The 56,530-nt window shown below is 68.0% G+C and carries 52 protein-coding genes (2 of these 52 running past the window's edge); 23 read left to right on the plus strand and 29 right to left on the minus strand.

Features of this window, described 5'->3' with window-relative positions; all coding sequences use genetic code 11:
• Together AB4850_RS29455 and AB4850_RS29460 are read left to right on the plus strand one after the other, a co-directional pair.
• A protein-coding gene (locus AB4850_RS29455) for a class I SAM-dependent methyltransferase (protein WP_414442934.1) crosses the window boundary here: on the plus strand, positions 1-237 show its 3' portion. 984 nt of this gene lie to the left of the window's left edge; only the last 237 of its 1,221 coding nucleotides appear in the window; its start codon lies beyond the left edge, outside the window; it ends in the stop codon at positions 235-237.
• Positions 238-265: 28 nt separating this feature from the next.
• The gene (locus tag AB4850_RS29460; RefSeq protein ID WP_414442935.1) at positions 266-1,603 is read left to right on the plus strand and encodes a DUF72 domain-containing protein; all 1,338 of its coding nucleotides are present in this window, start codon (positions 266-268) and stop codon (positions 1,601-1,603) included.
• Between the two features lie 103 nt (positions 1,604-1,706).
• Here the strand turns inward: AB4850_RS29460 and msrA are convergent, their stop codons facing one another.
• Positions 1,707-2,264 carry a peptide-methionine (S)-S-oxide reductase MsrA gene (gene msrA, locus AB4850_RS29465; protein ID WP_414442936.1) on the minus strand — a complete coding sequence of 186 codons (558 nt, stop codon included), beginning with the start codon at positions 2,262-2,264 and terminating at the stop codon, positions 1,707-1,709.
• A gap of 156 nt (positions 2,265-2,420) precedes the next feature.
• On the opposite strand from msrA, the gene AB4850_RS29470 reads away from it, so the two are divergent.
• Positions 2,421-2,933 (plus strand): flavin reductase family protein, encoded by a 513-nt coding sequence (locus AB4850_RS29470; protein WP_414442937.1) that lies wholly within the window; start codon positions 2,421-2,423, stop codon positions 2,931-2,933.
• Here AB4850_RS29470 and AB4850_RS29475 read toward each other — a convergent pair.
• On the minus strand, positions 2,920-3,420 hold the full coding sequence (locus AB4850_RS29475) for an Lrp/AsnC family transcriptional regulator (RefSeq protein WP_414442938.1): 501 nt from the start codon (positions 3,418-3,420) through the stop codon (positions 2,920-2,922). The genes AB4850_RS29470 and AB4850_RS29475 overlap by 14 nt on opposite strands.
• Positions 3,421-3,547: 127 nt before the next feature.
• Between AB4850_RS29475 and kynB the strand changes: the two genes are divergently transcribed.
• The 6 genes from kynB (at position 3,548) to AB4850_RS29505 (ending at position 10,770) form a co-directional block, all read left to right on the plus strand.
• Positions 3,548-4,186 (plus strand): arylformamidase, encoded by a 639-nt coding sequence (gene kynB / locus AB4850_RS29480; RefSeq protein WP_414442939.1) that lies wholly within the window; start codon positions 3,548-3,550, stop codon positions 4,184-4,186.
• Between the two features lie 59 nt (positions 4,187-4,245).
• Positions 4,246-5,496 (plus strand): kynureninase, encoded by a 1,251-nt coding sequence (gene kynU, locus AB4850_RS29485; RefSeq protein WP_414442940.1) that lies wholly within the window; start codon positions 4,246-4,248, stop codon positions 5,494-5,496.
• 51 nt (positions 5,497-5,547) lie between these two features.
• Entirely contained in the window at positions 5,548-6,462 is a 915-nt protein-coding gene (kynA, locus tag AB4850_RS29490) for a tryptophan 2,3-dioxygenase (protein WP_414442941.1), read from the plus strand.
• Between the two features lie 256 nt (positions 6,463-6,718).
• Positions 6,719-8,110, plus strand: a complete 1,392-nt coding sequence (dalD, locus tag AB4850_RS29495) for a D-arabinitol 4-dehydrogenase (RefSeq protein WP_414442942.1) — start codon at positions 6,719-6,721, stop codon at positions 8,108-8,110.
• Between the two features lie 169 nt (positions 8,111-8,279).
• Positions 8,280-9,761 (plus strand): xylulokinase, encoded by a 1,482-nt coding sequence (xylB, locus tag AB4850_RS29500; protein ID WP_414442943.1) that lies wholly within the window; start codon positions 8,280-8,282, stop codon positions 9,759-9,761.
• A 61-nt stretch (positions 9,762-9,822) separates the two neighbouring features.
• Positions 9,823-10,770 carry a sugar-binding transcriptional regulator gene (locus AB4850_RS29505; RefSeq protein WP_414442944.1) on the plus strand — a complete coding sequence of 316 codons (948 nt, stop codon included), beginning with the start codon at positions 9,823-9,825 and terminating at the stop codon, positions 10,768-10,770.
• A 214-nt stretch (positions 10,771-10,984) separates the two neighbouring features.
• Here AB4850_RS29505 and AB4850_RS29510 read toward each other — a convergent pair whose 3' ends face one another.
• From AB4850_RS29510 to AB4850_RS29545, 8 genes are all read right to left on the minus strand, one after another.
• The gene (locus AB4850_RS29510; protein ID WP_414442945.1) at positions 10,985-12,097 is read right to left on the minus strand and encodes an ABC transporter ATP-binding protein; all 1,113 of its coding nucleotides are present in this window, start codon (positions 12,095-12,097) and stop codon (positions 10,985-10,987) included.
• An 88-nt stretch (positions 12,098-12,185) separates the two neighbouring features.
• Positions 12,186-12,899, minus strand: coding sequence for an HAD family hydrolase (locus tag AB4850_RS29515; RefSeq protein WP_414442946.1), 714 nt, complete (start codon positions 12,897-12,899; stop codon positions 12,186-12,188).
• Complete coding sequence (locus AB4850_RS29520; RefSeq protein WP_414442947.1) at positions 12,896-13,765, minus strand: carbohydrate ABC transporter permease; 870 nt, start codon at positions 13,763-13,765, stop codon at positions 12,896-12,898. The genes AB4850_RS29515 and AB4850_RS29520 overlap by 4 nt, the downstream gene beginning before the upstream one ends.
• Entirely contained in the window at positions 13,762-14,706 is a 945-nt protein-coding gene (locus AB4850_RS29525) for a carbohydrate ABC transporter permease (RefSeq protein ID WP_414442948.1), read from the minus strand. The genes AB4850_RS29520 and AB4850_RS29525 overlap by 4 nt, the downstream gene beginning before the upstream one ends.
• A gap of 107 nt (positions 14,707-14,813) precedes the next feature.
• A complete protein-coding gene (locus tag AB4850_RS29530; RefSeq protein WP_414442949.1) occupies positions 14,814-16,142 on the minus strand; it encodes an ABC transporter substrate-binding protein in 1,329 nt (442 codons plus the stop codon).
• Positions 16,143-16,212: 70 nt separating this feature from the next.
• Entirely contained in the window at positions 16,213-17,568 is a 1,356-nt protein-coding gene (locus AB4850_RS29535; RefSeq protein ID WP_414442950.1) for a D-tagatose-bisphosphate aldolase, class II, non-catalytic subunit, read from the minus strand.
• Positions 17,556-18,512 (minus strand): sugar kinase, encoded by a 957-nt coding sequence (locus tag AB4850_RS29540; protein ID WP_414442951.1) that lies wholly within the window; start codon positions 18,510-18,512, stop codon positions 17,556-17,558. The genes AB4850_RS29535 and AB4850_RS29540 overlap by 13 nt, the downstream gene beginning before the upstream one ends.
• 4 nt (positions 18,513-18,516) lie before the next feature.
• Complete coding sequence (locus tag AB4850_RS29545) at positions 18,517-19,293, minus strand: L-iditol 2-dehydrogenase (protein WP_414442952.1); 777 nt, start codon at positions 19,291-19,293, stop codon at positions 18,517-18,519.
• A 243-nt stretch (positions 19,294-19,536) separates the two neighbouring features.
• Between AB4850_RS29545 and AB4850_RS29550 the strand changes: the two genes are divergently transcribed.
• Genes AB4850_RS29550 through AB4850_RS29565 form a run of 4 tightly spaced genes read left to right on the plus strand, consistent with a single transcriptional unit; the run spans position 19,537 to position 22,690 of the window.
• A complete protein-coding gene (locus AB4850_RS29550; protein WP_414442953.1) occupies positions 19,537-20,007 on the plus strand; it encodes a Fur family transcriptional regulator in 471 nt (156 codons plus the stop codon).
• A 59-nt stretch (positions 20,008-20,066) separates the two neighbouring features.
• A complete protein-coding gene (locus AB4850_RS29555) occupies positions 20,067-20,990 on the plus strand; it encodes a metal ABC transporter solute-binding protein, Zn/Mn family (RefSeq protein WP_414442954.1) in 924 nt (307 codons plus the stop codon).
• Positions 20,991-20,994: 4 nt separating this feature from the next.
• The gene (locus AB4850_RS29560; protein ID WP_414442955.1) at positions 20,995-21,903 is read left to right on the plus strand and encodes an ABC transporter ATP-binding protein; all 909 of its coding nucleotides are present in this window, start codon (positions 20,995-20,997) and stop codon (positions 21,901-21,903) included.
• Complete coding sequence (locus AB4850_RS29565) at positions 21,896-22,690, plus strand: metal ABC transporter permease (protein WP_414442956.1); 795 nt, start codon at positions 21,896-21,898, stop codon at positions 22,688-22,690. Before AB4850_RS29560 ends, AB4850_RS29565 begins: the two co-directional genes overlap by 8 nt.
• Positions 22,691-22,832: 142 nt before the next feature.
• Here AB4850_RS29565 and fghA read toward each other — a convergent pair whose 3' ends face one another.
• Complete coding sequence (fghA, locus tag AB4850_RS29570) at positions 22,833-23,690, minus strand: S-formylglutathione hydrolase (protein ID WP_414442957.1); 858 nt, start codon at positions 23,688-23,690, stop codon at positions 22,833-22,835.
• Between the two features lie 17 nt (positions 23,691-23,707).
• Positions 23,708-24,814 carry an S-(hydroxymethyl)glutathione dehydrogenase/class III alcohol dehydrogenase gene (locus AB4850_RS29575; protein ID WP_414442958.1) on the minus strand — a complete coding sequence of 369 codons (1,107 nt, stop codon included), beginning with the start codon at positions 24,812-24,814 and terminating at the stop codon, positions 23,708-23,710.
• Between the two features lie 563 nt (positions 24,815-25,377).
• On the opposite strand from AB4850_RS29575, the gene AB4850_RS29580 reads away from it, so the two are divergent.
• Positions 25,378-26,751, plus strand: a complete 1,374-nt coding sequence (locus AB4850_RS29580) for a nucleobase:cation symporter-2 family protein (protein WP_414442959.1) — start codon at positions 25,378-25,380, stop codon at positions 26,749-26,751.
• Between the two features lie 172 nt (positions 26,752-26,923).
• On the opposite strand, the gene AB4850_RS29585 is transcribed toward AB4850_RS29580, so the two are convergent.
• From AB4850_RS29585 to AB4850_RS29595, 3 genes are read right to left on the minus strand one after another with little or no spacing between them, the layout of a single operon-like run.
• On the minus strand, positions 26,924-28,444 hold the full coding sequence (locus AB4850_RS29585; protein ID WP_414442960.1) for an efflux transporter outer membrane subunit: 1,521 nt from the start codon (positions 28,442-28,444) through the stop codon (positions 26,924-26,926).
• Between the two features lie 5 nt (positions 28,445-28,449).
• Complete coding sequence (locus AB4850_RS29590; protein ID WP_414442961.1) at positions 28,450-31,635, minus strand: efflux RND transporter permease subunit; 3,186 nt, start codon at positions 31,633-31,635, stop codon at positions 28,450-28,452.
• Positions 31,636-31,653: 18 nt separating this feature from the next.
• Positions 31,654-32,946, minus strand: a complete 1,293-nt coding sequence (locus tag AB4850_RS29595; RefSeq protein WP_414442962.1) for an efflux RND transporter periplasmic adaptor subunit — start codon at positions 32,944-32,946, stop codon at positions 31,654-31,656.
• A gap of 409 nt (positions 32,947-33,355) precedes the next feature.
• Between AB4850_RS29595 and AB4850_RS29600 the strand changes: the two genes are divergently transcribed.
• The gene (locus tag AB4850_RS29600) at positions 33,356-33,997 is read left to right on the plus strand and encodes a TetR family transcriptional regulator (RefSeq protein WP_414442963.1); all 642 of its coding nucleotides are present in this window, start codon (positions 33,356-33,358) and stop codon (positions 33,995-33,997) included.
• An 84-nt stretch (positions 33,998-34,081) separates the two neighbouring features.
• Here the strand turns inward: AB4850_RS29600 and AB4850_RS29605 are convergent, their stop codons facing one another.
• The 5 genes from AB4850_RS29605 to AB4850_RS29625 all read right to left on the minus strand — a co-directional run bounded on the left by AB4850_RS29605 (position 34,082) and on the right by AB4850_RS29625 (position 39,083).
• Complete coding sequence (locus tag AB4850_RS29605) at positions 34,082-34,789, minus strand: CoxG family protein (RefSeq protein ID WP_414442964.1); 708 nt, start codon at positions 34,787-34,789, stop codon at positions 34,082-34,084.
• 153 nt (positions 34,790-34,942) lie between these two features.
• Positions 34,943-35,362 carry a carboxypeptidase regulatory-like domain-containing protein gene (locus AB4850_RS29610; RefSeq protein WP_414442965.1) on the minus strand — a complete coding sequence of 140 codons (420 nt, stop codon included), beginning with the start codon at positions 35,360-35,362 and terminating at the stop codon, positions 34,943-34,945.
• Positions 35,363-35,484: 122 nt separating this feature from the next.
• Complete coding sequence (locus AB4850_RS29615; protein ID WP_414442966.1) at positions 35,485-36,987, minus strand: DegQ family serine endoprotease; 1,503 nt, start codon at positions 36,985-36,987, stop codon at positions 35,485-35,487.
• Positions 36,988-37,097: 110 nt separating this feature from the next.
• On the minus strand, positions 37,098-38,417 hold the full coding sequence (locus AB4850_RS29620) for an ATP-binding protein (RefSeq protein ID WP_414442967.1): 1,320 nt from the start codon (positions 38,415-38,417) through the stop codon (positions 37,098-37,100).
• 3 nt (positions 38,418-38,420) lie between these two features.
• Positions 38,421-39,083: a response regulator gene (locus AB4850_RS29625; protein ID WP_414442968.1), complete on the minus strand. Its 663-nt coding sequence runs from the start codon at positions 39,081-39,083 to the stop codon at positions 38,421-38,423.
• A gap of 163 nt (positions 39,084-39,246) precedes the next feature.
• Here AB4850_RS29625 and dacB point away from each other — a divergent pair, with 163 nt between their 5' ends.
• The 3 genes from dacB (at position 39,247) to AB4850_RS29640 (ending at position 43,135) form a co-directional block, all read left to right on the plus strand.
• Entirely contained in the window at positions 39,247-40,797 is a 1,551-nt protein-coding gene (gene dacB / locus AB4850_RS29630) for a D-alanyl-D-alanine carboxypeptidase/D-alanyl-D-alanine-endopeptidase (RefSeq protein WP_414442969.1), read from the plus strand.
• A gap of 200 nt (positions 40,798-40,997) precedes the next feature.
• A complete protein-coding gene (locus tag AB4850_RS29635; protein ID WP_414442970.1) occupies positions 40,998-41,963 on the plus strand; it encodes a sterol desaturase family protein in 966 nt (321 codons plus the stop codon).
• Positions 41,964-41,995: 32 nt separating this feature from the next.
• Entirely contained in the window at positions 41,996-43,135 is a 1,140-nt protein-coding gene (locus AB4850_RS29640) for an SGNH/GDSL hydrolase family protein (RefSeq protein WP_414442971.1), read from the plus strand.
• A gap of 102 nt (positions 43,136-43,237) precedes the next feature.
• Here AB4850_RS29640 and AB4850_RS29645 read toward each other — a convergent pair whose 3' ends face one another.
• The 9 genes from AB4850_RS29645 to AB4850_RS29685 all read right to left on the minus strand — a co-directional run bounded on the left by AB4850_RS29645 (position 43,238) and on the right by AB4850_RS29685 (position 52,789).
• Positions 43,238-44,302 carry an L-threonylcarbamoyladenylate synthase gene (locus AB4850_RS29645; RefSeq protein ID WP_414442972.1) on the minus strand — a complete coding sequence of 355 codons (1,065 nt, stop codon included), beginning with the start codon at positions 44,300-44,302 and terminating at the stop codon, positions 43,238-43,240.
• A gap of 13 nt (positions 44,303-44,315) precedes the next feature.
• Positions 44,316-45,518 carry a 5-(carboxyamino)imidazole ribonucleotide synthase gene (locus AB4850_RS29650; protein ID WP_414442973.1) on the minus strand — a complete coding sequence of 401 codons (1,203 nt, stop codon included), beginning with the start codon at positions 45,516-45,518 and terminating at the stop codon, positions 44,316-44,318.
• Between the two features lie 76 nt (positions 45,519-45,594).
• Positions 45,595-46,113 (minus strand): 5-(carboxyamino)imidazole ribonucleotide mutase, encoded by a 519-nt coding sequence (gene purE / locus AB4850_RS29655; protein WP_414442974.1) that lies wholly within the window; start codon positions 46,111-46,113, stop codon positions 45,595-45,597.
• A 39-nt stretch (positions 46,114-46,152) separates the two neighbouring features.
• Positions 46,153-47,043 carry a phosphoribosylaminoimidazolesuccinocarboxamide synthase gene (locus AB4850_RS29660; protein WP_414442975.1) on the minus strand — a complete coding sequence of 297 codons (891 nt, stop codon included), beginning with the start codon at positions 47,041-47,043 and terminating at the stop codon, positions 46,153-46,155.
• 124 nt (positions 47,044-47,167) lie between these two features.
• Positions 47,168-48,232, minus strand: a complete 1,065-nt coding sequence (gene fba, locus AB4850_RS29665; RefSeq protein ID WP_414442976.1) for a class II fructose-bisphosphate aldolase — start codon at positions 48,230-48,232, stop codon at positions 47,168-47,170.
• Between the two features lie 305 nt (positions 48,233-48,537).
• Positions 48,538-49,974 (minus strand): pyruvate kinase, encoded by a 1,437-nt coding sequence (pyk, locus tag AB4850_RS29670; RefSeq protein WP_414442977.1) that lies wholly within the window; start codon positions 49,972-49,974, stop codon positions 48,538-48,540.
• A 257-nt stretch (positions 49,975-50,231) separates the two neighbouring features.
• On the minus strand, positions 50,232-51,431 hold the full coding sequence (locus AB4850_RS29675) for a phosphoglycerate kinase (protein WP_414442978.1): 1,200 nt from the start codon (positions 51,429-51,431) through the stop codon (positions 50,232-50,234).
• 240 nt (positions 51,432-51,671) lie between these two features.
• Positions 51,672-51,998: an AzlD domain-containing protein gene (locus tag AB4850_RS29680; RefSeq protein WP_414442979.1), complete on the minus strand. Its 327-nt coding sequence runs from the start codon at positions 51,996-51,998 to the stop codon at positions 51,672-51,674.
• Complete coding sequence (locus tag AB4850_RS29685) at positions 51,995-52,789, minus strand: AzlC family ABC transporter permease (RefSeq protein ID WP_414442980.1); 795 nt, start codon at positions 52,787-52,789, stop codon at positions 51,995-51,997. The genes AB4850_RS29680 and AB4850_RS29685 overlap by 4 nt, the downstream gene beginning before the upstream one ends.
• Before the next feature lie 328 nt (positions 52,790-53,117).
• On the opposite strand from AB4850_RS29685, the gene AB4850_RS29690 reads away from it, so the two are divergent.
• From AB4850_RS29690 to AB4850_RS29710, 5 genes are all read left to right on the plus strand, one after another.
• Entirely contained in the window at positions 53,118-53,312 is a 195-nt protein-coding gene (locus tag AB4850_RS29690) for a zinc-finger domain-containing protein (protein ID WP_414442981.1), read from the plus strand.
• A 150-nt stretch (positions 53,313-53,462) separates the two neighbouring features.
• Positions 53,463-54,503 carry a lipopolysaccharide heptosyltransferase II gene (waaF, locus tag AB4850_RS29695; protein ID WP_414442982.1) on the plus strand — a complete coding sequence of 347 codons (1,041 nt, stop codon included), beginning with the start codon at positions 53,463-53,465 and terminating at the stop codon, positions 54,501-54,503.
• Positions 54,504-54,616: 113 nt separating this feature from the next.
• Complete coding sequence (locus tag AB4850_RS29700; RefSeq protein ID WP_414442983.1) at positions 54,617-55,063, plus strand: nuclear transport factor 2 family protein; 447 nt, start codon at positions 54,617-54,619, stop codon at positions 55,061-55,063.
• A gap of 43 nt (positions 55,064-55,106) precedes the next feature.
• Complete coding sequence (locus AB4850_RS29705; RefSeq protein WP_414442984.1) at positions 55,107-56,153, plus strand: hydrolase; 1,047 nt, start codon at positions 55,107-55,109, stop codon at positions 56,151-56,153.
• Positions 56,146-56,530, plus strand: partial view of a DUF2946 family protein gene (locus AB4850_RS29710; protein ID WP_414442985.1) — the 5' portion only. Its footprint extends 212 nt past the window's final position; the window shows 385 of its 597 coding nt (coding positions 1-385); the start codon lies at positions 56,146-56,148; its stop codon lies beyond the right edge, outside the window. Before AB4850_RS29705 ends, AB4850_RS29710 begins: the two co-directional genes overlap by 8 nt.

Below are 56,530 nucleotides of genomic sequence, written 5' to 3' on the forward strand. Positions count from 1 at the left end.
TATGCGCGCACGCTCGACATCTGGACCGAGAACTTCGAGGCGCACGCCGAACAGGCCCGCCAGCTCGTCGACGACGAGAAGTTCCGGATCTGGCGCGTGTATCTCGCCGGCTGCGCGTATGCCTTCGAGAACGACGACGTGTCGATCTATCAGCTCGTCTGCCGCAAGGCCGGCCGCAGCGCGAAAACGCTGCCGTGGTCGCGGCGCTACATGTACGAGAACCCGCTGCCGCGCTGAGGCAGCCTGACGCAAACGACCACGATGCATGGGTGACGGCAGCACGCGGCGCGATACCGCGCGAACCACGAAGCAGGACGATTCGCCGGACGACGCCGCGCAGTTCGATCTGTTCGGCGAGCCGCTGCCTGCCGCACCCGCCGGTCAATCCGACGCCGGCGCATCCGCTCGCGCGCGGCGCTTGGTCGTTGCGTCGCCCCCCGCCTTGTCTGAAGAACCCGCTGCCGCACCGCTTCGCGACGGCGTCGCGCCGTCCCGCGAGAGCGAATCGGAACCCGCGCCATCCGACGCCACGGCCTCCCTGTTCGGCGACGATGAGCTGCCCGCCGAAACCCACGCACCCGCCACCGACGCCAAGCCCGCGCGCACCCGCCGTTCGGGCAAGCGCGGCGTGACGCCGGCCCCGATCAGCGACGCGGTGGCCGCCACGGCGGCTGCGCTGCCGCCCAACGTGCGGCTCGGCACCTCGACCTGGTCGTTCCCGGGCTGGAACGGCATCGTCTACGGCGACGACTACTCGCCGCAAAAACTCTCGCGCGACGGCCTCGACGCCTATGGCGCGCATCCGCTGCTCAAGAGCGTCAGCATCGACCGTTCGTTCTACGCGCCGCTGTCGATCGCCGACTACCTGCGCTACGCACAGCAGGTGCCCGACGATTTCCGCTTCGTCGTGAAGGCGCCCGCCTCGGTGACCGACGCCGTGGTGCGCGGCTCGCGCGGCGAGCCCGCCGGCCCGAACCCGGCGTTCCTCGACACGCGCATCGCCATCGACGAATTCGTGCGGCCGTGCCTCGACGGCCTCGGCCGCAAGGCCGGCGCGCTGGTGTTCCAGTTCTCGCCGCTGCCCGACGCGCTGCTGGCCGATCCGGCCGGCCTGATCGAGCGGCTGGCCGCGTTCTTCGCGGCGCTGCCGCCGTTGCCGGCCGAGCCGGACAGCCCGCGCTACGCGATCGAGATCCGCGATTCGATCCTGCTCACGCCGCGCTTCATCCGCGCGCTGGCCGCCTCGGGCGTGCGCTATTGCGTCGGCCTCCATGCGCGGATGCCCGACCCGCTGCGGCAGGCCGCGGCGCTGGCGCTGCTCGACGGCGACACGCCCGGGCCGCTGGTGGTGCGCTGGAGCCTGCACGGCGGCTTCAAATACGAGCAGGCCAAGGCCAAGTACGACCCGTTCGACCGGCTCGTCGACGAGGACCCGCACACGCGCGAGGCGCTCGCCGAGCTGGCCGCGCGCTACGTGCTGGCCGGCCAGCCGGTGCTGATCACCATCAACAACAAGGCCGAAGGCTCCGCGCCGCTGTCGTGCATCGAGCTGGCGAAGGCGATCGCCGAATCGATCGAACGGCACCGCGCCGAGCCGGGCTGACCGGCAGCGACAACCACGACGGCAACCGCACAAAAAAACGGCGGCGTCGCGATCGACCCCGCCGTTTCGGCCCATCCGCCCGCCCGAGCCCGGGCGAACACACTCACACGCCGCGCGATTTGAGCCGGTGCGCGAACTTCTGGCGGAATTTCGCGATCTTCGGGCCGATCACGGCCGCGCAGTAGCCCTGCTGCGGATTGCGCGCGAAATAATCCTGGTGATATTCCTCGGCCGGCCAGTAATTGCCGTCGAGCGGCTCGACCACCGTGACGATCGGCGCGCCGAAGATCTGCTCGCGGCCCAGCGTGGCGATCACGTCGAGCGCGGCCTCGCGCTGCGCGTCCGAATCGGCGAACACGATCGAACGATATTGCGTGCCGACGTCGGCGCCCTGCCGATTCAACTGCGTCGGATCGTGCGTGGCGAAGAAGATTTCAAGGACTTCGCGATAGCTGATGCGCGCCGGATCGAACGTCACCTTGACGACCTCGGCGTGGCCCGTATCGCCCTCGCACACGGCCCGGTATGTCGGGTTGCGCGTCTGGCCGCCCGCGTAGCCCGATTCCACCGCGAGCACGCCTTCCACATCGAGGAACACCGCCTCGGTGCACCAGAAACACCCGCCGCCAACGATGGCGACGTCCTGCACTGCCTGATTCATGTTCGCTCCTGACAGAAGATCCGGCCGCCGTTCGACCGGACCGTTGCGGGCCGCCGGGTCGGGCGGCCACCGATTCCGCTAAAATCGGGACAATTTCCCGGATTTCCAGATGACGTTACTTTTCGTGTTTTCCAGCTACCCGAAGGCGGTCTCGCGATGACACTGCGCGCCACGCCGCCCGATTTCGACGTCGCCGCGTTCCGCCAGGCGCTCGGCCAGTTCGCCACCGGCGTGACGGTCATCACCACGCGCGCGCCGTCCGGCCAGTTGATCGGCATGACCGCCAGTTCGTTCAATTCGGTATCGCTCGATCCGCCCCTCGTGCTGTGGAGCCTGGCCACGCGCTCGGCGTCGCTGCCGGTGTTTCGCGGCAACAGCCATTATGTGATCAATGTGCTGGCGGCGTCGCAGCTCGACTTGTGCAAGCGCTTCGCGACCGCCAAGGGCGACCGCTTCGAAGGGGTGTCGCACGAGGCCGGCCAGTCGGGCATGCCGGTGCTCGACGGCGCGCTGGCCTGGTTCGAATGCCATAACCGCAGCCGCTACGACGAAGGCGACCACGTGATCTTCGTGGGCGAGGTCGAACGCTGCGGCCTGCATCCCGATGCCGGCTCGCTCGCGCCGCTGGTGTTCCACGGCGGCGCGTTCCACGACCTCACTCGGCTTTGAGCGCGCCCGTGCGCGCCAGCGAGACGGGCGGCCCCGCCTCGTCCTTGAGCGTCTGCAGGACGATGTTCGAGCGGATGTCCATCACGCCCGGCGCCTTGTAGAGCTGGTTCAGCACGAAATCGGAGTAGTGCTTCAGGTTGTGGGCCAGCACGCGCAGCAGATAATGCGTCTCGCCCGTCACCACGAACGCCGACGCCACCTCCGGCCAGGCCTTGATCGCCTCGGCGAAGCGCTCGTGCCATTGCTCCTGGTCGTTGCGCATCGACACCTGCACGAACGCTTCCAGTTCAAACCCCAATTTTTCACGGCTCAGGCAGGCGCGATAGCATTCGATCACGCCCTGCTCCTCGAGCAGCCGCATTCGCCTCAGGCAGGCGGATGGCGACAGCGAGATGCGCTCGGCCAGATCGAGGTTGCTGATCCGGCCCTCCTGCTGCAATACGGCGAGAATACGGCAATCGGTAGCGTCGAGCGAGATTGCATGCATTTCTGGTCCCCGTTTTGGCTATCGTTCAAATTATCTGCGATATTTGCGGAATGTCCATGTTTATTTCGCAAGCACCTTTCAATGTCGTTTGCTTATCATTCGACGGATCGGAACTTGCTCAACGACGATGGACACGCTCTGGGACATTTCCCCCTCCCTTTCTCCCGCCACGCCTGTCTGGCCGGGCGACACGCCGGTGTCGGTCGAGCGCGTCTGGCGCATCGAGGCCGGCTCGCCGGTCAATGTCGCGCGGCTGACGCTGTCGCCGCACACCGGCGCCCACGCCGATGGGCCCCTACATTACGACGCCGATGGCGCGCCGATCGGTGCGGTATCGCTCGACGCCTATCTCGGCCCGTGCCGCGTGATCGACTGCCGCGGCACGAAGCCGCTCGTCACGCCTGAACAGATCAGCGGTGCACTGGCCGGCGCGCCGCCGCGCGTGCTGCTGCGCACCTACGCCGTCGCGCCGCAAGACGCCTGGGACAGCGCGTTCTGCGCCGTCGCCCCGGCCGCGATCGACCTGCTGGCCGCGCACGGCGTGCGGCTGGTCGGCATCGATACGCCCTCGCTCGATCCGCAGGAATCGAAAACGATGACCTCGCACGGACGCATCCGCGCGCACGGCATGGCGATCCTCGAAGGGCTGGTGCTCGACGCGGTGCCGGCCGGCGATTACGAATTGATCGCGCTGCCGCTGAAATTCGCCACGCTCGACGCCAGCCCGGTGCGCGCCGTATTGCGCGCGCTGCCCGGCACGGCCTGAGCGCGCCAACCGATCCGGCGCCCCGCGCCGCCGCCCTTAATTCCATGAGATTCGACGCCATGACTACCCGCGAAGACGCGCTCGCCCTCGACCGCGACGATCCGCTCGCCCCGCTGCGCGAGCGCTTTGCCCTGCCCGACGACACCATCTACCTCGATGGCAATTCGCTCGGCGCGCGCCCGAAGGCCTCGGCCGAACGCGCCCGTGCGGTGATCGAGGCCGAATGGGGCCACGACCTGATCCGCAGCTGGAACACGGCGGGCTGGTTCGCGCTGCCGCGCCGCCTGGGCGATCGCCTCGCGCCGCTGATCGGCGCGGCCGACGCCGAAGTGGCGATCACCGACACCATCTCCGTCAACCTGTTCAAGCTGCTGGCCGCGATGCTGCGCGAGCAGGCGAAGCGCGCGCCGGCGCGCCGCGTGATCGTTTCGGAGCGCTCGAATTTCCCGTCGGATCTGTATATCGCGCAGGGCCTGATCGCCCAGCTCGATCGCGGCTACGAGCTGCGTCTGGTGGACGACGCGTCCGAGCTCGAAGCAGCCATCGACGAACACTGCGCGGTGGCGATGATCACGCATGTGAACTACCGCAGCGGCGCCATGCACGACATGGCGGCGCTGACGCGCCACGCGCAGCAGGCCGGCGCGCTGATGCTGTGGGATCTCGCGCATTCGGCCGGCGCGGTGCCGGTGGACCTGAACGGCGCGGGCGCGGACGGCGCGGTGGGCTGCACCTACAAATACCTGAACGGCGGCCCCGGCTCGCCGGCCTTCGTGTGGGTGCCGAAGCGCCATCAGGCCAGCTTCGAGCAGCCGCTGTCGGGCTGGTGGAGCCACCGCGCGCCGTTCGCGATGGAGCCGGGCTTCCAGCCCGATGCGAGCATCTCGCGCTTCTTGTGCGGCACGCAGCCGATCGTGTCGATGTCGATGATCGAATGCGGCCTCGACATCTTCCACGAAACGAACATGGCCGCGATCCGCCGCAAATCGCTGGCGCTGGCCGACATGTTCATCGCGCTGGTGGAGACGCGCTGCGCCGGCCTCGACCTGACGCTCGTCACGCCGCGCGAGGCGGCCCGGCGAGGCTCGCAGGCCAGCTTCGAGCATCCGCACGGCTATGAGGTGATGCGCGCGCTGATCGCGCGCGGCGTGATCGGCGACTACCGCGAGCCGCGCATCCTGCGCTTCGGTTTCACGCCGCTCTACACGCGCTTCGTCGACGTGTGGGATGCCGTGGAGACGCTGCGCGAGGTGCTCGTCACGCGCGCCTGGCAGGCGCCCGAATTCGCGGCGCGCACCGACGTGACCTGAGCCGGTGAGCCGCACCGAATCGAACCCTATCGCCCTCTGGAGCATTTCATCGTGAATCCTGATCAATCGGCCCCGAACGGAGCCGGGGCCGGCGCCCCGCCGCGCTGCCCGTTCTCGGGCGCGCCGGCCGAGCCCGCCGCCCACGGCGAAGGCTGGCACGAGGCCCAGCTCGACTTCTCGAAGTCCATGAGCTACGGCGATTACCTGTCGCTGACGCCGATCCTCAACGCGCAGCACCCGCTCTCGCCCGACCACAACGAGATGCTGTTCATCATCCAGCATCAGACCAGCGAGCTGTGGATGAAGCTCGCGCTGTACGAATTGCGCGGCGCGCTCGATTCGATTCGCGGCGACGCGCTGCCGCCGGCTTTCAAGATGCTGGCGCGCGTCTCGCGAATCCTCGAACAATTGGTGCAAGCCTGGAACGTGCTGGCCACCATGACGCCATCGGAGTATTCGGCGATGCGGCCGTATCTGGGGGCGTCGTCGGGCTTCCAGTCGTATCAGTATCGCCAGCTCGAATTCCTGCTCGGCAACAAGAACGCGCAGATGCTCAAGCCGCACGCGCACCGCCCCGACATCCTCGCGCAAGTCGAGGCCACGCTCGACGCGCCGTCGCTGTACGACGAGGTGGTGCGCCTGCTCGCGCGGCGCGGCTTCGCGATCGCGCCCGAGCGGCTCGATCGCGACTGGCGCGGGCCGACCGAGCACGACGCGTCGGTCGAGGCGGCCTGGCTGGCGGTCTATCGCGATCCGTCGGCGCACTGGCAGTTGTACGAAATGGCCGAGGAACTGGTCGACCTGGAAGACGCGTTCCGCCAATGGCGCTTCCGTCACGTCACCACGGTCGAGCGCATCATCGGCTTCAAGCAGGGCACCGGCGGCACCAACGGCGCGCCGTATCTGCGCAAGATGCTCGACGTGGTCCTGTTCCCCGAGCTGTGGCACGTGCGCACCACGCTGTAACGCTCCACCAGCGTGCCCGCGCGGCACGCATCGCAAGCCGATCGCGCGGGCGCCCTGCCCGCGCCGCCCGCCGCTTCTTCCGTCCCGCCGCTTCCGCCCCGCTTCCCGTCCCGCGTCACATCTCGCCTCACGCCGCAGCGCAGCATCGAAATCCGCGCGTTCCGCCTTGACTTTCGCAGGCCCGAACATGATCATTCGTTCACAAAGCGAGCAAATGATCTTAACAAGGCCGTGACCGGCCACAAGGAGACAACGGATGAATCCTTCGCCGACCGCCGCGCCTGTGATCCTCCACATCGGCGCCGGGTCCTTTCACCGCGCCCATCAGGCCTGGTATCTGCACCGCGTCAACGAAGCCGCCGCACCGCACGAGCGCTGGTCGCTCGCGGTCGCCAACATCCGCGACGACATGCAGGCGACGATGGACGCGCTGGCCGCGCAGCAGGGCGTCTACACGCTCGAAACCGTGACGCCGGCCGGCGAGCGCACCTACGAGGCGATCCGCTCGATCTCGCGCGTGCTGCCCTGGTCGATCGACCTGCGCGCGCTGATCGAGGCCGGCGCGGACCCGTCCTGCCGGATCGTCTCGTTCACGGTGACCGAAGGCGGCTATTACCTCGACGAACACAACCGGCTCGACGCCGGCAACCCCGACCTGGCCGCCGACCTGCAAGGCGCGCGCACCACCATCTACGGTGCGCTGGCCGCGCTGCTGGCCGAACGGCAGGCGCGCGCGGGCGGCCCGGTCACGCTGCAAAGCTGCGACAACCTGCGCAGCAACGGCGCGCGCTTCGAGGCCGGCATGCGCGAATTCCTCGAACGGCGCGGCCTGACCGACCTGCTGGCCTGGTTCGACGCGAACGTGTCGTGCCCGAGCGCGATGGTCGATCGCATCACGCCGCGCCCCACGCCCGACGTGGCCGAGCGCGTGAAGGCCGCCACCGGCATGGACGACGCCTGCCCGGTGATGGGCGAATCGTTCATCCAGTGGGTGATCGAGGATCGCTTCGTGGCCGGCCGCCCGGCCTGGGAAAAGGCCGGCGCGGAAATGGTGGACGACGTGCATCCGTACGAGGAAGCGAAGATCCGCATCCTCAACGCCACCCACAGCTGCATCGCCTGGGCCGGCACGCTGGCGGGACTGTCGTATATCCACGAAGGCACCCACGACCCGGCGATCCGCGCGCTCGCGCACGCCTACGTGAGCGACGACGTGATCCCGTCGCTCACGCCGAGCCCGCTCGATCTGGCGCGCTACCGCGACGTGGTGCTGGAGCGCTTCGGCAATCCGTACATCCTCGACACCAACCAGCGCGTGGCCGCCGACGGCTTCTCGAAGATCCCCGGCTTCATCGCGCCGACCTTCGCCGACTGCTTCGCACGCGGCGCCGACCCGGTGTCGACCGCCGTGCTGCCGACGCTGTTCCTGCGCTTCCTCGAACGCTGGGCACAGGGCCTGCTGCCGTACGCATACCAGGATGGCGTGATGGACCCGGGCGTGGCGCGCGCGATCGTCGCGGCCGACGATCCGGTGGCCACGCTGGCCGCCGATCGCGGGCTGTGGGGTTCGCTGGCGGGCGACGCGCGCCTGCTGCACGCGCTGCGCGCCGGGCTGGCGCGCGTCGACGCGTGGCGCGCCGCATCCTGATCCTGCATTGACCCCGCATTACCCCACGCCCCGTCGCCGTTGCCCGCGTGCCGAACCGGCGCGGACAGCCCCGGCGGCCGGCGCCGTGTCCGGGTCATCCGGCATTGGCACCGGCCACGGCGCGCGGCTACAGTAGCGACTCTCTGACGACGGACTGTTTCCGCCCATCATGTATCTCGGCATCGATCTCGGCACCTCGGAAGTCAAGGTGCTGCTGCTTTCCCCCGACGGCACCGTCGTCGGCACGGCGGGTACGCCGTTTACCGTCACGCGCGCGCATCCGCGCTGGGCCGAGCAACAGCCCGAGGATTGGTGGGCCGGCACCTGCGCGGCGCTGGCCGCGCTGCGCGAGCGTCACCCATCCGAATATGCGCAGGTGCGCGGCATCGGCCTGTCGGGCCAGATGCACGGCGCGGTGCTGCTCGATCGCGAGGATCGCGTGCTGCGGCCCGCGATCCTGTGGAACGACATGCGCAGCGACGAGGAATGCACCGCGCTGACCGAACGCGCGCCCGACCTGCACCGGCTCGCCGGCAACCTCGCGATGCCCGGTTTCACGGCGCCGAAGCTGATGTGGGTGGCCCGTCACGAACCGGACGTGTTCCGCCGCATCGCCTGCGTGCTGCTGCCGAAGGATTACCTGCGGCTGCGGCTGACCGGCAACCGCGTGTCCGACCCGTCGGACGCGGCCGGCACGCTGTGGCTCGACGTGGCGCGCCGCGACTGGTCCGACACACTGCTGGAGGCCGGCGGCATGACGCGCGATCAGATGCCGCGCGTGATCGAGGGCAACGCGCCGTCGGGCACGCTGCGCGGCGACGTAGCGCGCGAACTGGGTTTGAAGGACGGCATCGTGGTGGCAGGCGGCGGCGGCGACAACGCCACCAGCGCGCTCGGCATCGGCGCGACCCAGCCCGGCGACGGCTTCGTCTCGCTCGGCACCTCGGGCGTGCTCAGCATCGTCGGCGACCGCTTCATGCCCTATCCCGAACGGGCCGTGCACGCGTTCTGCCACGCGATCCCGAACCGCTGGCAACAGATGAGCGTGGTGCTGTCGGCCGCCAGTTGCCTGCGCTGGGTCTGCAAGCTGACCTCGACCGACGAGCCCACGCTGATCGCCGAGGTGGCCGCGCTCGATCCGGCCGAACTGGCCGACGCGCCGATCTTCCTGCCCTACCTGTCGGGCGAGCGCACGCCGCACAACGATCCGTACGCGCAGGGCGTGTTCTACGGCATGACGCACGGCACCGACCGCGCGCGGCTCGGCTACGCGGTGCTCGAAGGCGTGACGCTGGCGATCGCCGACGGCCACGACGCGCTGGTGGCGGCCGGCTCAGAAACCGGCTCGCTGGCGCTGATCGGCGGCGGCGCGCGCAGCGCGTATTGGGCGCAACTGGTGGCCGACGCGCTCGACGTGCGCACCCACCAGCTCGGCGGCGGCGCGACCGGCGCGGCGCTCGGCGCGGCACGGCTCGGCTGGCTGGCGGACGGCGGCGATCCGTCGCAAGTGCTGACCAAGCCGCCGCTGTCGGCCGAGTACGCCCCCGATGCGGCCCGCCACGCGCGGCTGCGCGAGCGGCTCGAGACCTACCGCGCGCTGTACCGCCACGTCCGGCCGCTGTTCGAACCGTCGCGCCCGCGTCTCGCCTGACGCCGATTGCGATAGGATCGCTACCTTTTCCGCCCGCCCCCGTTCCGAGCGACCTCGCACCGTGTCCAAGTCATCCGAAAAACTCGATCTCGCCACGCGCGCCGCCTGGCTCTATTACGTGGCCGGCGACACGCAGAACGAGATCGCCGAGAAGTTGCAGGTGTCGCGGCCGGTCGCGCAGCGGCTGGTTGCGTTCGCGGTCGAGAAGAACCTGATCCGCGTGCGCGTCGATCACCGCGTGGCCGATTGCCTCGACCTGGCCGCGCAACTGTCTAAGCGCTACGGCCTGTCGCTCTGCGAGGTGGTGCCGATCGACGCCGACACGCCCGATTCGATCGACCGCAAGCTGGCCGTGGCCGGCGCGCAGGTCATGGAGCGCTACATCAACGAGGAACGGCCGATGGTGATCGCGGTCAGCAGCGGCCGCACGCTGAAGGCGGCCGTGGCGCAGATCGCGCAGATCGAGCGGCCGCAGCACCGGCTCGTGTCGATGGTCGGCGCGATCGCGCAGGACGGCTCGTCGAACCCGTACGACGTCGCGCAGCACATCTCCGAGAAAACCGGCGGCAAGCACTTCCTGCTGCCCGCGCCGCTGATCGCCGACAACGAGGCCGAGCGCGCGCAGTGGTGCAATCACCGGCTGTACCGGATCGTCGAGCAACTGACGGCCGACGCCGACGTGGCCTTCGTCGGGATCGGCAACGTGGGCATCGATTGTCCGCTGCACGTCGACGGCTTCATCACGGCCGACGAGCTGAACGAGATGATGGAATACGGCTCGGTGGCCGAGATGGTCGGGCTGCCGATGGACGCGCGCGGCGCGCGCGTCATCACGCCGTCCACCGCGCGCGTGACGAGCGTGCCGCTCGACGCGCCGCCGCGCCGGCCGACCATCGGTTTCGCGGGCGGCCCGCGCAAGCAGGCGGCCGTGCTGGCCGCGCTGCGCGGCGGCTGGCTGTCGGGCATCGTGACCGACGAGAGCTGCGCGCGGGCGGCGCTGGCGGACTGAATCGGGCCGATGGCGGCCGCGGCCGGATCGAAGCACCGGCAACGACGAGAACGGCGGCACACGTCATCGACGTGGCCGCCGTTTTTCATGTGCGCTCGCTCATGCCCACGCCCACGCCCGACAGGCCGCACCAATGACAAGGCCGCGCAACCCTCGCGCGGCCCTGTCGTTGGCATGACGCAGTCGGAACCCCGGCCCCGCCACTCACCGAATATTACGCCGCCTTCGCGTGCGGCGAACAGCGCTCGAACGCCAGCCCTTGCGCGTCGAACAGATGGCAATGCTCGGGCGCGGTCTGCACGCGCAGGATCGTGCCCGGGCGATGCGTTTCGAGCGGCGGAATGCGCGCGATCATGCCGTCCGGCGCGACCGCCGATTCGGCATACAGGTAGGCCGAATCGCCGAGCGACTCCACGGCCATGGTCTTGACCGCCACGCCCTCGCCCTCGGCCACGCCGACCTGCAGATGCTCGGGGCGAATGCCGACCGTGACCTTGTCGCCCGTCTTCAGCGTGCCGGTGCGCACCGCCGCGCGCTGCGTCTCGCCCGATTCGAAGCGCACCGTCACTTCGTCGGCCGACACGGCCTGCGCCACGCCTTCGAGGAAGTTCATCTTCGGCGAGCCGATGAAACCCGCCACGAAGCGGTTGGCCGGCGCGTGATACAGCGTGTTCGGGCTGCCGACCTGCTGCACGTTGCCGCCCGACAGCACCACGATCTTGTCGGCCAGCGTCATCGCCTCGACCTGATCGTGAGTCACGTAGATCATCGTGGTCTTCAGCTCGTCGTGCAGGCGCGCGAATTCGAGGCGCATCTTCACGCGCAGCGCGGCGTCGAGGTTCGACAGCGGTTCGTCGAACAGAAACACCTTCGGCTTGCGCGTGATCGCGCGGCCGATCGCCACGCGCTGGCGCTGGCCGCCCGACAACTGCTTGGGCTTGCGCTCCAGCAGGTGATCGATGTGCAGGATCTTCGCCGCATTGCGCACGGCCGCATCGATCTCGGGCTTCTTCGCGCCGGCCAGCTTCAGGCCGAACGCCATGTTGTCGTACAGCGTCATGTGCGGATAGAGCGCATAGGACTGGAACACCATCGCGATGCCGCGCTTGGCGCTGGGCATCTCGTTCACGCGCACGCCGTCGATCATCAGGTCGCCGCCGGAAATGTCCTCCAGCCCCGCGATCATCCGCATCAGCGTGGATTTGCCGCAGCCGCTCGGGCCGACGAACACCACGAACTCGCCATCGGCGATGTCGAGGTTCACATTGCTCAGCACTTCGTTGTCGTCGTAGCGCTTGCCGATATTGCGCAGAAGCACGCTTGCCATGATTTGTCTCCGCTCCATTGACGGCCGCCCGTGAGCGGTGCGGCCGGTTCGACGTGCGCGGCGGTGTTGCCCGCGCCCGTCCCTGCATTCATTGCGCCGGCACGGTGCCCGTCGCGATCCATTGCGCGACCAGCTCCGGCAGCGCATCCATGCGGTCGAACACGTGGCGCGCGCCGATCGCGCGCAACGCATCGACCTGCGACGACGAGGCGTGCCCGCCGCCGATGAAGCCGATCACCGTCATGCCGGCCGCGGCCGCGGCCGTGATGCCGGTGGCGCTGTCCTCCACCACCAGGCAGTGCGCCGGCGCGAAGCCGAGCGTGTGCGCGGCGGCCAGATAGACGTCCGGCGCGGGCTTCGGCCGCTCGACGCTGTCGGCGCAGAACAGCCGCTCGCCGAAGTGCCGCTTCAGGCCGGTGCGCGTGAGCGCCGCTTCCACGTAGGCGCGATTGCTGTTGCTCGCGCAGGCGATCGGCAGCGCGATGGCGTCGAGCGCGGCGTCGATGCCGTCCACCGCCGGCGCCAGCACCGCGGCGCGCTCGACCGCCGTGCGGATCGCCGCCACCTCGTTCGCGTCGAGCGTGCGCCCGGCCTGCGCGGCCGCGCTTTCGAGCACGCGCTCGGTGCGCAGGCCGAGCAGCGGCATCACGATCGGCCGCACCTCGACGCCGGGCCAGCGCGCTTCCAGCTCGCGCACCAGCACGCCGGCCGCCACCGCTTCGCTGTCGATCAGGACACCGTCGCAATCGCAGATCAGCAGGCGGTCGCGGCCGCCCGTTCCGTTCGCGTTGGGCAGGCTCATTTGACCGCCCCGAACGTGAGGCCACGCACCAGTTGCTTCTGCGACAGCCAGCCGACGATCAGGATCGGCGCGACCGCCAGCAACGAGGCCGCCGACAGCTTGGCCCAGAACAGGCCTTCGGGGCTGGAGTACGACGCGATGAACACGGTCAGCGGCGCGGCGTTGGAGCTGGTCAGGTTGATGCTCCAGAACGCCTCGTTCCACGACAGGATCACCAGCAGCAGCGAGGTGGACGCCAGGCCCGGCAGCGACATCGGCATCAGCAGGTAGACGATCTCCTGCCAGGTGGTGGCGCCGTCGATACGGCCCGCTTCGAGGATGTCGCGCGGAATCTCGGCGAAATACGTGAACGTCATCCACACCGCGATCGGCAGATTGATCAGCGTGTAGACGATCACCAGGCCGCTGACGGTATCGAGGAGTCCCGAGTTTTTCCAGAGCAGGTAGATCGGCACCAGCACGCCCACCGACGGCATCATCTTGGTCGACAGCATCCACAGCAGGACCTTCTGCGTGCGCTTGGTCGGGAAGAACGCCATCGCATAGGCGGCCGGCACCGCCAGCAGCAGGCACAACACGGTCACGCCCACCGACACCAGGATCGAGTTCCAGGCGAAGCCGAAGTAGTTGCTGCGCGCGAACACCTCGCGGAAGCTGTCGAGCGTCGGCGTGAAGATCAGCGACATCGAATACGCCTGCTGCTCGGTCTTGAACGCGGTGATCGCCATCCAGAAGATCGGGAAGAACAGCAGCAGCGCGATCAGCCAGGCCAGCACGCCGGGAATCGCGCGGCCGAGCTTGTCGAGGCCGCCGCCGGTCTTGCGCGGCGCGGCGGCCGCGGCTTGGGTTACGCTCAGGTCGCTCATGCTTCGTACTCCCCTTTGAGGTTCTTGGCGAGCATCCGCACCAGGAAGAACGACACCACGTTCGCCAGCACCACGGCCAGGATGCCGCCGGCGGAAGCGAGACCGACGTCGAACTGCTGCAGGCCCAGCGCATAGATCAGGTAGGACAGGTTGGTGGTGGCGTTGCCCGGGCCACCGCCCGTCGTCGTGTAGATTTCGGCGAAGATCGACAGCAGGAAGATGGTTTCCATCATCACCACCACGGCGATCGCGCGCTTCAGGTGCGGCAGCGTGATGTAGAAGAACATCGCGATCGGGCCGGCGCCGTCGATGCGCGCGGCTTCCTTCTGTTCCTGGTCGAGCGACTGAATCGCCGTGAACAGGATCAGGAATGCGAACGGCAGCCATTGCCACGCGACGATCATCACCACGGCGGCCAGCGGGTAATCGGCGAACCAGTCGATCGGCGCCATGCCGAACGCGCGCATCACGTGCGCGATCAGCCCGTACACCGGGTTCAGGATCATGTTCTTCCAGATCAGGGCCGAGACGGTCGGCATCACGAAGAACGGCGCGATGGCGAGCAGGCGCGCGATGCCCTGCCCGTAGAACTTGCGGTCGAACAGCACGGCCATCAGCACGCCGCCGATCACCGTGATCGCCAGCACCGCCACGATCAGCACCAGCGTGTGCCAGATCGCCGGCAGGAACGACGGATCGGTGGCGAGGTAATGGTAGTTGTCGAGGCCGGCGAAACCCTTTTCATCGGGGTTCAGCAGGTTGTAGCGCGTGAACGAATACCAGATCGTCATCGCCAGCGGAATCGACATCCACAGCAGCAGCACCGCCACCGACGGCGTGACGAGCCAGCGGGCGGGCTTGCCGCGCGCGGACTCGGAGGAAGCGGGAGACGTATCGGTCATGGGCGCCGTGGAATGAAAGGGAAGACGTAGGTGTCGCATGCTCGGACCTCTCGAATCTCGTGCGGGCGGCCGGGCGAGGCCCGGCGCGCGCCGCAGCGTTGCGATCCGGCCGCGGCCGGATCGCGCATGACGGCAGCGAGGCGGCCTTACTTCTTGAGGCCGGCCTGGCGCACCGCGCGGTCGGCGGCGGCCTGGCCGGCAGCCAGCGCCTGATCGACCGTCATCTGGCCCGCCACCGCACCCGCGATCGACTGGCCCACCACCGTGCCGAACGACTGGAATTCAGGAATCCCGACGTACTGCACGCCCGTGTACGGCACCTTCTTCAGCGACGGATCGTTGACATCGGCCGTCTCGATCGCCTTCAGCACGAAATCCGAGAACGGCGCGGCGGCCTTGTACTCGGGGCGTGCGTAGGTCGACTGACGCGTGCCCGGAGGCACCGAGGCCCAGCCTTCGTCCTTGCCCACCGCTTCCACGTACTGCTTCGAGGTCGCCCAGGTGATGAACTTCTTGGCGGCGTCCTGCTGCTTCGACGTCTTCGGGATCGCCAGCGCCCAGGCCCACAGCCAGTGCGAACCCTTCGGCGTGACGGCCACCGGCGCGGCCGCGAAGCCGATCTTGTCGGCCACCTGCGACTGCTGCTTGTTGTAGAGCATGCCGGCCGCGACCGTCGCGTCGATCCACATCGCGCACTTGCCCGAGGCGGTCAGCGTCAGGTTTTCGTTGAAGCCGTTCGAGCTGGCGCCCGGAGGGCCGTCCTTCTTCAGCAGGTTCACGTAGAACGTGATCGCCTTCTTCCATTCCGGCGAGGTGATCTGCGCGTTCCAGTTCTCGTCGAACCAGCGGCCGCCGTAGGTGTTCACGAGCGTCGACACGTAGGCCATGTTCTCGCCCCAGCCGGCCTTGCCGCGCAGGCAGATGCCGTAGGTGCCGTTGGCCTTGTCGGTCAGCTTGTCGGCGAACTGCTCGATCTGGTCGTAGGTCGGCTGATCGGGCATCTTGAGGCCCTTGGCCGCGAACAGATCCTTGCGGTAGTAGGTCATCGAGCTTTCGACGTAGAACGGCAGCGCGTAGAGCTGGCCGTTGTACGACAGCGAATCGCGCGCCGTCTTCACCACGTCGTTCAGATCGTAGTCGGCGGCCAGGCCCGTCATCGGCGAGAGCCAGCCGCGCTTGCCCCATTGCGGCGCCTCGTAGGTGCCGATCGCCATCACGTCGAACTGGCCGCTGCCGGTGGTGATGTCGGTGGTCGCGCGCTGACGCAGCACGTTCTCCTCGAGGATTACCCAGTTGAGCTTGATGTCGGGGTTCGCTTTCTCGAACGCCGGCGACAGCTTCTTCAACTCGATCATGTCGGGGTTGTTCAGCGTCGCGATGGTCAGCGTCGCCGCCTGCGCGGCGAGCGCCGACGAGGCGAGCGCGGCGCCGGCGAGAAGTCGCACGGCGGCGGCGATGAGCGTCTGTCCTTGCATGGCATGTCTCCTGTGTCTGTGTTATCGATTGTCGTCTACGGTCTGTCGTCGATCGAGCAGGCGCGTGGCCTCACCCGTCTTGCTGCATCCCGCACGCGCGAGCGTAGCGGGCAATCGTCTGGCGGATCCGGAACCGGACCCAGGCGGCGGCGTCGTCGCCGAGCGCGTGCGAACGGCGCGCCTCGTAGACATCCGGCAGCCATTGCGCCACCAGCGTCTCGGGCGGCGCGTGCCGCGCGAGGTTCGCGAACAGGCGCTCCACCGCGGCGGCCACGGCGGGCTGCAGCCAGTAATAGCGGATCCGGTCGCTATAGCTGAACTGGCGCGCGAGGCGCTGCGCGGCTTCGTCGCCACGGTAGTACGGCGCCCAGTGTTCGGGGCGCGCGCGCATCGCGTCGTCCACCACGTCGCGCAACCGCGAGCGGGCAGTATCGTCCACCAGCGCGTCCTCGATGTACGACAACGCGAACAGCGCCTCGCGCAATGCGAACGTGAGGCCCGGGCCGACCTTCAGGATCGCGAAGTGATCGCGCACCAGCGCCGCGAGCGCGGCCTCGGTCTGGTAATCGGTGGAATGCGCCTCGAACACGAAGCGCGGCGTATCGAGAATGCTGGCGGCCAGCGCGGCCGCTTTCGTCGGCGCGTAGTCGAGCACCTGGCGATCGTCGAAATCCACACCCGGCTGCGCGACCACCGCCACCGTGCGCGACCACGCGGCGTCGAGCCCGTAGCGCGCGAACGCGTCGCGATGGGCGTCGAGCGTCACGCGCACGGCGTCCGCACGCGTCACCTTGATGTGCGACATCGGGCCGGCGGCGGCATCGCCCTCGCCGGCAGTCTCGCCGCCCGGCACCGGCACTTCGGTGCCCACCACGTACACCGGCGCGGTGCCGGCCGCTTCGGCCGCGGCCTCGGCGGCGGCGCACAGGCGCGCGGCGCGCTCGGCCACCACGGTGTCGGACAGCGGCGCGACGTCGTCGGCGCAGGCCATGCTGGCGTCGAGATGGATCTTCGTGAAACCGGCGGCCACGTAGCCGGCCACCATCGTCGCGGCTTCCTGCATCGCGTCTTTGGCGGGCAGGTGCCGCCACGGGTTCGGGCCGAGGTGATCGCCGCCGAGCACGAGCCGCTCGACGGGGAAGCCGGTGCGCCGCGCCAGCGCCTCGACCTCGCGGCGGAAATCGGCCGGCGTGAGGCCGGTGTAGCCGCCGTGATGATTGACCTGGTTGCAGGTGGCCTCGATCAGCAACGGCGAGCCGTCGTCGCGCGCGGCCTCGAACGCTGCCTCGAGCACCAGCGTATGGGCGCTGCAAACCGAATAGATGCCGCGCACCGCGCCCGCGCGGTTCGCGTCGAAGATCGCGCCGAGCGTGCGGCCCGCATCGGCGGTCACGCGCGGTGCCGCCACGGAACTCAGGCCGGACATGCGACACCTCGCTGGGTCAGGAACGCGACGATGTCGGCGGGCGAGCTGTTGCCCTCCATCGGGCCGACCTTGGCCACCGCCAGCGCACCGGCCGCGTTGGCGCGCGACAGCGCCGCGTCGATCGGCCAGCCCTGGATCAGGCTCGCCACCAGCGTGCCGCCGAAACAATCGCCGGCGCCGGTCGGATCGACCTCGGTGGTGTCGTAGCCGCCCACTTCGGTCTGCCCCTGGCGGTCATACGAGGTGCTGCCGGCCGCGCCACGCTTGAGCACCACGCGCTCCAGTAGCGGCCGCGTGGCGAGCAGCCCGGCGATCGCGCGCTCGGGCGCCTGCGGGCCGCAGAAGAACGGCAGGTCGGCTTCGCTCGGCAGGAACAGGTGGCAGGCATCGAGCAAGGCTTCGAGCGCGGCGCGCATCGGCTTGAACGACAGCATCTCGGGGCGCACGTTCGGATCGAACGAGATCTTCGCGCCCACCCGCGCCGCCTCGATCACGCCGTGCTTGATCGCGGCGATCGCGTTCTCGCTGGTCAGCGACGAGCCCATCACGTGGTAATAGCGGCAGCCCTCGAACATCCCGGCCGTCACGTCGGCGGCCTCCAGCATGGCCGAGGCGCTGCCGTCGATGCTGTAGACGAACTGGCGGCTGCCGTCGTCGCGATAGGCGACGAACGCCAGGCCGGTGGGCCGCGCCACGCGCCGGATCGCGCGCGATTCGACGCCGTGCGATTCGAGCCGCGCGACGATCGCATCGCCGAACGCGTCGCGCCCCACACAGCCCGCGTAGGCCACCGAGGCGCCGAGCCGGGCCGCCTGATCGGCGAAGATGGCCGGCGCGCCGCTCGGGAACGGGCCGACGAACTCACCGGGCTCCGCAAAACCCTGGCCGCGCTTCAGGGCCACGAATTCGGCGAGCAGCTCGCCGGCGACGACGATCTCGGCCATGGCGTCAGCTCATCCAGTTGCCGCCGTCGACATTGAGCGTCTGGGCGGTGATGTAATCGGCATCGGCCGACGCGAGGAACAGCGCCGCGCCGGTCAGGTCGGCGGGCAGGCCCATGCGGCCGAGCGGCACCGCCTCGCCCACCAGGCGCTTCTTCTCGCCGAGCGGACGGTTTTCGTAGCGCGCGAACAGCGCATCGACCTGCTCCCACATCGGGGTGTCCACCACGCCCGGCGCGATGCCGTTGACGTTGATCCGGTGCGGCGCGAGCGCCAGCGCGGCCGATTGCGTGTAACTGAGCACGGCGGCCTTGCTTGCGCAGTAGTGCGAAACGAGTGCCTCGCCGCGGCGGCCCGCCTGCGACGACATGTTGACGATCTTGCCGCCGCGGCCCTGCTCCACCATCCGCTGCGCCACGGCCTGCATCAGGAAGAACAGGCCCTTCACGTTGACCGCGAACAGGCGGTCGTACACGTCCCAGGATTCGTCGAGCAGCGGGCGCATGTCGAACAGCGCCGCGTTGTTGAACAGGATGTCGACGCCGCCGAAGCGCTCCACGGCGCTGGCGACGATCCGCGCGATGTCCTCGCGCTGCGTCACGTCGGCCGTGATGGCGACGGCGCGCTCGGGATGCGCCTCGATCAACGCCGCGAGCGAACCGCTCGCCGGCTTCAGGTCGACGAGCAGGCAGCGTGCGCCCTCGTCCAGATAGCGCTGGGCGACTGCCTCGCCGATGCCGCTCGCGGCGCCCGTCAAAATCGCGACCTTGTCCTGCAATCTCACGAGTGTCTCCGATATCGTTATTCGTCGTTTCATTTGGCATTCAGCGAGCTAACGCTCAGTGAATGATCATTTGCTCAGATTGCGATCGAATAATCGGATACCGGGCCGGTGCTGTCAAGGCGAAAACGCCGCTTTCGATGATGCGCTGCCGCATCGCGCGCAGCCGCTTGTTGCCGCACTTCATGCAGATTCGCGAGATACGTTATATCATTCACTTTTCATCGTCCCGACTGGTGCCCTGCCATGGCCTCGACCTCACCCCTGCAAGCCCGCCTCGCCCGCGCCGATGCGTTTGCCGCCGAACACGGGCTGACGTGGACCCCGTTGCGCCGCCAGGTGTATGAAAAGGTGCTGGCCGCCCAGCGGCCGATCGGCGCCTACGACCTGATCGGCGAACTGGCGCCCGAGCGCGGCCGGATGCCGCCCACCACCGTCTATCGCGCGCTCGACTTTCTCGTCGAGCACGGTTTCATCCATCGCATCGAATCGAAGAATGCCTTCCTCGCCTGCTGCGAGATCGGACCGCCCCATCAAGGCCAGTTCCTGATCTGCGACTCGTGCGGCGACACGGTCGAGATTCCGGGCGCCGACCTGGCGCACCAGCTCTCGTCCTGCGAATCGGCTCACGGCTTCGAGATGCATCGCCAGGTGGTCGAGCTGACCGGCCTGTGCGGCGAATGCAAGACCCATCCGAAGGGCACGCCCCACGCGTGACCCGCCCCGCCGCGCGCCCGTCCGGGCGTGCGGTTTGCCCATCCCGTCAAGGACCAAGCATGACCTTCGCCGCCTCGTCGCGCGCGCCGCTGCGCGCCCGTTTCCGTCTGACCCGCTGGCTTGCCGCCGGCTGCGCCGCGCTCTCGCTCGCCGCACCGGCCGCGCCGGCCCTCGCCCAGACCGCCAAGGTGCAGGTGGTGGCCGCCGAGAATTTCTACGGCGATGTGGTCAAGCAGATCGGCGGGGCGAACGTCGCCGTGTCCAGCATCCTCAGCAATCCCGATCAGGATCCGCACCTGTTCGAAGCCAGCCCGAAAACCGCGCGCGCGCTCCAGCACGCGAACCTGGTGGTCTACAACGGCGCCGATTACGACCCGTGGATGGGCAAGCTGCTGTCCGCCTCGAAGAACGCCACGCGCAAGGCCATCGTGGTGGCCGATCTGGTCGGCAAGAAGCCCGGCGACAACCCGCATCTCTGGTACGATCCCGCCACCATGCCGGCTGCCGCGAAGGCGATCGGCGCGGCGCTGTCCGAAGCCGATCCGGCCCACAAGGCCCAGTACGACGCGAACCTCGCCGGCTTCCTCGCCTCGCTCAAGCCGATCGACGCGAAGGTCGCCGCGCTGCGCGCGCAGTACAAGGGCGTGCCGGTCACGGCCACCGAGCCGGTGTTCGGCTACATGTCGGACGCGATCGGCCTCGAGATGCGCAACCTGAGCTTCCAGCTCGCCACCATGAACGACACGGAAGCCAGCGCGTCGGACATCGCCGCGTTCGAGAGCGACCTGCGCAACCGCAAGGTGAAGGCGCTCATCTACAACAGCCAGGCCGAGGAGCCGATGACGAAGCGGATGCTGAAGATCGCGAAGGACGCCTCGGTGCCCACCTTCAGCGTCACCGAGACGGAACCGGCCGGCAAGAACTTCCAGCAGTGGATGCTCACGCAGCTCGATGCGCTGAGCGCCGCGCTGGCCAAACATTGATTCCATGACCGCATCCCAACCCGCGCTCGCACTCGATCGCGTCACGCTCGAACTGGGCGGACGCACGATCCTGCGCGACGTGAGCCTGACCCTGGACGCCGGCGAATTCGTCGGCGTGCTCGGTCCGAACGGCGCCGGCAAGACCACCCTGATGCGCGCCGTGCTCGGCCTCGTGCCGGCCGCGCAGGGCGCCATCTCGGTGGCCGGCGCGCCGGTGGCGCGCGGCAATCCCGCCATCGGCTACATGCCGCAGATCCGCAGCGCGCTGGCCGGGCGCCGCGTGCGCGGCTACGATTTCGTCGCGATGGCGGCCGACGGCCATCGCTGGGGCCTGCCGAGCGTCAACCGCGAAACCCGCGCCGATGTCGCGCGCGTGCTCGAACTGGTGGGCGCCACGGCGCTGGCCCGGCGCCCGCTGTTCGAGCTGTCGGGCGGCGAGCGCCAACGCCTGCTGCTCGCGCAATGCCTGCTCGGCACACCGAAGCTGCTGCTGCTCGACGAGCCGCTGATCAGCCTCGATCCGCACCATCAGCGCGGCGTGGTCGAGCTGGTGCGGCGCGTGCAGCAGGAGCTCGGCATCACCGTGCTGTTCTCCGCGCACGAACTGAATCCGCTGCTCAACGCGCTCGACCGCGTGCTCTATCTCGGCAACGGCACGGCCGCGCTCGGCACGGTCGATGAAGTGATCACCAAGCCGGTGCTGTCGCGCCTGTACGGCTCGCCGATCGACGTGATGCGCGTGAACGGCCGCATCTTCGTGATGTCGGGCGACGTCGAAGTGGAAAAACACGATCACGAACACGAGGACGACGGCGGGCACGGCCACGCGCACGGTCATTCGCACTCGCATGGCGGCCACGGCCACTCCAGCCACTCCGGTCACTCGCACGGCGGACACCAGCACGATGTTTGAATACGAATTCATGGTCAACGCGTTCATCGCGTCGGGCATCGTCGCGGTGCTGGCCGGCGTGGTGGGCTATTTCCTCGTGATGCGCGGGCAGACCTTCGCCGGCCATGCGCTGTCGCACGTCGGCTTCACCGGTGCGACCGGCGCGGTGCTGCTCGGCGTGTCGCCGATCTGGGGCATGGTGGGCTTCACGCTCGCGGCCGGCATCGCGATGGGCGCGCTCGGCGAGCGGCTCGCGGGCCGCGACGTGGCGATCGGCGTGACGCTGTCGCTCGCGCTCGGCGCGGGGCTGCTGTTCCTGCATTTCTATACGAGCTACGCCACCCAGGTCACGGCACTGCTGTTCGGCAACGTGCTCGGCGTGAGCCACGGCACGCTGATGGTGCTGGCCGGCATCGGCGCGGTCAGCCTGATCGCGCTGGCCGCGATCCTGCGCCCGCTGGTGTTCGCCTCGCTGCAACCCGAGCTGGCCGAAGCCAAGGGCGTGTCGCTGCGGCTCGTGTCGGTGCTGTTCCTGGCGATCTGCGCGCTGGCCGTCGCGGCCTGCACGCAGATCGTCGGCGTGCTGCTGGTGTTCACGCTGCTGGTCGGCCCGGCCGCCGCTGCGCAGAACCTCAGCACGCGGCTGTCCACCGGCGTCGCGCTCGCGGCGCTGTTCGCGCTCGGCGAAGCGTGGTTCGGCGTGACGCTGGCCTATTACACCGACTGGCCGACCAGCTTCTGGATCACGGCGCTGTCGGCGCTGGCCTATGCGGCGAGCCTGGCCGGACGGCATCGCGCCGTCGCGTGAAGCAGCCGGACGATAGCCGGCAGCCGCACCGAGCCGAACGCCCGAAGCCCGCGCCGCCATCGCCTCGCGGGGCATGAAAAAGCCCGCGGCACGATCGCTCGTGCCGCGGGCTTTGTCCTTTCTGCCTACCGGCTGATTCCGCTTATTCGGCCAGCAGCGTCTTCGCGTGATGCGCGATGTGATCGGCGATGAACGTCGAGATGAAGTAGTAGCCGTGATCGTAGCCTTCGTGGCTGCGCAGCGTGAGCGGCTGCCCGGCCTCGCGGCAGGCCGCCTCGAACAGATCCGGATTGAGCTGCTTGGCGAGGAACTGATCGGCCAGGCCCTGATCGATCAGGATGCCGTCGGCGTAGCGCGGCGCATCGCGGCGCGCGACCAGCTCGGTGGCGTCATGCTCCTTCCACGCCTCGCGATCGTCGCCGAGATAACCGGCGAACGCCTTCTCGCCCCACGGGCAGCGCGTCGGCGCGACGATCGGCGCGAACGCCGACACCGAACGCCACACGCCCGGATGGCGCAGCGCCAGCGTCAGCGCGCCGTGGCCGCCCATCGAATGGCCGAAGATGCCGAGCCGCGTGCCGTCGATCGGCAGCGCACCGAGCACCAGCGCGCGCAACTCGTCGACGATGTAGCTCTCCATCCGGTAATGCCTGGCCCACGGCTCGGCGGTGGCGTCGAGATAGAAGCTCGCGCCCACGCCGAAATCCCACGCATCGGCCTCGCCCGGCACGCCCGCGCCGCGCGGGCTGGTATCGGGCGTGATCAGCGCGATGCCGTGCTCGGCGGCGAAGCGCTGCGCGCCGGCCTTGATCATGAAGGTTTCCTCGGTGCAGGTCAGGCCCGCGAGGAAGAACAGCGCCGGCACGCGCGTCTCGTCGTGCACCGCCGACGGCGGCAGGTACACCGAGAACTTCATCGGCAGGCCGATGGTGGAGGAATCGTGGCGATAGAAGCGCTGCTCGCCGCCGAAGGCGGCATGCGACGAAACGAGTTCGAACATGGTCGCGGCCTCGCGGGTCAGTACAGCACGACGGAGCGGATCGACTCGCCCTTCTTCATCAGGTCGAAGCCCTCGTTGATCTTCTCGAGCGGCATCGTGTGGGTGATCAGGTCGTCGATATTGAGCTTGCCTTCCATGTACCAGTCGACGATCTTCGGCACGTCGGTGCGGCCGCGCGCGCCGCCGAACGCCGAGCCCTTCCATTCGCGGCCCGTGACGAGCTGGAACGGACGCGTGCTGATTTCCTGGCCGGCCGCCGCCACGCCGATGATGAACGACTGGCCCCAGCCCTTGTGCGTGCACTCGAGCGCCTGGCGCATGGTCGTGACGTTGCCGATGCACTCGAACGAGTAATCCGCGCCGCCGTCGGTCAACTGGACGATGTGATCGACCACGTTCTCCACGTCCTTCGGGTTGATGAAGTGCGTCATGCCGAACTTCTTCGCCAGCTCGACGCGCGCCGGGTTGATGTCCACGCCGATGATCTTGTCGGCGCCCACCATCTTCGCGCCCTGGATCACGTTCAGGCCGATGCCGCCCAGGCCGAACACCACCACGTTGGCGCCCGCTTCCACCTTGGCCGAGTAGACCACCGCGCCCACCCCGGTGGTCACGCCGCAGCCGATGTAGCAGACCTTGTCGAACGGGGCGTCCTCGCGGATCTTCGCCACGGCGATTTCCGGCACGACGATGTAGTTCGAGAACGTGGAGGTGCCCATGTAGTGGAAGATCGGCTTGCCGTCGATCGAGAAGCGCGACGTGGCGTCGGGCATCAGGCCCTTGCCCTGGGTGGCGCGGATCTTCTGGCACAGGTTGGTCTTGCGCGACAGGCAGAACTTGCACTCGCGGCACTCCGGCGTGTAGAGCGGGATCACGTGATCGCCCTTGCGCACCGTGCCCACGCCGGGGCCGACATCCACCACCACGCCCGCGCCCTCATGGCCGAGGATCGCCGGGAAGATGCCTTCCGGATCGGCGCCCGACATCGTGTAGTAATCGGTGTGGCAGATCCCCGTCGCCTTCACCTCGATCAGCACCTCGCCGGCACGCGGGCCGGCCAGATCCACTTCCTCGATCGTCAGCGGCGCACCGGCCTTCCATGCAATCGCGGCTTTCGTCTTCATCGTTGCTGCTCCTTGTCGGTGATGTTGCCCGCCGCGCGCGATGCGCCCCGGGCGGCAACTGGGGATTTCCTGTCCGGACGCGGCACGCATGCACCCCTCGGCACGGCCGGAACCAGCCGGAAGTGTAAACGCCCATTGCCAAAACCGGCATGGCGCCACGCGACGAATCGATGTCGCGCCGCGTCGCATGCCGGCATCGAAAACGATGAGGAAAAAGCGCGCCGGCAAGCCATGCCTCAAAACGATCCGGCCCCATGAAAATCCGCGCCGGCTGGGGTTTACCCATCCAGCCATTGCGACGGTGCAAAAAGCCTCTATTCGCCAAGAGCGATACAGACCATAACCGTGTCGATATTTGGCGACAGCGTCGCGCGGTTTTTGACTGGATATAAATTCCGTGAATCCCACTCCTGCCGCCCGCCCACCATGATTTCCCCGCATCCGCTCGCGAAAATCGCATATCCCGCCTGCAAATCGCGGAATAGCGCCCAGTGCTCTTGTTGGCGTGCAGCGATCCGCATAACGTCACACCACACCGATTACACGATCATGGAGTGAGACAGATGCAATCCAACACGGTCCATCCGTGCGACGAAATCCTGCCCGCCGGCAAGCTCGTCACGCTGGGTCTGCAACACGTTCTGGTGATGTATGCCGGCGCCGTCGCCGTGCCGCTCATCATCGGCAGCGCCCTGAAGCTGCCGAAGGATCAGGTGGCGTTCCTGATCAGCGCCGATCTGTTCGCATGCGGCATCGCGACGCTGATTCAAACGCTCGGCGTGTGGATCTTCGGCATCCGCCTGCCCGTCATCATGGGCTGCACGTTCGCCTCGGTCGGCCCGCTGGTGGCGATCGGCACCAATCCTAGCCTCGGCATTCTCGACGTGTTCGGCTCGACCATCGCGGCCGGGGTGATCGGCATCGTGATCGCGCCGGTGATCGGCAAGCTGCTGCGGTTCTTCCCGCCGGTGGTGGTCGGCACGGTGATCGCCGTGATCGGGCTGTCGCTGATGGGCGTCGGCATCAACTGGGCGGCCGGCGGCGTGGGCAACCCCGAATACGGCAACCCGCTGTTCCTCGGCCTGTCGCTGCTGGTGCTCGTGCTGATCCTGCTGATCAACAAGTTCGGCCGCGGCTTCGTCTCGAACATCGCGGTGCTGCTCGGCATCGTGGCCGGCTTCGGGATCGCGCTGGCGCTCGGCCGGGTGGATCTCGACGGCGTGACGGCCGCGCCGTGGGTCGGCTTCGTGATGCCGTTCCATTTCGGCATGCCGCACTTCGACACGCTCTCGATCGCGACCATGGTGATCGTGATGTTCGTCACGTTCATCGAATCGACCGGCATGTTCCTCGCGGTCGGCGACATGGTCGACCGGCCGGTCGATCAGCAGGCGCTGGTGCGCGGCCTGCGCGTGGACGGCCTCGGCACGCTGATCGGCGGCATCTTCAACTCGTTCCCGCACACCTCGTTCTCGCAGAATGTCGGGCTGGTCGGCGTGACGGGCGTGAAGAGCCGCTTCGTGTGCGTGACGGGCGGCGTGATCCTGGTGCTGCTCGGGCTGTTCCCGAAGATGGCGCAGATCGTCGCCTCGGTGCCGGCCTTCGTGCTCGGCGGCGCCGGCATCGTGATGTTCGGGATGGTGGCCGCCAACGGCGTGAAGACGCTGTCGCGCGTCGACTTCGTCGCCAACCACAACAACCTGTTCATCGTCGCCGTCAGCATCGGGCTGGGGCTCGTGCCGGTGGTGTCGCCGCACTTCTTCGCGAAGCTGCCGAGCGCGCTCGCGCCGATCCTGCACAGCGGCATCCTGCTTGCGTCGGTGTCGGCCGTGATTCTCAATGTGATGTTCAACGGCGTGCGCAGCGAGAAGCAGGCCGAATGCGAAATTCGCCGTGCCGGCAAGGATCTCGAACGGCGCACGGCCGACCTGCACTGATCGCACCGAGTGTTGGCGGCTCGAACGAAAACGCCCGGTTTTACCGGGCGTTTTTCATAGGTGGGACTCGGCGCGGCACCGCCATGAAAAACGCCCCGGAGGCCGTGAGGCTTCCGGGGCGTTTTCGCGTTGCAAGCGAGTTGCGAGCGGATCGCGGCGCCAGGCGCCGCGTTCAGCCTGCCGTGGCTTGCGAGGCCGGTGCGGCGGGCGCGGCCTGCTTGCTGTAATCCACCGGCGCATCGGCTTCGCGCGGCTGATCGCCGGTCTGCTCGATCCAGCCACCGCCCAGTGCACGGTACAGGTCCACCAGGTTGGTCCAGCGCGCGAGGCGTGCCGAGATCAGTGTGGTTTGCGCCGTGTACAGGTCGGTTTGCGCCGTCAGCACCGTCAGATAGCTGTCCACACCGTTGCGGTAGCGCAGGTCCGACAGATCGTAACGGCGCTGCTGCGCCTCCTCGTTGCGTGCCAGCGCCGCGATCTGCTGATCGTAGGTGCCGCGCGCCGCCAGGCCGTTCGACACTTCGCTGAACGCCGACTGGATCGCCTTCTCGTAGTTCGCGATCTCGATGCGCTTTTGCACATGCGCCAAATCGAGGTTCGCGATGTTCGAGCCGCCCTCGAAGATCGGCAGCGCGATGTTCGGCGCGAACGACCACGCCGCCGTGCCGGCCTTGAACAGGCCGCCCAGCGTCGGGCTCGCCGTGCCGAACGCGGCCGTCAGCGAGATCTTCGGGAAGAACGCCGCACGGGCCGCGCCGATGTTCGCGTTGGCCGCGCGCAATGTTTGCTCGGCCTCCATGATGTCGGGGCGGCGCGTCAGCAGATCCGACGGCAAGCCGGCCGGAATATCCGTCAGCAGGTTCTGGTTGTTCAGCGGCAGGCCGGCCGGCAGATCGTCGGGCAGCGGCTCGCCGACCAGCAGCACCAGCGCGTTCACGGCTTGCGCGCGTGCCCGGGCTTGCGCCTGCTGGTTCGCCAGCGCCTGTTCGACCACCGTCTGCGCCTGGCGCAGGTCCAGCTCCGAACCGGTGCCGTTGTCGAACTGCAGCTTCGTCAGGTTGTAGGACGATTGCGCATTCTTCAGCGTGTCTTCCGTGACCTTCAGCAGGTCGTCGGTCGATTGCAGCGTCAGATACTGATCCGCCACCTGCGAGACGAGCGAGATTTCCTGCGCCTTGCGGGCCTGTGCCGTCGACAGATATTGCGCCAGCGCCTGATCCTTCAGGCTCTGGATTCGGCCGAACAGGTCCAGCTCCCACGACGCCGAAAGCCCGACGTTATAGGTGCGCGTAATCAGCGGAGCGCCCGTGGTCGACACACCGGCCGGCAGCCGCTGGATCGAGCCGGTGCCGGTGCCGCCGAGCGTCGGCAGCAGTTCGGCGCGCGTGATCTGATACTGCGCGCGCGCCGCCTCGATATTGAGCACCGACACACGCAGGTCGCGGTTGTTCTTCAGCGCCAATTCGATCAGTTGCTGCAAGCGCGGATCGGCGAAGAAGTTGCGCCAGCCGATATCCGGCGCCGCCTGGTCTTGGGCGCTGCGTGCGTCGCTCGCACCCGGTTGCGTCGCGTAGACGCCGTCGGACGGGAACGAGCTCGACACGGGCGCATCGGGCCGCTTGTAATGCGGCGCCATCGTGCAGCCCGAAGCGACGAGCGCAAACGCCATAGCCGTCAAAACGATTTTTCGCATGGTCATCAATGTTCCTGGTTGCCGCCTTCTTGCGTGCGATGCGCGTGCTCCTGCGCGAGACGCAGTGCCTCGTCCGGATCTTCCTTTTCACCACCGAAGATCGAACGCACCTTCACGAAGAACATCGGGATCATGAAGATCGCGAGGAAGGTCGCGGTCACCATCCCGCCGATCACGCCCGTACCGATCGCGTGCTGGCTGGCCGAACCCGCGCCGTTGCTGATCGCGAGCGGCAGCACGCCGAGAATGAACGCCAGCGACGTCATCAGAATCGGACGCAGCCGCAGCCGCGCCGCTTCCAGCGCCGCCTCGACCGGCCCCATCTTCTCGCTGAGCTGCAATTCACGCGCGAACTCCACGATCAGAATCGCGTTCTTCGCCGACAGCCCCACCGTGGTCAACAAGCCGACCTGGAAGAACACGTCGTTCTCGAGGCCGCGCAGCGTGGCCGCCAGCAGTGCGCCGATCACGCCGAGCGGCACCACCATGATCACCGAGAACGGGATCGACCAGCTTTCGTACAGCGCCGCCAGACACAGGAACACCACCAGGATCGAGATCGCGTAAAGGATCGGCGCCTGCGAACCCGATTGCAGTTCCTGGAACGACAGCCCCGTCCACGAGTAGCCGATACCGTTCGGCAGCTTGGTCGCGAGGTTCGACATCGCCGTCATTGCCTGGCCGGTACTCTTGCCCGCCGACGCCTGGCCCTGGATTTCCATCGACGAAATCCCGTTGTAGCGCTCGAGCTTCGGCGAACCGTAGGTCCAGTGACCGGAGGCGAACGCACCGAACGGCACCATCCCGCCCGAGCCGTTACGCACGTACCAGATGTTCAGATCTTCCGGCGTGGCGCGGAACGGCGCATCGGCCATCACGTACACCTTCTTGATACGACCATCCGTATCGAGGAAGTTGTTGACGTATTGCGACGCCCACGCGATCGAGAAGGTCTGGTCGATCGAAGCCGCCGTCACGCCGAGCGCGTTGGCTTTCTCGCGATCGATATCGATCTTGTACTGCGGCGTGTCGTTCAGGCCGTTCGGGCGCACGCCTTGCAGCGTCGGGTCCTTGGCGGCCATGCCGAGCAACTGGTTGCGTGCCGCCATCAACGCATCGTGGCCGAGGCCTGCGTTGTCGGTCAGCTCGAAGTCGAAGCCGGCTGCCGTGCCCAGTTCGGGAATCGACGGCGGGTTGAACGGAATGACGATCGCGTCCTTGTAGCCGCTGTAGCGCGCGAACATCCGCCCGATCAGCGCCTGCACCTTCTGGTTCGAGCTCTGACGCGCCGAATAATCCTTCAGCTTGACGAACACGAGGCCGGAGTTCTGGCCGCGGCCGGCGAAGCTGAAGCCGTTCACGGTGAACGCCGATTCGACGATGTCCTTCTCGTCGTTGAGCACGTAATCGGAAATGTTCTTCAGCGTGCGCGCGGTGGTTTCCTGGGTGGAACCCGACGGCGTTTGCACGATCACGAACATCAGGCCCTGATCTTCATCGGGCAGGAACGACTTCGGCAGGCGCACGAACAGGAAGCCCACACCGATGATCACCGCCAGATAGATGATCAGCCAGCGGCCCGAGCGCTTGATCACGTGGTGCACGCCCTTGTGATACTTGTCGCGGCTGTTGTTGAAGTTGCGGTTGAACCAGCCGAAGAAGCCCTTCTTCTCTTCGTGATGGCCCTTCTCGATCGGCTTGAGCAGCGTCGCGCACAAGGCCGGCGTCAGGATCAACGCCACCAGCACCGACAGCACCATCGCCGACACGATCGTCAGCGAGAACTGACGATAGATCGCGCCCACCGAGCCGCCCGAGAACGCCACCGGCACGAACACCGCCGACAGCACCAGCGCCACGCCCACCAGCGCGCCGGTGATCTGGCCCATCGCCTTCTTGGTGGCCTCCTTCGGCGAGAGCCCCTCCTCCGACATCACACGCTCGACGTTCTCCACCACCACGATCGCATCGTCCACCAGCAGGCCGATCGCGAGCACGAGGCCGAACATCGACAGCGTGTTGATCGAGAAGCCCACCGCCGACATGATCGCGAACGTGCCGAGCAGCACCACCGGCACGGCGATGGTCGGGATGATCGTGGCCCGCAGGTTCTGCAGGAACAGATACATCACGAGGAACACCAGCACGATGCCTTCCAGCAGCGTCTTGACCACTTCCTCGATCGACAGGCGCACGAACGGCGTCGTGTCGTACGGGTACTTGACGGTCAGGCCGTGCGGGAAGTATTTCGACAGTTCGTCGATCTTCGCGCGCACCGCGTTGGCCGTTTGCAGCGCGTTGGCGTTGGTCGCGAGCTGGATGCCGAGACCGGCCGTCGGCTGGCCGTTGTACTTCGTGTCGAAGTTGTAGTTCTCACCGCCGAGGCTCAGCTTCGCGACGTCCTTCAGCCGAACCTGCGAACCATCCTGATTGACCTTCAGCAGGATGTTGCCGAACTGCTCCGGCGTCTGCAGCAAGGTTTGCTCGGTGATGGTGGCCTGCATCACCGTGCCCGGCACCGCCGGCGTGCCGCCGATCTGGCCGCCCGCGATCTGCACGTTCTGCGCGGTGATCGCGCTGGTCACATCGACCGGCGTGAGGCTGTAGTTGGTGAGCTTGGTCGGATCGAGCCAGATCCGCATCGCGTACTGCGAGCCGAACAGCGTGACGGTACCGACGCCGTTCAGACGGCTGACCGGATCCTCCACGTGCGAAGCCACGTAGTTGGCGAGGTCGTACTTGTTCATGCTGCCGTCTTCGGACGTGAAGGCGAGCACCAGCAAGAAGCTGCTGCTCGACTTCGTGACCTTCAGACCGAGCTGCTGCACGACCTGCGGCAGAATCGGCGTCGCGAGCGACAGCTTGTTCTGCACCTGCACCTGCGCGATATCCGGATTGGTACCGGCCGCGAACGTCAGCGTGATGGTCGACGTACCCGAATCGTCACTCGTGGAGGACATGTACAGGAAGTTGTCGAGACCGCTCATCTGCTGCTCGATCACCTGCGTGACCGTGTCCTCGACCGTCTTCGCCGAAGCGCCCGGGTAGGTTGCGGAGATCTGGATGGACGGCGGCGCGATCGTCGGATACTGCGCGATCGGCAACGTGAAGATCGACGCGATACCCGCGAGCATCAGGATGATGGCGATCACCCACGCGAAGATCGGGCGATCGATAAAAAACTTTGCCATGAAACAGGCTCCCTGTGGTTACGCGCCCGAAGCCGCGGTCGCACTCGCTGCCGAACCTGCCGCCGCGCTGGCCGGCTTGGCGGCCGAGGCACCCGACGCACCCGATGCCGCGGCACCCTGGTCGGATGCCGAGCTCGGCTGGCTGCTCGGATCGGTACCGGCGTTCTGGTTCGGCGGCAGTTGCGCCGCGACCGGCTTGACCGTCATGCCCGGCTGGACCTTGCCCACGCCCTGCACGATCACGCGGTCGCCCGTTTGCAGGCCACCCTCGACCACCCAATCCTGACCGTAGGTGCCCGAGGTCGTCAGCACGCGCGAGACGATCTTGTTGTCCGCGCCGACCACCAATGCCGTCGGCTGGCCCTTCGGATCGTGCTGGACGCCGATCTGCGGCACCAGGTACGCGTTGTCGTTGGTGCCTTCCTCGATGCGCGCGCGCACGAACATGCCCGGCAGCAGCACGCGGTTCGGGTTCGGGAAGATCGCGCGGATCGTGACCGAGCCGGTGGTCTGATCGACCGTGACATCGGTGAATTGCAGCTTGCCTTCGAGCGGGTAGGTCTTGCCGTCTTCCAGCACCAGCTTGACCTTGGCCGCGTTCGGGCCGGCCGTCTTGATCCGGCCGCTCTGGATGTCCTGGCGCAGCTTCAGGCCGTCGAGGCTCGATTGCGTCAGGTCCACATACATCGGATCGATCTGCTGGATGGTCGACAGCAGCGTGGCCGCGCTGGCCTGCACGTAGGCGCCCGGCGTGACCTGCGAGATGCCGATGCGGCCGGTGATCGGCGAGAGCACATCGGTATAGCCGAGGTTGATCTGCGCGGTATCCACGGCAGCCTTGCCCGACGCGACGTCGGCGGCGGCCTGGCCGGCCGAGGCCACGGCGTTGTCGTAATCCTGCTTGCTGACCGCGTTCGCGGCCACCAGCACCTTGAAGCGCGCGGCCTGCGCGTTGGTCGAGGCGAGGTTCGCCTGGGCCTTGGCGAGCGTGGCCTTGGCGCTGTTCAACGTGGCGATGTACGGGGCGGGATCGATCTTGTAAAGACGCTGACCGGCCTTCACATCACCCCCTTCGGTGAACTCGCGGCGCAGCACGATGCCATCGACCCGCGCCCGCACTTGGGCGACCAGGAAGGCATTGGTGCGGCCCGGCAGTTCGGAGACGACCGGCACGGATTGCGGCTGGACCGTCACGACGCCGACTTCCGGTGTCTGCTGAGGCGGGGCCGATTGTTTTTGTCCGCAGGCGGCAAGGAAGACTGCTGCCGCAGCGACACTGATTAAGCGGTATGGAACCCGTTCGACGCGCATGGAACGACCTCATTTGTAACAAAAGAAGTAAGTGCTTGGCCTGGGGCCGCGACACGAATGCGCCGTGAGGCGCCGATCGAACACACCAGAAATGCAGGACTACGAATACAACAACGACGACAACGGCACGCAAGCCGCCGTGCCGGGAGACGCCGCAGCGAACGCGGCGCGATACGGAAGGGAAATCAGCAGAAAGGGATATTAACTGATTGCCACGAGGGTATTCGATCTACTGCTTGGGTCCTTCGATCGTGGGTGGTATTGTATATACGTTCGTGTATGTATGTAAAAGACGTTCATGAACAATACAAATTCTTACAAATTACCGACGATTACGGACGTAAGTTCCCACCCGACTCCTCTCGCCGGGTGAGGTCGTCAGCGCCGACATCCCATACAGGCACCCGCCATGGTCAGACGTACCAAAGAGGACGCGCTTGCGACCCGCAACGGCATCCTCGACGCCGCCGAACAGGTTTTTTTCGAAAAAGGCGTCTCGCACACGACGCTGGCCGATATCGCCCAGCATGCGGGCGTGACGCGCGGCGCGATCTACTGGCACTTCGCCAACAAGAGCGAGTTGTTCGATGCGATGTTCGACCGTGTGTTCCTGCCGATCGACGAGTTGAAGGCGACCTCCGACAAGCCGCGCGCCGATCCGCTCGGGCGCATCCGCAAAATCCTGGTGTGGTGTCTGCTCGGCGTGGCGCGCGATTCGCAACTGCGGCGCGTGTTCAGCATCCTGTTCATGAAATGCGAGTACGTGGCCGATCTCGAGCCGCTGCTGCAGCGCAATCGCGCCGGCATGTCGGAGGCCCTGCACAACATCGAGGGTGACCTGAAGCAGGCCGTCGCCAACGGCGAATTGCCGGCCGATCTCGACACCTGGCGCGCGACGCTGATGCTGCACACGCTGGTCAGCGGCTTCGTGCGCGACATGCTGATGTTGCCCGACGAAATCGATGCCGAGCAGCACGCCGAGCCGCTGGTCGACGGCGTGTTCGACATGCTTCGACTCAGCCCCTCGCTGCGGCGCCCGCCGTCCGCCTGACATCCGCCGAAACCGGCGGCGCAGCCCTGCCGTTCCCGCCTCGATGAAAACGCCGCATCGCGATGCGGCCGCCTGCCCGGTGCGCTAGTCCAACCAGTGCGCCAACGCGAGCGCCACGATCACCACCGCGACCACCGCGAGCCATACCCACGGCGGCACGATCACGCCGAGACCGGAGCCGGGCTCGGGCGACAACGTCCCGCGCCCGGATAGCGCGCCGCCGAATCCCGATTGCGCCCGTGCGCGCCGCAACGCGGCCGACAGCCCGTCGGGCCGCCGGAACACATGCCGGCGGCGCAGCCCGGCCGTGGCGAGGTTCGGCGCGAGACCGTGCCGGGCCAGCAGGGTGGCGCTGAATTCGTTGAAGAAATCGTCGGCGAAGCGCAGCAGGCCCTCTTCGATCTGCCGGTAGCGCAGTTCGGCCAGCGGGCCGGCCGCGGTCGCGCGGATGGCGTAATGGATGCGGGTGGAGACGGCCTCGCCGTTTCGATGGGTGCCGAGGCGCACCTCGAGCTGGCCGCGCAACACGCCGCCGCCGTCGGTGCGGGCAATGAACAGCAGCGTGCGGCGTGGCCGGTGGCCGGCCGCCGGAGGCTGAAGATGCACGCGCACCGTGTAGCGCGCGCGCAGTGGACCGAACGGCACGGTCAGCTTGAGCGAGTAGTCGTCGGCGGAGAGCCGGGTCAACGCGTCGCAATGCTCGGCGCTCGCCCGCAGCAGCGCGAGATCCTGCAACGCCGCCCAAACGTCCGACGGCGCAAGCGGAATGCGCAGCGCGTCGTTCAGCTCCATGCCTCTCCCCGATTTCGCGGTCGCGCCGCGCCACCCTGCGATGCCGTCGTGCCGGCGACGGTCGAAAAAAAACCACGGCCCGAGCCGTGGTTTTCATTATCTAGTATCTGCGGCAATTGTGCGCAGGCCGCCGCCGCTATGCGCGCGACGCGCTTACTGCGCGGCCCAGGTAAAGGCCGTCTTGGCGCCGCCCTTGGCCGGCACGGTGACGCTGTGAGTCTGCACCTTGCCGTTGTAATCGGCCGTCACCTTGTACGCGCCCGGCTTCAGGCGAACCAGCATGTACGGGCCGCGCGTGTCGGCCTTCAGGGCCTCGCCGCCATGGCCCGAAATCGAGACGTGCACACCCGACAGGAATTCGCCGCCCGCGCCCGTGAAGCGCATCGACAGCGGCCATTGGTGCTCGGCCTGCTGGAACGCATGGGATTCGTCGAGGCCGACGCCGCCCGACACGTAGCTGACATCGCCCTGCTGCTGCGCGTCAGGCAGCGCAGACTGCGCATAAGCGCCGCCGACGAGGCCGAAGGACAGTGCGGCGACGAGCAGGAACTTCGAAATGTGTTGTTGTTGCATGGTTAGTCTCCTTCCTTGCAAAAAAGGAATGGTGGCGCCCCGGGCACCACCGTGAATCCGGGCCTTTTACCCGATCGGGCGCTATACCAGCAAAAATCGCGCCAGATGCTTGTCTCGCCCGGTCAGCTCAGATCGACCGGCACGAAAATCTGCGCGTTGTCGCGCTGGATCAACAGCGCCAGGCTGTTGCCCGCGCTCTTGACCGCATCGCGCAACTGCTCGGGGCTCGTGACCGGCCGGCCGTTGACCGCGAGGATCACGTCGCCCGGCTGCACGCCGGCGTTGGCGGCCGGCCCGCTGGCCTGCTGCACCATCAGGCCGTGCGTGAGCGAGGTGCCGGCGCGCTCCTGCGGGCTCAACTGCCGCACCGCGACACCGAGGCGGCCCTGTTCGGCCGGTTCGTCGTTGCTGGCGGTTTGCTGGCTATCGGTCAGCGAGGCGAGCGTGACCGTGACATCCTTGCGCGACTTGTCGCGCCAGATCTGCAGATCGGCCTTGGTGCCCGGCTTCAGGCTCGCGATCTGACCGGGCAGCATCGTCGAATCCTGCACCGGCGTGCCATTTACCGACAGGATCACGTCGCCCGGCTGCAGGCCCGCCTTGGCGGCCGGCCCCTTCGGATCGACCGAGCTGACCAGCGCGCCATCCGGCTTCTGCAACCCGAACGAGCTGGCGAGCGTCTGGTCGAGGCCCTGCACGGCCACGCCGAGACGGCCGCGGCTCACGTGGCCGGTCTGCACCAGTTCGTCCTTGACCTTGATCGCCTCGTTGATCGGAATCGCGAACGACAGGCCCTGGAAGCCGCCCGTCTGCGAATAGATCATCGAGTTGATGCCGATTACCTCGCCTTGCAGATTGAACAGCGGGCCGCCCGAGTTGCCGGGGTTGACCGGCACGTCGGTCTGGATGAACGGCGTGTAGTTTTCGTCCGGCAGCGCGCGCGACTTGGCGCTGATGATGCCCGACGTCACGGTGTTGTCGAAGCCGTACGGCGAGCCGATCGCCACCACCCACTGGCCGACCTTGCTCTGCTGCGGATCGCCGATCTTGACCACCGGCAGGTTCGACGCGTCGATCTTCAGTACCGCGACGTCGGATTGCTTGTCGGCACCGATCACCTTGGCGCGGTATTCGCGCTTGTCGGTCAGCTTGACGGTGACGACGTTGGCGCCGTCGATCACGTGCGCGTTGGTCAGGATGTAGCCGTCGGGGCTGACGATGAAGCCCGAACCGAGGCTCGTGCTCGGCTGGTCCTGATCCTGGCCGCCACCGCCGCCGCCCATGCCCGGCACCTGGCCGTAGAAATGCTTGAAGAACTGGTAGAACGGATCGCTCGGGTCGATCGGCAACTGCTGCGCGCCGCCGCCACCGCCGCGCCGCGCCGAGGTCTTCACCACGTGCTTGGCACTGATGTTCACGACGGCCGGGCCGTAGGTTTCGACCAGGCCCGAGAAATCGGGAATGCCCGTCTTCGCGGCCGCCTCGGCCGGCATCAGCGCGGCGGCCTGCGCCGGCGAGATGATCTGGGGCGGCGCGGCGTGACGCGTGCCGGCGACGTACGTTGCGGACAATGCAGCCGCTACGGCCACGACAATGGCGCTGCGCGCCAGGAAACGGGTGTTCATCGTGCTACCTCCTCGTTGATGGTTCGCAGCGTAAAGGGACTGTCTTAAAGGAGGCTTAACCGAAGCGGGGACAGACCGGAGAGCCGCGCCAACCGGCCTTCAAATGGCTTTCATGCCGGGCGCGCGGCGGCAAACGCGATCTCGACGAGCAGGCCGCCCGCCGCCGATTCGCCAAGCAGGACGGTGGCGTTCTGCTGCGCGGCGACGCGCTTGACGATCGCCAGGCCCAGCCCGCTGCCCGATACGTCGGTGCGTGCACGTGCCGACGTGTCGCGGTAGAAGCGATCGAACACGCGCTCGCGCTCGCCGGGCGGAATGCCGGGGCCGCTGTCGGCCACCCGCACCACCGCGCGGCCGGCTGCGTCGAGGCTCAGCGTGACATCCACGCGGCCACCTTCGGGCGTGTACTTGACGGCGTTGTCGAGCACGTTGCTGAACAGCACGCGCAGCGCGCCGATATCGGCGTCGACGGTGGCCCGTTGCGCCTCCTCGATGCCCAGGTCGATGTTGCGCCGTTGCGCGACCACCGCATGCGCGCTGACGCAATGCGCGAGCACCTCGGTCAGCGAGACCGGCTCGCGCACGGTCGCGCCGTCGGGTTCGGAGCGCGCCAGCGCGAGCAGTTGCTCCGCCAGCCGGGTGGCGCGCGTGACACCGCTCTGCAGGTCGGCGAGCGCCTCGCGGCGGGTTTCGTCGTCCTGCGCGCGCGCCACCAGTTGCGTCTGGATCTGCACGGCCGCGAGCGGCGTGCGCAGCTCGTGGGCCGCATCGGCCACGAACGCCTTCTGCGTGTCGAGCGCGGCGGCCAGCCGCGCAAGCAGCCCGTTCAGCGCATGCACGAGCGGCTGCACTTCCTGCGGCAACCGCGTGTCGGGCAGCGGGTCGAGCGCCTCGGGCCGGCGCGATTCGACCGCGCGCGTGACCCGCCGCAACGGCCGCATGCCGCGCCCGACGATCATCCAGACGGCCGCGCCGAGAAACGGCAGCAGCAGGATCATCGGCCACACGGTGCGCAGCGCGACGCTGGCCGCGAGCCGGTTGCGCACCGACACCGGCTGCGCGAGCTGCACCACGTTATCGCCGACGATCGCGCCGTACACGCGCCATTCGCCGCGATCGGTGTGTTCGGTGGAGAAGCCGAGCTCGGCGCGCGGCGCGATCGGCGCACGCGGATGCGAGAAATACATCAGGCCGCCGTTGCGGTTCCAGATCTGGATCACGATGCCTTCGTCGCCGACGTTGGTGCGCGAACCGAACACCTGCGAGAACGGCTCCGACGGCAGCGCGGCCGCGATTTCCTGAAGCTGGTAGTCGAACAGTTCGTTCGCTTCCGCGAGCGCCTGGCGGTAGATCAGCCAGCCCGCGGCGCCCACGCCCGCGACCAGGATCGCGAGCAGCCAGATCAGCAATTGATGGCGAATCGACCTCACGCGTTACGATTCCTTGACAACCATGTAGCCGAGCCCGCGCACGTTGCGGATCAGGTCCGAGCCGAGCTTCTTGCGCAGCGCGTGAATGTAGACCTCGACGGTATTGCTGCCGATCTCCTCGCCCCAGCCGTACATCTTTTCTTCCAGCTGGCTCTTGGACAGCACCGCGCCGGGCCGCGCCAACAGCGCTTCCAGCAGTGCGAACTCGCGCGCCGACAACGCCACCGGCGAGCCGTCGAGCGTGACCTGGTGAGAGGCGGGATCGAGCGTGAGCGCACCGTGGCGGATCAGCGATTCGCTGCGGCCCGACTGGCGACGGATCAGCGCGCGCATGCGGGCGCCGAGTTCGTCGAGATCGAACGGCTTGACGAGGTAATCGTCGGCGCCGGCGTCGAGGCCCTTGACGCGATCGGAGATCGCATCGCGCGCGGTGATGATCAGCACCGGCAGCGCATGGCCGCGCGAGCGCAACGTGCGCAGCACGTCCACGCCGTCGCGCTTGGGCAAGCCGAGATCGAGCAGCATCAGGTCGTAGGTTTCGCCGCCGATCGCGGTGAGGGCGGCCTCGCCGTCCTCGACCCAATCCACCGCGAAGCCGTCGGACTTCAGCGCCTTGCGCACGCCCTCGGCAATCATCGTGTCGTCTTCGACCAGCAGTATTCGCATGCGGCCAACCTTGTATGCGGGAATTCGATGCCGGCCATTGTAGCGCCCCGCGTCGTGCAATTCGCGAAGCGATTCGAGATGTAATTCGTCATCCCGGCGGCAGGGCTTGTCTCTACAATGTGCGCTTCCGCGCCGTCCGCCGGCCCGCACTTCTTGCCTGTCGATGACCCACACGCCCGCCCCGACCCAATCTTTCAGCCGTTCCCGGCGCCTGCGCCGCGCCGCTTTCGTCCTGGCCGCCTGCGCCGCGCTGGCCGCCGCCGCCCCCGCCGACGCACGCAAGAAACCGCGCGCGGGCCGTCATGCCGCCACGGTATCCGCCGCGCCCGCCGCCAGCGTGGCCGCCGCGCGCGGCATCCTGCCGCCGTCGGTGCTGGCCGGCCTGCAACGCGCGCATGTGCCCGCGTCCAGCATCAGCGTGGTGATCGAGAAGATCGGCGCGCGCGCGCCGACCGTCGACTGGAACGGCCAGCGGCCGATGCTGCCGGCCTCCACCATGAAGCTCGTCACGACCTGGTCGGGCCTCGCGATGCTCGGCGCCGACTACCGCTTCCGCACCAGCGCCTACGCGGACGGCACGGTCGACCCCGCCGGCACGCTGCACGGCAACCTGTACATCAAGGGCACCGGCGATCCGAAGCTGGTGCCCGAGGAACTGATCGACCTGGTCGACAAGATCCGCCGCGCCGGCATCGTCAACGTCGACGGCGCACTGGTGCTCGACAAGACCTTCTTCGCACCGTCCACGCGCGACCTGCCGGCCTTCGACGACGACGTGCTCGCGCCGTACAACGTCGGCCCCGACCCGCTGCTGTACGCGTTCAAGTCGCTGTCGTTTACGGTCACGCCGACCGACGGCGGCAGCGTCGCGATCGACGTGCTGCCGCCGCTCGCGAACCTGACGATCGATAACGAAATCAGCGAGAGCGGCACCTCGTGCGCATCGGCCGCCGCCGCCGCGCGCCCACAACTGGCGACCGGCCCGAACGGCGCGCTGACGGCCACCTTCGCGGGCCGCTTCCCGCTCAACTGCGGGCCGATCACGAGCAACGTGGCGGTGCTCGATCACTCGCAGTTCTTCTCGCAGGGCTTCCTCGCGCTGTGGCGCTCGACGGGCGGCACGTTCAACGGCCAGATCCTCGAAGGCAAGGTGCCGACCACGGCGCGCCCGGTGGCCGTGCATCGCGGGCCGGTGCTGTCGAGCGTCGTGTACGACATCAACAAGAACAGCAACAACACGATGGCGCGTAACCTGTTCCTGGCGATCGGCGCGATCCAGGGCAAGCCGCCGGCCACGCCCGAACAATCGTCGAGCGTGATCCATGCGTTCCTGCAGCGCAGCGGCATCGCGATGCCGGAACTCGCGCTCGACAACGGCTCGGGCCTGTCGCGCGACGAGCACGTCAGCGCGCGTTCGCTCGCCGCGCTGCTGCAAGCGGCCAACGCCAGCCCGGTCGCGCAGCCGTTCGTCGAATCGCTGCCGGTGGTGGGCGTGGACGGCACCATGGCGCGCCGCCTGACCAACCAGCCGGTGCTCGGCAACGCGCACATCAAGACGGGCACGCTGCGCGACGTGCGCGCGATCGCCGGCTACGTGGCCTCGGCCGACGGCAACAGCTACGTGGTGGTCAGCTTCATCAACGACCCGCGCGCCAGCGCCGCGCGCGCCGCGCACGACGCGCTGCTCGAATGGGTCTACGACGGCCCGCACTGAGCCGCCGCGGCGTTTGAAACGGGCGGCGCGGCGCCGTCGCCCGCCCCGCCTTGCGGGCAAACCCTCCCCCGAACACTCCCTCTACGGAACTTGTCGCGCCACCCGCGGCGATTGCGTACGCTTTGGCTTCGCATCCCACCCGGCCTGACCAGGACGCCGGGGCGATGGCTGGCCAGATTCGAAAAAAGGGGGAGACGCCCATGCAATTCAATGTCGAATTGCTGTTGCTCGCGCTGGCGCCCGTGTTCCTGCTCTGCATCGGCTGGGAAGCGTGGCACCTCGCCCGCACACGCCCGCAGGATCATCTCTATGCCTGGCGCGACACGCTCTGCAACGCCGCGCTCGCGCTGATGCACCAGGGCGCCGACAAGCTCGCGTGGCTGGTAGTGATTCCGCTCTACGCATACTGCTACGACCACTACCGGCTGTTCACCTGGCCGTCGAGCTGGGTCGCGTTCTTCGTGCTGTTCGTCGCGCAGGATCTGCTCTATTACGGGTTTCATCGCGCGAGCCATCGCGTGCGCTGGCTGTGGGCCGCGCATGTGGTGCATCACTCGTCCGAACGGCTCAATTTCTCGACCGCGTTCCGCCAGAGCCTGATGTACCCGATCGCCGGCATGTGGGCGTTCTGGCTGCCGCTGGCGTTTCTCGGATTCCCGCCGCAGCAGATCGTCGGCATCGTGCTGATCAACCTGGCGTTCCAGTTCTTCGTGCATACCCAGGCGATCCCGAAGCTCGGCTGGCTCGAACACGTGCTCAACACGCCGTCGATCCACCGCGCGCATCACGCACGCAACCCGCGCTACATCGACCGCAATTACGCGGGCGTGCTGGTGATCTGGGATCGGCTGTTCGGCAGCTTCGTGGAGGAGGATCCGCGCGATCCGCCCGTCTACGGCATCGTCGAGCCGCTCGGCTCGAACAACCCCCTGATCGCGACCTTTCACGAGTGGCGCTCGATGGCCGCCGACGCGTTTCGCGTCGACGGCGCGCGCAACAAGTGGCGCGCGATTTTCGGGCCGCCCGAGTGGGCGAGCGCTTATCATTTGCAAGTTACCGGCACGTTGCGACCCGCAACGGCCGCGTCCCGAGGGGAAACCGACGACACGCGGCGACCCGCCGTCGTGCCGCCGGACATCGGGCAACACGCGTCGGACGACGCATAAACAATCTGGCCATATCAACGAGGAGATACTGCATGAAGCCGAACACCACCGCGACGCGCCGTCCACCCAGCCGTCTGAAGCGCACCGCCCAGCTCGCCATCGCGAGCGCGGCGCTGGCGCTGCTCGCCGCCTGCGGCGGCGGTGACGACAACAGCCCCGCGCCCAACGCTTCGGCGAGCGTGAAGATGCAGGTGGTGTCGTTCGGCGACAGCCTGTCCGACGTCGGCACCTATTCGCCGCAGATCCTGCTCGGCTTCGGCGGCGGCCGCTTCACGACCAACCCCGGCGAAGTGTGGACGCAGAAGGTCGCCGAGTTCTACGGCGATACGCTGAAGCCCGCGTACGAAGGCGGGTTCGGCGTGCCGTTGCAGGCCACCGGCGGCCTCGGCTACGCGCAGGGCGGCTCGCGCGTGACGCTGCAGCCGGGCATCGGCCACGCCGACGCGTCGGTCGCCAACGCCGACTACGCGCAGGCCACCACCACGCCGATCGCCACCCAGCTCCAGCAATACCTGCAGGCGCACGGCAGCTTCAACGCGAACCAGATCGTGCTGATCAACGGCGGCGCCAACGACATCCTGTTCCAGGCGCAAGTCGCGCAGGCCGCCGGCAACACGCCGGCCGCGCAGCTCGCCGCCGCGCAGGCGGTGGGCCTCGCCGCGCAGCAACTGGGCGCGGCGATCGCGCAGATCCCGGCCAACGGCGCGACCCACGTGTTCGTCTCGAACATGCCCGACATCGGCACCACGCCGCTCGCGCTGGCCGGCGGCGCCGCCACGCAAGCCGCGCTGACGCAGCTCTCGGCGCTGTTCAACCAGACGCTGACGGCCACGCTCACGGCGCTCCAGGTCGACACCACCAAGGTCAAGGTGATGGACGCGTTCACCTGGCAGGACGGCATCGGCGCGAACTTCCAGGCCAACGGCTTCACGGTCGGCAACACCGGCACGGCCTGCAACCTGACCGCGATGGCCACCGCCGCCGCCAAGGCCGGCGTGGCCAACCCGAGCGGGTTCGCCTCGTCGCTGTTCTGCTCGCCGCAAACCTACACGGTGGCGAACGCCGACCAGACCTACATGTTCGCGGATACGGTCCACCCGACCACCCACCTGCACGCGCTGTTCGCGCAGTTCGTCGAGCAGCAGATCGCGGCGGCCGGCGTCGGCAAGTAAGCCGGCGGGCCCCGCCCGAACGCGGAAGCGGAAATGACAACGCCCGGCAAATGCCGGGCGTTTTTCATTCGGGTGCGCAAGGAACCGGCGGCGCGTTGCACATCAGTGCGCGCTGCCGGCACCCTGCTCGAACGCCGCCGCGGCCCGGCCAAGCCGGTCGTTGACGGCCACCCAGTCGGGCGTGTCGGGCAATTGCTCGACGAGAATGCGCGCCACGTCGGCGCGATCGAGCGCGCGCAGCAGGCTATATAGCTCGCGCGCATAGGCCTGGGGATCCTCGGGCGCGGCCACGAAATGCACGCCGGGCGCGGTGGCCCAATCGCGCGCGCTGGAAGCGCGTGCCACCAGCGCCACCGGCTCGCCGGCCTCGGCGGCCGCGTCGAGCAGCAATTCGAGCCGGTCGAACGGCAGCAGCGCGAGCGGCGTGCGCGGCGCGTAATGCGCCTTCAGCGTGCCGGAGGCGCGCGGCGCACTGGCGTCGCTGCCGTCGGGCAGGCGCACCACCGTGCCGAGCACGTCCGCGATCTGCTGCGGCGTGACGTGGCCCGGACGCAGCAGCGCCGGAAAACCGCGCGACAGGTCGAGAATCGTCGATTCGATGCCGACTTCGGCCGCCCCGCCATCGAGCACATGCACGCTCGTGCCGAACTCGTCGCGCACGTGCTGCGCGGTGGTCGGACTGACGTGGCCGAAGCGGTTCGCGGACGGCCCGGCCACCCCGCCATGCCCGCCGCGCAGCGCGCTGAACGTGGCCAGCAGGGCCTGCGCGACCGGATGCGACGGGCAGCGCAGCGCCACCGAATCCTGGCCGCCGCTGACCGCATCGGGAATGTGCGCGGCGCGCTTGAGGATCAGCGTGAGCGGGCCGGGCCAGAACGCCTCGATCAACTTGCGTGCGTCGCCGGGCAGCGTCTGCACCCAATAAGCCGGGTCGCCGCCGGGCGGCAGATGGACGATCACAGGGTGATTCGACGGCCGGCCCTTCGCCGCGTAGATCCGCGCCACCGCCTCGGGGCTGGCCGCATCGGCGCCCAGCCCGTAGACGGTTTCGGTCGGGAACGCGACGAGTTCGCCCGCCGCGAGCTTCGCGGCGGCCTCGTCGATCCCCGCCTGCGGCACGTGCGGCAGCAAAGGCAACGCGGAAGTCGGACGGGCGTCGGAACGCATGGTGGCGCGCCCCTTACGCGAGCGGAATGCGCAACAGACGCGCGCACGCCTCGGCGGCCGCGACCGCTTCGCCGAGCGTTTCCGCCGTGAAGTTCACGTGGCCCATCTTGCGGCCGACGCGCGCGTCTTCCTTGCCGTACAGATGCAGATGCGCCGACGCCATCGCGGCAACCTGATCCCACGGCGGCGTAACCGCGTCAGCCTCAGCCCCGGCGCCATCGGCGAACCACACGTCGCCGAGCACGTTGACCATGGTGGCCGGCGAATGCTGGCGCGGGTTGCCGAGCGGCAGCCGCGCCATCGCGCGCACCTGCTGCTCGAACTGGCTCGCCGCGCAGGCATCCACCGTGTAATGGCCGGAATTGTGCGGACGCGGCGCCATTTCGTTGGCCACCAGCGAGCCGTCTTCCAGCACGAAGAATTCGACGCACAGCACGCCGACGTAATCGAGCGAATCGGCGATGCGCACCGCCGCCTGCTGCGCGGTGGCCGCGAGCGCGGCGTCGGCGGCCGGCGCGGGCACCACGGTCAGCGCGAGGATGCCATCCACATGGGTGTTCTGCGCGAGCGGGAACACGGCGGACCGGCCATCCGCGCCGCGCGCGATCAGCGCCGACACTTCGTATTTGAGCGGCAGGCGCTTTTCCAGCACGCAGGGCACGCCGCGCAGCGCGCCGAACGCGGCGCGCGCCTCGACGGCATTCGCCACGCGCACCTGGCCCTTGCCGTCGTAGCCCATGCGGGCCGTCTTGAGGATGCCGGGCAGCACGGCGTCGAGCTCGGCGTCGCCGAGCGCGGCCAGCGCCTCGGCCGATTCGATCACGACATGCGGCGCGACCGGCACGCCCGAGGCGGCGATGAAGCGCTTCTCCGCGATCCGGTCCTGCGCGATCGCCACGCAGCGCCCGGCGGGCGCGACGAAGGTGGTTTGCGCGAGGAAATCGAGGCTCGCGGCCGGCACGTTCTCGAACTCGGTCGAGACGGCTTCGCACAGCGCCGCGAGTTCGGCCAGCGCGGCCTGGTCGTCGTAGGCGGCACGCAGGTGGCGATCGGCCACGGCGCCGGCGGGGCTCGCCGCGTCGGGGTCGAGCACGGCGACGCGATAGCCCATCGATTGGGCCGCGAAGCAGAACATGCGGCCGAGCTGGCCGCCGCCGACCATGCCGAGCCAGGCGCCGGGCAGGATCGATGAAACCGGAGTGGAGTGTGCAGTCATGTCAGTGATCGGTCGCGGCGGCCATCTTGAAGGCATGGCGCGCCGCCGGGGGGGACGTCGTTCGGAGCCGCGCCGCTTACAGCGGCGGCAGCACCATCGCGTGCGCGGCTTCGTTCTGGCGCACGCGGAATGCGGCGAGCCGGTTCGCGTACTCGACCGAGGTGCCGGCCAGCAGCGACACGGCGAACAGCGCCGCGTTGGCCGCGCCGGCCTCGCCGATCGCGAAGGTCGCGACCGGCACGCCCTTGGGCATCTGCACGATCGAGTGCAGCGAATCCACGCCCTTCAGGTACTTGCTCGCGACCGGCACGCCGAGCACCGGCACGGTGGTCTTGGCGGCCAGCATGCCGGGCAGGTGCGCCGCGCCGCCGGCGCCGGCGATGATCGCCCGCAGCCCGCGCTCGCGCGCCTTCTCGGCGTAGTCGAACATCTCGTCGGGCATCCGGTGCGCGGAGACGACCTTGGCCTCGTAAGGCACGTCGAACTCCTGCAGGATCGCGACGGCCTGCTTCATCACGTCCCAATCGGAACTGGAACCCATCAGCACGCCGATCAGCGGCGCGCTGTGCGTGTGGGCGGTCTGGACTTCACTCATCGTGCGACGTTTCCTTCGTTATCCGCTGCGGGGCGCCGCTTACGCGAGCGTCTGGCCGGTGATGCGCTCGAGCGCTTCCTGGTACTTGGCGCTGGTGCGGGCGACCACGTCGTCCGGCAGCTTCGGCGCCGGCGCAGTCTTGCCCCAATCCTGGGTTTCGAGCCAGTCGCGCACGAACTGCTTGTCGAACGACGGCGGGTTGGTGCCCACTTCGTACTGGTCGGCCGGCCAGAAGCGCGACGAATCGGCCGTCAGCGCCTCGTCCATCAGGAACAGCTTGCCGTGCTGGTCGAGGCCGAATTCGAACTTGGTGTCGGCGATGATGATGCCGCGCGTGGCCGCGTAATCGGCCGCTTCCTTGTACAGGCGGATCGAGATGTCGCGGATCGTGGCGCTCAGTTCGGTGCCGATGCGGCGCTCGCATTCGTCGTACGAGATGTTCTCGTCGTGGTGACCCATTTCGGCCTTGGCGGCCGGCGTGAAGATCGGCTCCGGCAGCTTCTGCGCATTTTGCAGGCCCGCCGGCAGTTCCACGCCGCACACCGCGCCGGTCGCCTGGTAGTCCTTCCAGCCGCTGCCGGCCAGATAGCCGCGCACCACGGCCTCGATCATGATCGGCTCGAGACGCTTGACCACCACGCCGCGGCCCTCGACCTGCGCCACTTCGTCGGCGGCCACCACCGATTCCGGGGTGTCGCCCGTCAGGTGGTTCGGGACGATGCCCGCGAGCTTGTCGAACCAGAAATTCGCCATCTGGTTCAGCACGCGCCCCTTGTTCGGAATCGGCTCGCCCATCACCACGTCGAACGCCGAGAGGCGATCGGTCGTGACGATCAGGAGCTTGTCGGTGCCGACCGCGTAGTTGTCGCGGACCTTGCCGCGACCGAGAAGCGGCAGCGAACGGAGCGTGGATTCGTAAAGGGTAGACATCGTCGTCTTCGCAGAAAATGGGGCCAAACAAAAAGGGAAACGCCGTTCCCCGCGGACAGGCGGGAACGGCGGCTGAATTTCCGGCCGGCGCCGCCCGGATCGACCAGGCGGCAAAACCGATATGTTAGCGCACGAGCTGGGCGAGCTCGCCAGCCTTGTATCGCTCGGCGATCTTGTCGAGCGACACCGGCTTGATCTTGCCGGCCTGACCTTCGCAGCCAAAAGCGAGATAACGCGCCACGCAAACCTTCTTCGCGGCTTCGCGCGCCGGCTTCAGGTAGTCGCGCGGATCGAACTTGCCCGGGTTCTCGACGAAGTAGCGGCGGATCGCGCCGGTGATCGCCAGACGCAGGTCGGTGTCGATGTTGATCTTGCGCACGCCGTGCTTGATGCCTTCCTGGATTTCCTCGACCGGCACGCCGTAGGTTTCCTTCATGTCGCCGCCGAATTCGCGGATTTCCGCGAGCAGCTCCTGCGGCACCGACGACGAGCCGTGCATCACCAGATGGGTGTTCGGGATGCGCGCGTGGATTTCCTTGATGCGCTGGATCGACAGGATATCGCCCGTCGGCTTCTTCGAGAACTTGTAGGCGCCGTGCGAGGTACCGATCGCGATGGCGAGCGCGTCGCACTGGGTTTGCTTGACGAAGTCGGCGGCTTGCTCCGGATCGGTCAGCAATTGCTCGCGCGTCATCGTGCCGTCGGCGCCGTGGCCGTCTTCCTTGTCGCCCTTCATGGTCTCGAGCGAGCCGAGCACGCCGAGTTCGGCCTCCACCGTCACGCCGATCGAGTGGGCCATTTCCACCACGCGACGCGACACGTCGACGTTGTATTCGTACGACGCCACCGACTTGCCGTCGGCTTCCAGCGAGCCGTCCATCATGACGCTGGTGAAGCCGCTGCGGATCGCCGCGAGGCAGACCGCCGGCGACTGGCCGTGATCCTGGTGCATCACGACCGGAATGTGCGGATACGATTCGACCGCCGATTCGATCAGATGGCGCAGGAACGCTTCGCCCGCGTACTTCCGGGCGCCGGCCGAGGCCTGCATGATCACGGGCGCGCCGACTTCGTCGGCCGCCGCCATGATCGCCTGCACCTGCTCCAGGTTGTTCACGTTGAATGCCGGCAGGCCGTAGCCGTGTTCCGCTGCGTGGTCCAGCAGTTGACGCATTGATACGAGAGGCATTGTGGTACTCCATGGAATGAAAACCGGCGCGCCCTGGTTGGCGGCGCGCTGCCTGCCCCGGTGAAAACCTGGGGGCGGCGCGCGCGGCCGAGCGTCGAATGGGCGCCATTTTATCGCGAAGCGTCCCGCGTTTAGTCCGGATTACGGGCGGATTCCGCAATTTGTTACGACTTCCGTCTCGTGTATCACGGAAATCGCAACCGCTTTCGTTCGGTGTACCACGAAAAAAAACGAAAAAAAGCCGCGCGGGGTGATCCGACCCCCACGCGGCTTTTTCATGACCCGGCGAACCGGGCCGAGCCGGTTCAGAATGCGTCGCCGACCCGCACGATCTTCAGCGTATTGGTGCCGCCCGCCTGCCCCATCGGCTCGCCGACGGTGAGCACCACCATGTCGCCGCGCACCACGTAACCCTGGCGGATCACGATCTCGAGCGCTGCCTGGAGCGCCGCATCGCGGTCGCTGTTGAAGTCGACATGCAGCGGCACGACGTTGCGGAACAGCGCCATCGCGCGCTCGCTGCCCACGCGCGGCGTCAGCGCGAAGATCGGCACGTGGGTGATGTGACGCGACATCCACAGCGCCGTCGAGCCCGATTCGGTCAGTGCGATGATGGCCTTCGCGCCGAGATGGTGGGCCGTAAACAGCGCGCCCATCGCGATCGACTGGTCGATCCGCGTGAACGTGCGATCGAGGAAATCCTTGTCGAGCTCGACGGCCTCCGATTTCTCGGCCTCGACGCAGATCGTCGCCATCGTCTCGATCGTGACCACCGGGTACTTGCCCGCGGCCGATTCGGCCGACAGCATCACCGCGTCGGTGCCGTCGAGCACGGCGTTGGCGACGTCCGACACTTCGGCGCGGGTGGGCACCGGGGCGTGGATCATCGATTCCATCATCTGGGTGGCGGTGATGACGAGCTTGTTCGACTCGCGCGCCATGCGGATCATGCGCTTTTGCAGCGCCGGCACCGCCGCGTTGCCCACTTCGACGGCCAAGTCGCCGCGCGCGACCATGATGCCGTCCGAGGCGTCGAGGATGTCCTGCAGCGCGGGAATCGCTTCCGCGCGCTCGATCTTGGCGATCATCTTCGGCTTGATGCCGTAAGGCGCGCCCGCGATGTTCGCGAGTTGCCGCGCCATTTCCATGTCGGTGGCGTTCTTCGGGAACGACACCGCCACCATGTCCGCGCCGAGCGACATCGCCGTGCGGATGTCTTCCATGTCCTTGGCGGTCAAGGCCGGTGCCGACAGGCCGCCGCCCTGGCGATTGATGCCCTTGTTGTTCGACAGCTCGCCGCCCACCTTGACCGTCGTGTGGATCTCCTCGCCGAGCACGCGCTCGACGGTCAGCACAATCAGGCCGTCGTTGAGCAGCAGCAGGTCGCCGGCTTTCAGGTCGCGCGGCAGATCCTTGTAGTCGAGGCCCACGCGCTCGTCGTTGCCGAGCTCGCAGCCAGCGTCGAGGATGAACGGCTGGCCCGGTTCGAGCTGGATCTTGCCGTTCTCGAACTTGCCGACGCGGATCTTCGGACCCTGCAGGTCGGCCATGATCGCGATTTCCCGGCCGACCTTGCGAGCGGCCTCGCGAACCATCTCGGCGCGCTGGCGGTGATCGTCAGCCGTGCCGTGCGAAAAATTGAGTCGTACGACGTCGAGCCCCGCCTGAATCATCTGCAGCAAAATCTCGGGCGAGCTGGAGGCAGGGCCGATCGTGGCGACTATCTTGGTGGCGCGAAACATGAAACTCCTCTTGAGGGTCGGGTTGGATGCGCTGGAGAGACTGCTACGAGAGCCGGAACCCGCCGGCCCAGCGGCCGGTGCTCCGGTGTGCGCGCGGGCATCGTCGGCCTGCGTCGCTTTGTTCTGTCTGTAATCCGTGTGCATCGCGGCCGGGCGGCCGGCCTTTCGGCCTTGCCGCCCGCCGGTGCGCGAACCGGGGCGTGCCCGCGCCGCCCCGTCGCCTTCCGGCGCGCTCCACGCGCGACCGCGCGTCATCCTCAGGCCGCGCCGCGCGTCTCGAGCACTTCCACGGCCGGCAGCGTCTTGCCTTCCAGGAATTCGAGGAAGGCGCCGCCGCCCGTCGAGATGTAGCTGATCTTGTCGTGAATGCCGTACTTGGCGATGGCCGCGAGCGTGTCGCCGCCACCGGCGATCGAGAACGCCGGCGAATTGGCGATCGCCTCGGCGAGCGTCTTGGTGCCGTTGCCGAACTGGTCGAACTCGAACACGCCCACCGGGCCGTTCCAGACGATCGTGCCGGCCTTTTCGAGCTGGCCGGCCAGCGCGCGGGCGGTGTCCGGGCCGATGTCGAGGATCAGGTCGTCGGCTTCGATCTCGCTGACCTTCTTGACCGTCGCCACGGCGGTGGGCGCGAATTCCTTGGCCGTCACCACGTCCGACGGGATCGGCACCGAGGCGCCGCGCTCGCGGGCCGCGTCGATGATGACCTTGGCTTCGGCCACCAGGTCCGGCTCGGCCAGCGACTTGCCGATCGACAGGCCGGCAGCCAGCATGAACGTGTTGGCGATGCCGCCGCCGACGATCAGTTGATCGACCTTCTCGGCCAGCGACTTCAGAATGGTCAGCTTGGTCGAGACCTTCGAGCCGGCCACGATCGCCACCAGCGGGCGCTTCGGATTGCCGAGCGCCTTGCCGAGCGCGTCGAGTTCCGCAGCAAGCAGCGGGCCTGCGCAGGCGATGCCGGCATGCTTGGCGATGCCGTGGGTGGTGGCTTCGGCGCGGTGGGAAGTGCCGAACGCGTCGTTGACGTAGATGTCGCACAGGGCGGCCATCTTCTGCGCCAGCGCGTCGTCGTTCTTCTTCTCGCCCTTGTTGACGCGGCAATTTTCGAGCAGCACGACGTCGCCCGGCGCGACCTTCACGCCGTTCTCGACCCAGTTCGCGACCAGCGGCACCTCACGGCCCAGCAGCTCGGCCAGGCGCGCGGCGACGGGAGCGAGCGAATCCTCGGGCTTGAATTCGCCTTCCGTCGGACGGCCCAGGTGCGAGGTGACCATCACGGCGGCGCCGGCGTCGAGCGCCGCGCGGATCGCCGGGACCGACGCACGCACGCGGGTGTCTTCGGTGATGTTGCCGTGATCGTCCTGCGGCACGTTCAGGTCGGCGCGGATAAAGACACGTTTGCCGGAGACTTTCCCCTCGGCGATCAGGTCGGTAAGACGCTTAACTTGGCTCATGGGACAGATTGAAGGTTGATGAAGGAAGGCGTTGCGGAAAGATCGCGCGCGGGCTGCCGACGACGGCGCCGGACGGCCGGGCTGGGCCGTGCGACGCGCACGAAATTTCGGGAAAAACTCATTCTAGCCGATCGGCCCCGCGGCCTGCCCCGCCGCGCGGCGAATTCCCTTTATTTGGCGCGAGGCTTTCGATGCTGCAACGCAGCATGACAAACCCGCACCGTGCGGGGCGGCGAACTCTCAGGTGATCAGGCGCAGCAGCGTGAAAACCACCATCCCGATCAGGATCGTGCCGATCATGCTGCGTCGCCATAAAAACCAGCCGAGGCCGGCCGCGGCGGCGTAGAAATCGTGATTGGAGAGGGCGAACGAGAGGCCGGCGGGGGTATCGAGCACGTCGGGCAGCACCACCGCGACCAGCGCCGCGGCCGGCGCGTAACGCAGCGCGCGCTGGGCGCGCTCGGGCAGGATGGTGCGCTCGCCGCCGATCAGGAACAGCGCGCGCGTGACCGCCGTGACCACCGTCATGCAGGCGATCGTCCACCAGATCGTCGCGTTCTCGCTCATCGCGCGCCGCCTTCGCCATCGCGCCCGACGTCGGCCGGATCGATCGCATCGCGCGGCCGGACCTCGGCGCGCAGGCGACGCCAGTCGGCCCGCTCGATCACCAGGTCGGCCAGCGTGCCGGCCGCGAGCGCCGCGAACACGGCGATCGGCAGCCCGAGCCGGTACGGCAGATCCACGGCCAGCAGCGCCGCGATGCCGGCCACCGCGACGGCGGCCAGCGTCGAGCGATTCGCCACCGCCGACACCATGATCGGAATCAGCGCCAGCGTGCCGGCCAGCCCGAGGCCCCATTGGTCGGGCACCACGCTGGCCAACGCGATGCCGGCCAGCGACGACACCTGCCACGACAGCCAGCTCGCCAGCGCCATCCCCCAGAAATAGGCTTCCTTGCCCGGTACGTAGCCGTTCGCGAAGCCCTGCTTGATGAACAGCAGGTAGATCACGTCGCCGTTGAAATAGCCGATCGCGATGCGCCGCCACGGTGACAGATAGGAGAAATGGGGAGCCAGCCCCGCGCTGAAGATCACGAAGCGCAGGTTGACCATCGCGGCCGTCAGCAGGATGGTCCAGATCGGCAGCTTGGCCGCCAGCAGCGGCAGCACGGCAAGCTGGGAAGAACCGGCGTAGACGAGGAGCGTCATCCAGACCGCCTGATCGGTGGTCATCACCGATTTGCTCATCGCAATGCCGGTGACGAGGCCCCAGGACAGGATGGCGGTGAGCGTCGGCGCGTAATCGCGCGCCCCTTGAATCAAGGCGAAGCGATCGGTGGCGGACAGACGAGCGAGCATGGGAGGGGGCCGCGCGGCACGGAAAACCGGGCGGACGCGCCTCGCGCAGTGCCTCCCGTCGTGTTTTCGTTGAAATGGTGGCGCGATTATAGCGCCGGACCCCGCTGGACAGGTCGTCGCACCGGGAAAAGACGCTAAAATGCACGACCGGCGCGGCCTGTGCAGCGCGCCAGCGCGCCGCCCGGCGGGCCTCGATGCCGCCTCGGCCTGCTGCTGCGCACTGGCGTGCACGGCCGCGAGCGTGCCGCGAACGAGGTTTTTCGTTATCGTGTCGGGCAACGGCGGCACACAGCGCCGCCGTCCCCCTATTGCAACAAGAGACCGCCCCATGAGTGAAATCAAGGAACGACCGCTCGTCGAACTGTCGGCCAAGGATCTGCCGGCCTACTGCCCGAACCCGGCGATGACGCGCTGGAGCGCGCATCCGCGCGTGTTCATCGACGTCACCCACGGCGAGGCGCGCTGCCCCTACTGCGGCACGCGTTACACGCTGCGCGCGGGCGAAGTCGTCCACGGCCACTGAGCGCGCATCGGGCGGCCTGCCGCCCGGCAACGGTCGAGCCGGCATCGCCCATGGCGATCGGCAAACAGGCCGGCGAACCGCCCCTTATTCCCCGCAACCCGAGCGCGGCGCCCTGGCGCCGCGTTTCATTACGACACCGGACTCCACCTGATGCGTCGCGCGTTGGTAATCGCACCGAACTGGATCGGTGACGCATTGATGGCGCAGCCGCTTTTCGCGCTGCTGAAGAAACTGCATCCGCGCATCGTGATCGACGCGGTCGCGCCCACCTGGGTCGCGCCGGTGCTCGAACGGATGCCGGAAATCCACGACGTGCACGCGACCGACCTCGCGCACGGCAAGCTGCAGATGGTGCGCCGCTGGCAACTGGCGAGCGACCTGCGCGATGTCGGCTACGACGCGGCCTACGTGCTGCCGAATTCGTTCAAGTCGGCGCTGATCCCCTGGCTGGCCGGCATTCCGCTGCGCATCGGCTACACCGGCGAGTCGCGCTACGGGCTGCTGAACGTGCGCCACGCGAACCCGCCGAAGGCGCGCGATGCGCGCCCGCCGATGGTGCCGTTCTACGCGTCGCTGGCCTATACGCCCGGCGCGAAGCTCGACGAGCAGCTCAAGGCGCTGCCGATGCCGCGCCTCGACGCCGACCTCAACGAAACGGCGCGCGTGTCCACGCGCTTCCATCTCGACACCCGCAAGCCGCTGATCGTGTTCTGCCCCGGCGCCGAATACGGCCCGGCCAAGCGCTGGCCGCCCGAGCATTTCGCGGCGCTCGCACGCATCGTCAACCAGTCGTTCCCGTATACGCAGATCATCGCGCTCGGTTCGCCGAAGGATGCGCCGGTCGCGCAAGCGATCGCCGACGCGGCGCCCGGCGTGCGCAACCTCTGCGGCCAGACTTCGTTGTCCGAAGCGTGCGCGCTGATCGCGCGCGCCAACGCGGTGGTCACCAACGATTCCGGCCTGATGCACGTGGCGGCCGCGTTGCGCCGCCCGCTGGTGGCGCTCTACGGTTCGACCGACCCGCGCCATACCCCCCCGCTGTCGGAGCAGGCAAAGGTACAATGGCTCCACCTCGAATGCAGCCCCTGCTTTGAGCGCGAATGCCCGCTCGGCCATCTGAACTGCCTGCGCGAGCTCGGCCCGGAACAGGTATTCGGCGACTTGCGCGGGATGCTGGTCGGACAGCGCTGAAGCGCGGCGGGCCCGGCCCGGTGTGCGATCGAGTGCGACATTGCGGTACTTGCGAAGGCGGCCTCGCGGCCGCTGCCTTGTAACAGCGCGTTTGCGCGCGAGAGATAATCCCGATGCCACGTTTTGCCCGCCTCTTCGAAGCCGCCGCCGACACGCTGAACGCCTATTACCAGTCGATCGCCGACGCCAACCTCGACGCCCTGATGGTCTTGTGGATCGACGAGGATTTCGCGAGCTGCATCTGGTCCGACGGCTCGCACCTGCACGGGCTGGAGCAGATCCGCAGCGGCTTCGCGCAACGGATGACCGCACGCCCCGTCACTATCGAGCCGCTCGATATCCGCGTGTACGACAGCCTCGGCACGGTCGTCTACACGGTGGCGGAAGCCCATCAGTACGCCGATGCCGGCACCGAGCCGGACATGGTGTTCACCACCTACGTGATGATCCACGAGCGCGGCGAATGGCGGGTCGCACACATCCACGCCAGCCCGATTCCCGATCAGGCGGCCAGCCAGTTCGCCGCCAAGATCCGCCACGGCCAGGGGCCGCTGCACTGACACACGGCCTCGCGCCTTCGGCACCTCGCCTCGGATACGCGCCATGAGTTCCGCCTGCCCCTCCCCGCCGCAATCGCCTTCGCCGTCCGTGGTGCCGGCCACGCCGGCCGAGCTGCTGCGTTACGTGGCGCCGCGCTGGCTGCCGACCAATCACGCGCAGACGATCTTCCCCGCGCTGTTCGGCCGCCGGCCCGAAGTACGCTACCGGCGCGAGCGCTGGGACACGCCCGACGCCGATTTCATCGATCTCGACTGGATCGCGCCGCCGCCCGGCCTGGCGCCAGCGCCCGACGCGCCGCTGATGGTGGTGTTCCACGGCCTCGAAGGCAGCTCCGATTCGCGCTACGCGCGCCTGCTGATGGCTGCAGCCCAGGCACAGGGCTGGCACGGCGTGGTGCCCCATTTCCGCAGTTGCAGCGGCGAGATGAACCGCCAGCCGCGCTTCTACCACCTGGCCGACGCCGACGAACTCGACTGGATCCTGCACCGCCTCGCGGCCGGCCATCGCGGGCCGGTGTTCGCGATCGGCGTGTCGCTCGGCGGCAACGTGCTGCTGCACTGGCTCGGCCAGCAGCGCGGCGGGCGCGACATCGTCGCGGCCGCGGCGGCCGTGTCCACCCCGCTCGACGTGCATGCGGGCGGCCGCGCGATCTCGACCGGCTTTTCGATGGTCTACACGCGCGCGTTCCTCAAGACGTTGAAGGTCAAGGCGCTGGCCAAGCTCGAACAGCACCCGGGCCTGTTCGACAAACGCGCGGCGCTGGCCGCGCGCAACATGCATGAATACGACGACGTGGTGACCGCGCCGCTGCACGGCTTCAGCAGCGCCGACGACTACTGGACCCGTGCGACCGTGCGCCCGCTGCTGCGCGCCATCGACACCCCCACCCTGATCCTCAACGCGCGCAACGACCCGTTCCTGCCGGCCACCGCCCTGCCGGGGCCGGGCGACGTGTCGGCCGCCGTCGAGCTCGATCAACCCGAACACGGCGGGCACGTCGGCTTCATGTCCGGCCGCTTCCCGGGCCAGGACGACTGGCTGCCGCAGCGCGTGTTCGGCTTCGTTTCCCGGTTTCTCGACCATGGATGAGATCGTCCGCCAGGCCATCGCGAAGTGGCCCAACGTCCCGCACTGCACCGGCTGGCTGCTGCTCGACCGCCGCGGCGACTGGCGCATGCGCGACGAGGCCGCGCAGGCCGCCCATGAACCGGGCACGCCGATCCGCCACACGGCGCTGATCGCGTTCATCTCGCGCAACTACGAGCGCGACGCACAAGGCCAGTGGTATTTCCAGAACGGCCCGCAACGCGTGTACGTGGAGCTGGCCTATACGCCGTGGATCGTGCGGCTCGCGGCCGTGGACGGCGCGCTGACGCTCACCGATCAGGCCGGCCAGCCGTTCGAGCCGGCCCGCGCGTGGCTCGACGACGCGGGCAGCGTGCTGTTCTCCGATTCGGACGAGCCGC

This window comes from Burkholderia sp. 22PA0106, from assembly GCF_047497155.1.
Taxonomy (GTDB): domain Bacteria; phylum Pseudomonadota; class Gammaproteobacteria; order Burkholderiales; family Burkholderiaceae; genus Burkholderia.

Excerpts from the sequence above, each read along its gene's own strand:
- AB4850_RS29460 (WP_414442935.1), top strand. The coding sequence starts at position 266 with ATGGGTGACGGCAGCACGCGGCGCGATACCGCGCGAACCACGAAGCAG.
- msrA (WP_414442936.1), bottom strand. The coding sequence starts at position 2,264 with ATGAATCAGGCAGTGCAGGACGTCGCCATCGTTGGCGGCGGGTGTTTC.
- AB4850_RS29470 (WP_414442937.1), top strand. The coding sequence starts at position 2,421 with ATGACACTGCGCGCCACGCCGCCCGATTTCGACGTCGCCGCGTTCCGC.
- AB4850_RS29475 (WP_414442938.1), bottom strand. The coding sequence starts at position 3,420 with ATGCATGCAATCTCGCTCGACGCTACCGATTGCCGTATTCTCGCCGTA.
- kynB (WP_414442939.1), top strand. The coding sequence starts at position 3,548 with ATGGACACGCTCTGGGACATTTCCCCCTCCCTTTCTCCCGCCACGCCT.
- kynU (WP_414442940.1), top strand. The coding sequence starts at position 4,246 with ATGACTACCCGCGAAGACGCGCTCGCCCTCGACCGCGACGATCCGCTC.
- dalD (WP_414442942.1), top strand. The coding sequence starts at position 6,719 with ATGAATCCTTCGCCGACCGCCGCGCCTGTGATCCTCCACATCGGCGCC.
- xylB (WP_414442943.1), top strand. The coding sequence starts at position 8,280 with ATGTATCTCGGCATCGATCTCGGCACCTCGGAAGTCAAGGTGCTGCTG.
- AB4850_RS29510 (WP_414442945.1), bottom strand. The coding sequence starts at position 12,097 with ATGGCAAGCGTGCTTCTGCGCAATATCGGCAAGCGCTACGACGACAAC.
- AB4850_RS29515 (WP_414442946.1), bottom strand. The coding sequence starts at position 12,899 with ATGAGCCTGCCCAACGCGAACGGAACGGGCGGCCGCGACCGCCTGCTG.
- AB4850_RS29520 (WP_414442947.1), bottom strand. The coding sequence starts at position 13,765 with ATGAGCGACCTGAGCGTAACCCAAGCCGCGGCCGCCGCGCCGCGCAAG.
- AB4850_RS29525 (WP_414442948.1), bottom strand. The coding sequence starts at position 14,706 with ATGCGACACCTACGTCTTCCCTTTCATTCCACGGCGCCCATGACCGAT.
- AB4850_RS29530 (WP_414442949.1), bottom strand. The coding sequence starts at position 16,142 with ATGCAAGGACAGACGCTCATCGCCGCCGCCGTGCGACTTCTCGCCGGC.
- AB4850_RS29535 (WP_414442950.1), bottom strand. The coding sequence starts at position 17,568 with ATGTCCGGCCTGAGTTCCGTGGCGGCACCGCGCGTGACCGCCGATGCG.
- AB4850_RS29540 (WP_414442951.1), bottom strand. The coding sequence starts at position 18,512 with ATGGCCGAGATCGTCGTCGCCGGCGAGCTGCTCGCCGAATTCGTGGCC.
- AB4850_RS29550 (WP_414442953.1), top strand. The coding sequence starts at position 19,537 with ATGGCCTCGACCTCACCCCTGCAAGCCCGCCTCGCCCGCGCCGATGCG.
- AB4850_RS29555 (WP_414442954.1), top strand. The coding sequence starts at position 20,067 with ATGACCTTCGCCGCCTCGTCGCGCGCGCCGCTGCGCGCCCGTTTCCGT.
- AB4850_RS29560 (WP_414442955.1), top strand. The coding sequence starts at position 20,995 with ATGACCGCATCCCAACCCGCGCTCGCACTCGATCGCGTCACGCTCGAA.
- AB4850_RS29565 (WP_414442956.1), top strand. The coding sequence starts at position 21,896 with ATGTTTGAATACGAATTCATGGTCAACGCGTTCATCGCGTCGGGCATC.
- fghA (WP_414442957.1), bottom strand. The coding sequence starts at position 23,690 with ATGTTCGAACTCGTTTCGTCGCATGCCGCCTTCGGCGGCGAGCAGCGC.
- AB4850_RS29575 (WP_414442958.1), bottom strand. The coding sequence starts at position 24,814 with ATGAAGACGAAAGCCGCGATTGCATGGAAGGCCGGTGCGCCGCTGACG.
- AB4850_RS29580 (WP_414442959.1), top strand. The coding sequence starts at position 25,378 with ATGCAATCCAACACGGTCCATCCGTGCGACGAAATCCTGCCCGCCGGC.
- AB4850_RS29585 (WP_414442960.1), bottom strand. The coding sequence starts at position 28,444 with ATGCGAAAAATCGTTTTGACGGCTATGGCGTTTGCGCTCGTCGCTTCG.
- AB4850_RS29590 (WP_414442961.1), bottom strand. The coding sequence starts at position 31,635 with ATGGCAAAGTTTTTTATCGATCGCCCGATCTTCGCGTGGGTGATCGCC.
- AB4850_RS29595 (WP_414442962.1), bottom strand. The coding sequence starts at position 32,946 with ATGCGCGTCGAACGGGTTCCATACCGCTTAATCAGTGTCGCTGCGGCA.
- AB4850_RS29600 (WP_414442963.1), top strand. The coding sequence starts at position 33,356 with ATGGTCAGACGTACCAAAGAGGACGCGCTTGCGACCCGCAACGGCATC.
- AB4850_RS29605 (WP_414442964.1), bottom strand. The coding sequence starts at position 34,789 with ATGGAGCTGAACGACGCGCTGCGCATTCCGCTTGCGCCGTCGGACGTT.
- AB4850_RS29610 (WP_414442965.1), bottom strand. The coding sequence starts at position 35,362 with ATGCAACAACAACACATTTCGAAGTTCCTGCTCGTCGCCGCACTGTCC.
- AB4850_RS29615 (WP_414442966.1), bottom strand. The coding sequence starts at position 36,987 with ATGAACACCCGTTTCCTGGCGCGCAGCGCCATTGTCGTGGCCGTAGCG.
- AB4850_RS29625 (WP_414442968.1), bottom strand. The coding sequence starts at position 39,083 with ATGCGAATACTGCTGGTCGAAGACGACACGATGATTGCCGAGGGCGTG.
- dacB (WP_414442969.1), top strand. The coding sequence starts at position 39,247 with ATGACCCACACGCCCGCCCCGACCCAATCTTTCAGCCGTTCCCGGCGC.
- AB4850_RS29635 (WP_414442970.1), top strand. The coding sequence starts at position 40,998 with ATGCAATTCAATGTCGAATTGCTGTTGCTCGCGCTGGCGCCCGTGTTC.
- AB4850_RS29640 (WP_414442971.1), top strand. The coding sequence starts at position 41,996 with ATGAAGCCGAACACCACCGCGACGCGCCGTCCACCCAGCCGTCTGAAG.
- AB4850_RS29645 (WP_414442972.1), bottom strand. The coding sequence starts at position 44,302 with ATGCGTTCCGACGCCCGTCCGACTTCCGCGTTGCCTTTGCTGCCGCAC.
- AB4850_RS29650 (WP_414442973.1), bottom strand. The coding sequence starts at position 45,518 with ATGACTGCACACTCCACTCCGGTTTCATCGATCCTGCCCGGCGCCTGG.
- purE (WP_414442974.1), bottom strand. The coding sequence starts at position 46,113 with ATGAGTGAAGTCCAGACCGCCCACACGCACAGCGCGCCGCTGATCGGC.
- AB4850_RS29660 (WP_414442975.1), bottom strand. The coding sequence starts at position 47,043 with ATGTCTACCCTTTACGAATCCACGCTCCGTTCGCTGCCGCTTCTCGGT.
- fba (WP_414442976.1), bottom strand. The coding sequence starts at position 48,232 with ATGCCTCTCGTATCAATGCGTCAACTGCTGGACCACGCAGCGGAACAC.
- pyk (WP_414442977.1), bottom strand. The coding sequence starts at position 49,974 with ATGTTTCGCGCCACCAAGATAGTCGCCACGATCGGCCCTGCCTCCAGC.
- AB4850_RS29675 (WP_414442978.1), bottom strand. The coding sequence starts at position 51,431 with ATGAGCCAAGTTAAGCGTCTTACCGACCTGATCGCCGAGGGGAAAGTC.
- AB4850_RS29680 (WP_414442979.1), bottom strand. The coding sequence starts at position 51,998 with ATGAGCGAGAACGCGACGATCTGGTGGACGATCGCCTGCATGACGGTG.
- AB4850_RS29685 (WP_414442980.1), bottom strand. The coding sequence starts at position 52,789 with ATGCTCGCTCGTCTGTCCGCCACCGATCGCTTCGCCTTGATTCAAGGG.
- AB4850_RS29690 (WP_414442981.1), top strand. The coding sequence starts at position 53,118 with ATGAGTGAAATCAAGGAACGACCGCTCGTCGAACTGTCGGCCAAGGAT.
- waaF (WP_414442982.1), top strand. The coding sequence starts at position 53,463 with ATGCGTCGCGCGTTGGTAATCGCACCGAACTGGATCGGTGACGCATTG.
- AB4850_RS29700 (WP_414442983.1), top strand. The coding sequence starts at position 54,617 with ATGCCACGTTTTGCCCGCCTCTTCGAAGCCGCCGCCGACACGCTGAAC.
- AB4850_RS29705 (WP_414442984.1), top strand. The coding sequence starts at position 55,107 with ATGAGTTCCGCCTGCCCCTCCCCGCCGCAATCGCCTTCGCCGTCCGTG.